This is a genomic window from Sphingopyxis sp. (assembly GCF_035565275.1).
GTDB lineage: Bacteria > Pseudomonadota > Alphaproteobacteria > Sphingomonadales > Sphingomonadaceae > Sphingopyxis.
In genome coordinates this window covers 1-47,473 of sequence record NZ_DATMST010000174.1, presented here as the reverse complement: position 1 = coordinate 47,473, position 47,473 = coordinate 1, and the positions used below count along the sequence as shown (strand labels likewise).

48 protein-coding genes, 1 tRNA gene and 1 pseudogene are annotated in these 47,473 nt (G+C 63.9%); 23 read left to right on the top strand and 27 right to left on the bottom strand.

Going from position 1 to position 47,473, the window contains the following annotated elements:
• Positions 1-166: 166 nt before the first annotated feature.
• The 4 genes from VN047_RS12225 (at position 167) to VN047_RS12210 (ending at position 3,848) form a co-directional block, all read left to right on the top strand.
• Positions 167-667 (top strand): hypothetical protein, encoded by a 501-nt coding sequence (locus VN047_RS12225; protein WP_325543054.1) that lies wholly within the window; start codon positions 167-169, stop codon positions 665-667.
• A 31-nt stretch (positions 668-698) separates the two neighbouring features.
• The gene (locus VN047_RS12220) at positions 699-2,357 is read left to right on the top strand and encodes a M28 family metallopeptidase (RefSeq protein ID WP_325543052.1); all 1,659 of its coding nucleotides are present in this window, start codon (positions 699-701) and stop codon (positions 2,355-2,357) included.
• Positions 2,358-2,745: 388 nt separating this feature from the next.
• Positions 2,746-3,033, top strand: coding sequence for a hypothetical protein (locus VN047_RS12215; RefSeq protein WP_325543050.1), 288 nt, complete (start codon positions 2,746-2,748; stop codon positions 3,031-3,033).
• The gene (locus VN047_RS12210; protein ID WP_325543049.1) at positions 3,033-3,848 is read left to right on the top strand and encodes a ferredoxin--NADP reductase; all 816 of its coding nucleotides are present in this window, start codon (positions 3,033-3,035) and stop codon (positions 3,846-3,848) included. The genes VN047_RS12215 and VN047_RS12210 overlap by 1 nt, the downstream gene beginning before the upstream one ends.
• Positions 3,849-3,958: 110 nt before the next feature.
• Here VN047_RS12210 and VN047_RS12205 read toward each other — a convergent pair whose 3' ends face one another.
• Positions 3,959-5,371, bottom strand: coding sequence for a M20/M25/M40 family metallo-hydrolase (locus VN047_RS12205; protein WP_325543047.1), 1,413 nt, complete (start codon positions 5,369-5,371; stop codon positions 3,959-3,961).
• A gap of 126 nt (positions 5,372-5,497) precedes the next feature.
• Here VN047_RS12205 and VN047_RS12200 point away from each other — a divergent pair, with 126 nt between their 5' ends.
• The 3 genes from VN047_RS12200 to VN047_RS12190 all read left to right on the top strand — a co-directional run bounded on the left by VN047_RS12200 (position 5,498) and on the right by VN047_RS12190 (position 7,183).
• Complete coding sequence (locus tag VN047_RS12200) at positions 5,498-6,130, top strand: lysophospholipid acyltransferase family protein (protein ID WP_325543045.1); 633 nt, start codon at positions 5,498-5,500, stop codon at positions 6,128-6,130.
• 106 nt (positions 6,131-6,236) lie between these two features.
• Positions 6,237-6,641: a ribose-phosphate pyrophosphokinase gene (locus tag VN047_RS12195; protein WP_325543043.1), complete on the top strand. Its 405-nt coding sequence runs from the start codon at positions 6,237-6,239 to the stop codon at positions 6,639-6,641.
• Positions 6,638-7,183 (top strand): hypothetical protein, encoded by a 546-nt coding sequence (locus VN047_RS12190; protein ID WP_325543041.1) that lies wholly within the window; start codon positions 6,638-6,640, stop codon positions 7,181-7,183. The genes VN047_RS12195 and VN047_RS12190 overlap by 4 nt, the downstream gene beginning before the upstream one ends.
• Positions 7,184-7,242: 59 nt before the next feature.
• On the opposite strand, the pseudogene VN047_RS12185 reads toward VN047_RS12190, so the two are convergent.
• The 4 genes and pseudogenes from VN047_RS12185 to VN047_RS12170 form a co-directional block, all read right to left on the bottom strand.
• Positions 7,243-7,383, bottom strand: a pseudogene (locus VN047_RS12185) (GIY-YIG nuclease family protein); the annotation flags it as partial.
• A 102-nt stretch (positions 7,384-7,485) separates the two neighbouring features.
• Complete coding sequence (locus tag VN047_RS12180; RefSeq protein ID WP_325543039.1) at positions 7,486-7,905, bottom strand: addiction module antidote protein; 420 nt, start codon at positions 7,903-7,905, stop codon at positions 7,486-7,488.
• A gap of 228 nt (positions 7,906-8,133) precedes the next feature.
• On the bottom strand, positions 8,134-8,616 hold the full coding sequence (gene bfr, locus VN047_RS12175; RefSeq protein ID WP_325543037.1) for a bacterioferritin: 483 nt from the start codon (positions 8,614-8,616) through the stop codon (positions 8,134-8,136).
• 100 nt (positions 8,617-8,716) lie between these two features.
• On the bottom strand, positions 8,717-8,890 hold the full coding sequence (locus VN047_RS12170; protein ID WP_325543035.1) for a (2Fe-2S)-binding protein: 174 nt from the start codon (positions 8,888-8,890) through the stop codon (positions 8,717-8,719).
• 192 nt (positions 8,891-9,082) lie between these two features.
• Between VN047_RS12170 and purS the strand changes: the two genes are divergently transcribed.
• Both purS and purQ read left to right on the top strand, forming a co-directional pair.
• On the top strand, positions 9,083-9,313 hold the full coding sequence (gene purS, locus VN047_RS12165) for a phosphoribosylformylglycinamidine synthase subunit PurS (RefSeq protein ID WP_037513977.1): 231 nt from the start codon (positions 9,083-9,085) through the stop codon (positions 9,311-9,313).
• A 13-nt stretch (positions 9,314-9,326) separates the two neighbouring features.
• Positions 9,327-9,992, top strand: a complete 666-nt coding sequence (gene purQ, locus VN047_RS12160; protein WP_325543028.1) for a phosphoribosylformylglycinamidine synthase subunit PurQ — start codon at positions 9,327-9,329, stop codon at positions 9,990-9,992.
• On the opposite strand, the gene VN047_RS12155 is transcribed toward purQ, so the two are convergent.
• Positions 9,954-10,403 (bottom strand): hypothetical protein, encoded by a 450-nt coding sequence (locus VN047_RS12155; protein WP_325543026.1) that lies wholly within the window; start codon positions 10,401-10,403, stop codon positions 9,954-9,956. The two genes, purQ and VN047_RS12155, sit on opposite strands and share 39 nt — an antisense overlap.
• 4 nt (positions 10,404-10,407) lie before the next feature.
• Positions 10,408-11,157 (bottom strand): queuosine precursor transporter, encoded by a 750-nt coding sequence (locus VN047_RS12150; protein WP_325543024.1) that lies wholly within the window; start codon positions 11,155-11,157, stop codon positions 10,408-10,410.
• Positions 11,158-11,229: 72 nt separating this feature from the next.
• On the opposite strand from VN047_RS12150, the gene VN047_RS12145 reads away from it, so the two are divergent.
• A tRNA-Arg gene (locus tag VN047_RS12145) sits at positions 11,230-11,306 on the top strand.
• Positions 11,307-11,428: 122 nt separating this feature from the next.
• Here VN047_RS12145 and VN047_RS12140 read toward each other — a convergent pair.
• The 7 genes from VN047_RS12140 to VN047_RS12110 all read right to left on the bottom strand — a co-directional run bounded on the left by VN047_RS12140 (position 11,429) and on the right by VN047_RS12110 (position 18,254).
• Entirely contained in the window at positions 11,429-12,400 is a 972-nt protein-coding gene (locus VN047_RS12140) for a fumarylacetoacetate hydrolase family protein (protein WP_325543022.1), read from the bottom strand.
• Positions 12,397-13,179: a cyclase family protein gene (locus tag VN047_RS12135; protein ID WP_325543020.1), complete on the bottom strand. Its 783-nt coding sequence runs from the start codon at positions 13,177-13,179 to the stop codon at positions 12,397-12,399. The genes VN047_RS12140 and VN047_RS12135 overlap by 4 nt, the downstream gene beginning before the upstream one ends.
• A 2-nt stretch (positions 13,180-13,181) precedes the next feature.
• Positions 13,182-14,276: a nuclear transport factor 2 family protein gene (locus VN047_RS12130; protein WP_325543018.1), complete on the bottom strand. Its 1,095-nt coding sequence runs from the start codon at positions 14,274-14,276 to the stop codon at positions 13,182-13,184.
• On the bottom strand, positions 14,273-15,130 hold the full coding sequence (locus VN047_RS12125; RefSeq protein ID WP_325543016.1) for a fumarylacetoacetate hydrolase family protein: 858 nt from the start codon (positions 15,128-15,130) through the stop codon (positions 14,273-14,275). Before VN047_RS12125 ends, VN047_RS12130 begins: the two co-directional genes overlap by 4 nt.
• The gene (locus VN047_RS12120) at positions 15,127-15,660 is read right to left on the bottom strand and encodes a VOC family protein (RefSeq protein WP_325543014.1); all 534 of its coding nucleotides are present in this window, start codon (positions 15,658-15,660) and stop codon (positions 15,127-15,129) included. The genes VN047_RS12125 and VN047_RS12120 overlap by 4 nt, the downstream gene beginning before the upstream one ends.
• Entirely contained in the window at positions 15,657-17,225 is a 1,569-nt protein-coding gene (locus VN047_RS12115) for a bifunctional 3-(3-hydroxy-phenyl)propionate/3-hydroxycinnamic acid hydroxylase (protein ID WP_325543012.1), read from the bottom strand. The genes VN047_RS12120 and VN047_RS12115 overlap by 4 nt, the downstream gene beginning before the upstream one ends.
• A gap of 72 nt (positions 17,226-17,297) precedes the next feature.
• Positions 17,298-18,254 carry a LysR family transcriptional regulator gene (locus VN047_RS12110; protein WP_325543010.1) on the bottom strand — a complete coding sequence of 319 codons (957 nt, stop codon included), beginning with the start codon at positions 18,252-18,254 and terminating at the stop codon, positions 17,298-17,300.
• Between the two features lie 182 nt (positions 18,255-18,436).
• On the opposite strand from VN047_RS12110, the gene VN047_RS12105 reads away from it, so the two are divergent.
• Genes VN047_RS12105 through VN047_RS12095 form a run of 3 tightly spaced genes read left to right on the top strand, consistent with a single transcriptional unit; the run spans position 18,437 to position 22,666 of the window.
• Entirely contained in the window at positions 18,437-20,662 is a 2,226-nt protein-coding gene (locus tag VN047_RS12105) for a TonB-dependent receptor (RefSeq protein ID WP_325543009.1), read from the top strand.
• A 23-nt stretch (positions 20,663-20,685) separates the two neighbouring features.
• The gene (locus VN047_RS12100; RefSeq protein ID WP_325543007.1) at positions 20,686-21,918 is read left to right on the top strand and encodes an MFS transporter; all 1,233 of its coding nucleotides are present in this window, start codon (positions 20,686-20,688) and stop codon (positions 21,916-21,918) included.
• 4 nt (positions 21,919-21,922) lie between these two features.
• A complete protein-coding gene (locus VN047_RS12095; RefSeq protein ID WP_325543005.1) occupies positions 21,923-22,666 on the top strand; it encodes an SDR family NAD(P)-dependent oxidoreductase in 744 nt (247 codons plus the stop codon).
• Positions 22,667-22,814: 148 nt separating this feature from the next.
• Here the strand turns inward: VN047_RS12095 and VN047_RS12090 are convergent, their stop codons facing one another.
• Positions 22,815-23,273: a LysR substrate-binding domain-containing protein gene (locus VN047_RS12090; protein ID WP_325543003.1), complete on the bottom strand. Its 459-nt coding sequence runs from the start codon at positions 23,271-23,273 to the stop codon at positions 22,815-22,817.
• On the opposite strand from VN047_RS12090, the gene VN047_RS12085 reads away from it, so the two are divergent.
• A complete protein-coding gene (locus VN047_RS12085) occupies positions 23,257-23,484 on the top strand; it encodes a hypothetical protein (RefSeq protein ID WP_325543001.1) in 228 nt (75 codons plus the stop codon). The two genes, VN047_RS12090 and VN047_RS12085, sit on opposite strands and share 17 nt — an antisense overlap.
• Positions 23,485-23,685: 201 nt before the next feature.
• Positions 23,686-24,636: a helix-turn-helix domain-containing protein gene (locus VN047_RS12080; RefSeq protein WP_325542999.1), complete on the top strand. Its 951-nt coding sequence runs from the start codon at positions 23,686-23,688 to the stop codon at positions 24,634-24,636.
• Here the strand turns inward: VN047_RS12080 and VN047_RS12075 are convergent.
• The 10 genes from VN047_RS12075 to VN047_RS12030 all read right to left on the bottom strand — a co-directional run bounded on the left by VN047_RS12075 (position 24,612) and on the right by VN047_RS12030 (position 34,204).
• Complete coding sequence (locus VN047_RS12075) at positions 24,612-25,025, bottom strand: nuclear transport factor 2 family protein (protein ID WP_325542997.1); 414 nt, start codon at positions 25,023-25,025, stop codon at positions 24,612-24,614. The genes VN047_RS12080 and VN047_RS12075 overlap by 25 nt on opposite strands.
• Complete coding sequence (locus VN047_RS12070) at positions 25,022-26,725, bottom strand: class I adenylate-forming enzyme family protein (RefSeq protein WP_325542995.1); 1,704 nt, start codon at positions 26,723-26,725, stop codon at positions 25,022-25,024. Before VN047_RS12070 ends, VN047_RS12075 begins: the two co-directional genes overlap by 4 nt.
• 16 nt (positions 26,726-26,741) lie before the next feature.
• Positions 26,742-27,542 carry a DUF1295 domain-containing protein gene (locus VN047_RS12065; RefSeq protein ID WP_325542993.1) on the bottom strand — a complete coding sequence of 267 codons (801 nt, stop codon included), beginning with the start codon at positions 27,540-27,542 and terminating at the stop codon, positions 26,742-26,744.
• 24 nt (positions 27,543-27,566) lie between these two features.
• On the bottom strand, positions 27,567-28,331 hold the full coding sequence (locus tag VN047_RS12060; protein ID WP_325542991.1) for an SDR family oxidoreductase: 765 nt from the start codon (positions 28,329-28,331) through the stop codon (positions 27,567-27,569).
• Entirely contained in the window at positions 28,331-28,861 is a 531-nt protein-coding gene (locus VN047_RS12055) for a nuclear transport factor 2 family protein (RefSeq protein ID WP_325542989.1), read from the bottom strand. Before VN047_RS12055 ends, VN047_RS12060 begins: the two co-directional genes overlap by 1 nt.
• Positions 28,858-30,669 carry an AMP-binding protein gene (locus VN047_RS12050; RefSeq protein ID WP_325542987.1) on the bottom strand — a complete coding sequence of 604 codons (1,812 nt, stop codon included), beginning with the start codon at positions 30,667-30,669 and terminating at the stop codon, positions 28,858-28,860. The genes VN047_RS12055 and VN047_RS12050 overlap by 4 nt, the downstream gene beginning before the upstream one ends.
• Positions 30,670-30,671: 2 nt before the next feature.
• The gene (locus VN047_RS12045) at positions 30,672-31,100 is read right to left on the bottom strand and encodes a nuclear transport factor 2 family protein (RefSeq protein WP_325542985.1); all 429 of its coding nucleotides are present in this window, start codon (positions 31,098-31,100) and stop codon (positions 30,672-30,674) included.
• A gap of 83 nt (positions 31,101-31,183) precedes the next feature.
• Entirely contained in the window at positions 31,184-32,404 is a 1,221-nt protein-coding gene (locus VN047_RS12040) for an acetyl-CoA acetyltransferase (protein ID WP_325542983.1), read from the bottom strand.
• Positions 32,401-33,777, bottom strand: a complete 1,377-nt coding sequence (locus tag VN047_RS12035) for an MFS transporter (protein WP_325542981.1) — start codon at positions 33,775-33,777, stop codon at positions 32,401-32,403. The genes VN047_RS12040 and VN047_RS12035 overlap by 4 nt, the downstream gene beginning before the upstream one ends.
• A 16-nt stretch (positions 33,778-33,793) precedes the next feature.
• Positions 33,794-34,204, bottom strand: coding sequence for a limonene-1,2-epoxide hydrolase family protein (locus VN047_RS12030; protein WP_325542979.1), 411 nt, complete (start codon positions 34,202-34,204; stop codon positions 33,794-33,796).
• Between the two features lie 161 nt (positions 34,205-34,365).
• Here VN047_RS12030 and VN047_RS12025 point away from each other — a divergent pair, with 161 nt between their 5' ends.
• From VN047_RS12025 to VN047_RS11990, 8 genes are all read left to right on the top strand, one after another.
• On the top strand, positions 34,366-36,618 hold the full coding sequence (locus VN047_RS12025) for a TonB-dependent receptor (RefSeq protein WP_325542977.1): 2,253 nt from the start codon (positions 34,366-34,368) through the stop codon (positions 36,616-36,618).
• A gap of 35 nt (positions 36,619-36,653) precedes the next feature.
• A complete protein-coding gene (locus tag VN047_RS12020) occupies positions 36,654-38,135 on the top strand; it encodes a carotenoid oxygenase family protein (protein WP_325542975.1) in 1,482 nt (493 codons plus the stop codon).
• Positions 38,135-39,193: a hypothetical protein gene (locus tag VN047_RS12015; RefSeq protein ID WP_325542973.1), complete on the top strand. Its 1,059-nt coding sequence runs from the start codon at positions 38,135-38,137 to the stop codon at positions 39,191-39,193. Before VN047_RS12020 ends, VN047_RS12015 begins: the two co-directional genes overlap by 1 nt.
• Positions 39,193-40,344, top strand: a complete 1,152-nt coding sequence (locus VN047_RS12010; RefSeq protein WP_325542971.1) for an acyl-CoA thiolase — start codon at positions 39,193-39,195, stop codon at positions 40,342-40,344. Before VN047_RS12015 ends, VN047_RS12010 begins: the two co-directional genes overlap by 1 nt.
• The gene (locus VN047_RS12005; RefSeq protein ID WP_325542969.1) at positions 40,341-41,255 is read left to right on the top strand and encodes a nitronate monooxygenase; all 915 of its coding nucleotides are present in this window, start codon (positions 40,341-40,343) and stop codon (positions 41,253-41,255) included. Before VN047_RS12010 ends, VN047_RS12005 begins: the two co-directional genes overlap by 4 nt.
• A gap of 575 nt (positions 41,256-41,830) precedes the next feature.
• Positions 41,831-43,537: a DUF885 domain-containing protein gene (locus VN047_RS12000; protein ID WP_325542967.1), complete on the top strand. Its 1,707-nt coding sequence runs from the start codon at positions 41,831-41,833 to the stop codon at positions 43,535-43,537.
• 186 nt (positions 43,538-43,723) lie between these two features.
• A complete protein-coding gene (locus VN047_RS11995) occupies positions 43,724-45,997 on the top strand; it encodes an FdhF/YdeP family oxidoreductase (protein WP_325542965.1) in 2,274 nt (757 codons plus the stop codon).
• 8 nt (positions 45,998-46,005) lie between these two features.
• Positions 46,006-46,638, top strand: a complete 633-nt coding sequence (locus tag VN047_RS11990; RefSeq protein ID WP_325542963.1) for a DUF1345 domain-containing protein — start codon at positions 46,006-46,008, stop codon at positions 46,636-46,638.
• On the opposite strand, the gene mobA is transcribed toward VN047_RS11990, so the two are convergent.
• Together mobA and VN047_RS11980 are read right to left on the bottom strand one after the other, a co-directional pair.
• On the bottom strand, positions 46,633-47,142 hold the full coding sequence (gene mobA / locus VN047_RS11985; RefSeq protein ID WP_325542961.1) for a molybdenum cofactor guanylyltransferase: 510 nt from the start codon (positions 47,140-47,142) through the stop codon (positions 46,633-46,635). The genes VN047_RS11990 and mobA overlap by 6 nt on opposite strands.
• A partial coding sequence (locus VN047_RS11980; RefSeq protein WP_325542959.1) for a formate dehydrogenase accessory sulfurtransferase FdhD occupies positions 47,139-47,473 on the bottom strand: 335 nt, incomplete at its 5' end. The genes mobA and VN047_RS11980, both read right to left, overlap by 4 nt.

Genomic DNA, 47,473 nt, shown 5'->3' with positions numbered 1-47,473 from the left:
GAGCGCGCAGAAGCCCGCGAGCGCGCGCCGGCCGGATATCGAGGAGAGGGCGCCGGTCACCGCCCGCCCTTATCGCACTCGATCGCCCGCGTCACCGCCGACGGTTCACAATGGACGTGACCATGCTAGGGTCTGAATTCCTGTCACAAAGGAAAAAGCCGCTCGCATGCCCGCCCTCTCCGCTGCCGCCCTCGGTCCGCTCCTCATCGCCGCCCAGCTTGCCGCCATGCCCGATACGGACACCGCCGGGCCGCCGTGGAGCGGCCAGATGCAGTGCGGCGTGACCTGGACCGATCCCGCAGACAAGGAGCGCGACTGGATGGTCTCGGTCGCCAGCGACACGACGAATATGAAGCTCGCCATCTCCGACCGCGCGCGCGCCGGTGACCCGAAGCCGCTCGAAAAGGACGAGACGCGCGACCTTTCGCCCCGCAAGGCAAGGCTCGAAATTGCGGGGCTCGGCGGCGGCGAGGTCGAGGTTACGAGCTACCCGGTCGGCGAAGGCCGCATCTGGCACGACATCGGGCTCGGACATGTCGAAGGTCTCGACAAATTTCCCGCCGACCCGACCCTGATCCTCACGATCGGCGCCGCGTCGCCGATGCGCATCGAAATGCGCGACTTCGCCGGCGCGCGCGCCTATCTCAAACGCTGTCTCGACCGCTGACCCTCCTTTTACCTTCCGGAAGACCTGAACCATGTCCCTTCGATTTGCCGCTTTCCTCGTCTCGACCGCGATCGCCGCGCCCGCCGCCGCCCAGACGGCGTCGGTCATCGACGCCGCCAACCTTACCCAGACCGTCCGCACCCTCGCTTCGGACCAGTTCGAGGGCCGCGCGCCGGGCACCGTCGGCGAAGAGCGTACAATCGGTTATCTGATCGGCCGGCTACAGGCGCTGGGGCTCGAACCCGCGGGGATCGACGGCGGCTGGACCCAGCCCGTGCCGCTGCTCCACACGCGGCTTGGCAAGCCCGAGACGCTCGCTTTCAATCGCGGCGGCCAGGCAACGCCGCTCGCCTCGGGCACCGACATCTATGTCTCGTCGCTCCAGCCAGAGGATCGCGCGGTGGTCGAAAACGCGCCGCTCGTCTTCGTCGGCTATGGCGTCAGTGCGCCCGAACGCGGCTGGGACGATTTCAAGGGGCAGGACCTCAAGGGCAAGGTTGCGGTCTTCCTGATCAACGACCCCGACTTCGCCGCCAAAAAGGGCGAGGACGCCTTCGGCAAGTTCGGTGGCCGCACGATGACCTATTATGGCCGCTGGACCTACAAGTTCGAGGAAGCGGCGCGGCGCGGCGCGATAGCCGCGCTGATCGTCCACGACACCGACGGCGTGGGCTATGGCTGGAACGTCATCCAGAGCCCCGGCGGCGAAAACTACGGCCTCGTCGCTGCGCCCGACAAGGTGACCAGCCTCGCGCTGCAGGGCTGGATCTCGGGCGAGACCGCGACGAAGCTGTTCTCCGGCGCGGGGCAGGATCTCGCAAAGCTGCGCGTCGCCGCGCGGCGACGCGATTTCAAACCCGTCGATCTCGGCACGGCTTTCAACGCCGCGATCCCGGTGACGCACGAGGTGGTGCAGAGCCAGAACGTCCTCGCGAAGCTTCCGGGCACCAAACGCCCCGACGAGGTCGTGATCTATGGTGCGCATTGGGATGCCTATGGCGAGGGCGCGCCCGATGAAAAGGGCCGCATCTACCGCGCCGGCGCCAACGACGACGCGCTCGGCGTCGCGGGACTGTTCGAAATCGCGCGTGCGTTCAAGGCCGCCCCGGCACCCGACCGCACGATCGCCTTCGCCTTCTGGACTGCCGAGGAACGCGGCCTGCTCGGCTCTGAAGCCTATGCCCAAAACCCTGTATTCCCTGTCGAAAAGACTGTGGCGAACTTCGGCCTCGATATTCTCCAGACCGCAGGGCGCGCAAAGGATGTCGTTCTCGTCGGCAAGGGGCAGGGCACGCTCGAGGACGATCTTGCACGTGTCGCCGCAGCGCAGGGCCGCACCGTGGCGCCCGAAAGCCTGCCCGAGCGCGGTCTCTTTTACCGCGCCGACCATTTCAGTCTCGCCAAGCGCGGCGTGCCCGTCCTGCTGATGATGGGAATCGCCGGCGCCTCGGATCTCGTCAACGGGGGCAAGCAGGCGGGACAGGCGTGGGTCGATGACTATACCGGCAGATGTTATCATCAGGCGTGCGACGCGTGGGACGCCGGCTGGAATCTCGACGGAGCGGTTCAGGATATCGAGATTTTTTACCAGATCGGCAATGAACTCGCTCGCTCGGTGCGCTGGCCGGAGTGGAAGGCGGGCAGCGAGTTCAAGTCGATCCGCGACCAGAGTGCCGCTTCGCGAAAATAGCCCGGGAAAAACAATCGGGGGCCTTTTCGGGGTGGAAAGTGGCTGGTTGGCGCCGGGGCTGCTCCACTCCGCAGGGAACGGGCCGCATCGGAAGGAACGGCCGCCGCCGGTTCGAGCCGCGCCAAGTCAGGTCGATGGAAATTCTAAATTGCAAATGACTCGCAATAACATATAAGCCCGCCGGTGCCGCATCTCGCGCGCCGAAAGGGAATCGATGTACGCTTTTGTCGATCGACCGGTGGAAAGCCTCTGTAATAGCGGGCGCTTTTTGCTGTGGGCGATGCGCGGGTGGGTCCTCGCGGCCGAGCGCGGCCAATGTCCGCCGCAGACGCTGCATCGAGGCTTCGTCGCGGTCCGGGCGGCGGACGCGCTTCCCGATTTCCACATCGTGATGGCGTTGCTCGGCAGCGAGATGGTCGAAACGCTGCTGCTTGCCCCGATGCCTTGCCATCAGGTTTCAGAGGATGAAGCAATTCTGCTTGGACTCTGGCGCGATTTTTCGCTGGAAGGCGCCACAACAACCGCACGCGCGACGCTGGCCTTGCTGGCCGCGGAAGCCAGCGCCGGCCCGATTGCCAAGGCGATGGGGACGACGCTGGCCCGGCTGACCGCGGCGGGATTCGATATGCCGGTCCGCGTGGCCGGCACCATGACGCATCAGGAAAGTTCAAAGTGATGAGTGACCGTATTGCCGAAGCCGCCAAGCTGGCCCCCTCCGCCTCGCTGACCGTCGAGGAGGTGCGTTCGGTCCGCCACTGGAACGAGCACCTGTTCAGCTTCACGATCACCCGCCCGCCGAGCTTTCGCTTCCGGTCGGGCGAGTTCGTGATGATCGGCCTGCCGGGCGAAGGGCGCCCGCTGCTGCGCGCCTATTCGATCGCGAGCCCCGCCTATGCCGACGAGCTCGAGTTCCTGTCGATCAAGGTCCCCGACGGCCCGCTGACCTCGCGATTGCAGAAGATCCAGCCGGGCGACCCGGTCTATCTCGGCCGCAAGCCGACCGGCACGCTTGTCGCCGACGCGCTGACCCCCGGCCGGCGGTTGTTCATGCTGTCGACCGGCACGGGCCTCGCGCCCTTCCTCAGCCTCGCGCGCGATCCCGACATCTACGAGCGTTTCAACCAGATCGTCATCGTGCATTGCGTACGCCAGGTCAGCGACCTTGCCTTCCGCGACGAGCTCGAAAGCCAGCTTGCCGGCGATCCGCTGGTGCAGGATCAGGCGCTGCTGCAATTTCATTACCTGCCGACGGTAACGCGCCAGCCCTTCCGCACGACGGGCCGCATCGATGCGCTGATCGACGATGGTTCGCTCTTCGGTCACCCGCTGACCGGCCCGACCGCCTTCGACCCCGCGACCGATCGCATCATGATGTGCGGCAGCATGGCGATGATCCGCGACCTTCAGGCCCGCTTCGAGGAACTGGGCTTCACGGAAGGGTCGAACGCCGCGCCCGGAGACTTCGTCATCGAGCGCGCGTTCGTGGGATAAATGTTCCACTGACGTGGAACCGGCACCGGCCCGCTCCCCCACCCGGCCTCCCGATCCAGTTTACCCTGCGGGAGGCCGGGTGGGGGAGCGGGCCGGTGCCGAACCTCGAGCTACGGCTTGTCGGCGTAGGCCTTCACCAGATCGAACATATAGTCGCGACCGACATAGACCGAGCGCACCTCCATGCGTTCGTTGAGGCCGTGCGCGCCATTGCCGTCGGGGTCGCCCCACATGCCGGGGATGCCATAGGTCGGGATGCCGACCGCGCCGAGGAAGGTCGCATCCGTGTAACCATTGGCCATCGCGGGGACGACCTTCAGCCCCGGCCAATATTTGTCGACGAGCGTCTGCATCGGCCCGATGATCTTCGGGTCGAGCGGCGGCGACGGCGGCGCGGGGCGCTTCGGCGGCAGCTGGGTGATCGTGACGCCCGGATCGCCGATGACTTTCGCAAGCTCGTCCCTGATCGATTCGATGCTGTGCCCCGGAAAGATGCGGCAGTTGATGTTCGCGCCCGCGCGCTGCGGCAGCGCATTCGGGGCATGGCCGCCGTCGAGCAAGGTCGCGACGCAGGTGGTGCGAAGGTTGCTGTGGAGGAACGGGTCCTTGTTGACGATCGCCTCGGCCGCCTTGTCGGCGGGGTTTTTCGACAGCGCGACCATCGCGTTGCCGGTCTCGTCGCCGCGCGCGGCGCCGGCTTCGGCGAAGAAGCGCCGCGTCGTGTCGGTCATCTCGACCGGGAAGTCGTAGTCGTCGATCTTCGTCAACGCGCGCGCGAGTTCGTAGATCGCATTGTCGGGCACCGGCGCCGAACTATGGCCACCGGGGTTGCGGGTTTCGAGGCGGAAGTTGGCGAAGGTCTTTTCGCCGACCTGCACCGACTGGCCGAGCACCTTGCCCTTGCCGTCGCTGTCGCCGCCGCCGCCTTCGTTCAGCGCGAATTCGGCGTCGATCAGGTCGCGTTTGTTCGCGGCGAGCCATTCGACCCCGTTGAAGGCGCCATTGGTTTCCTCGCCGCAGGTCAGCGCTACCTTGACGGTGCGTTTCGGTTTGTAGCCCGCCTTCCGGAAACGGATCAGCGTGTCGACCCAGACGGCCGCCTGCGCCTTGTCGTCGGCGGTGCCGCGACCGTAGAAATAGCCATTCTCCTCGACCATCACGAAGGGATCGCGTTCCCAGTCCGCGCGCTTCGCCTCGACGACGTCGATATGCGCGACGAGCAGGATCGGCTTCGCGGTCTTGCTGGTGCCCGGATAGACGGCGACGAGCCCGCCTTCCTTGGGATTCTCGGGCGTGGCGAACAGGGTGAGCTGGCTGTCGGGGATGCCCGCCGCCTTCAGCCGCGCCGCCATCCGTTCGGCGGCGAGGGTGCAGCTGCCCGACGACAGCGTCGTGTTGGTCTCGACCAGTTCCTTGTAAAGGTCGCGGAACGCGATCTGGTCGGCCCGCGGCTGCGCCTCGGCGGCGATCGCGGGCGCCGCGAGCAGCATGGCGGACGTCAGCAACGCGGACAGCGATTTCATCATTTTCTCCCCTGTTTTGCGAATGAAGGGAGCAGAAAGACCGCGCGACCGCAAGTCCGCGATGCGCGCCCCCTTGCGTCGCGGAAGGCTTTCGCGCAATCGGTGCCGAAGGGGAGAGGACCAAGCGTGACGCGAATAGAAGACGACCCGCCGGGGCTGGTGGCTCGCGGGGTGCGCCGCCTGCTCCTCCTGCTGTACCGGATGCGCGGATGGAAAGCAGTCGGCGTCGTGCCCGAATCGCGGCGCTTCATCCTCATCGCCGCGCCGCACACGAGCAACTGGGACTTCGTCAATTTCCTCGGGCTGACCGCCGACCTTGGTATCCGGCCCTATTTCATGGCGAAACTGTCGCTGTTCCGCTGGCCGCTCGGCGGCTTCATCCGTCAGATGGGCGGGGTTCCGGTCGACCGCCGCGGCGGTGGCAATGTCGTCGAACAGATGACCTTGGAATTCGCGCGCCGCAGCGAGTTCATGCTGACCGTCGCGCCCGAGGGGACGCGCGGCAAGGCAGTAAAATGGCGGACCGGCTTCTATCAGATCGCGCTCGCGGCGAAGGTCCCCCTGGTCGTCGGCTTCATGGACTATGGCACGCGCACCGGGGGGCTCGGTCCGCTTATCTGGCCGAGCGGCGACTTCCGCGCCGACATGACGAAGCTGTTCGAGGTATATAAAAGTTGCGTTGCCAGATTTCCCGAGCGTGCGGTCCGGTCGATCGATGATATAGTCGGATCCGATGAGGAACCGGACATCCGCGCATGAATGAAGTTCTTTCGCTTCTCGCGACCGCTGCGCTCCCCGAAATGGGGGTGCACAGGACGCGGCCTGTATCCGGCGGCCATGCCGCGCACCCCCCAAGCTTCATCCCGTGGCTGCCAGAGACCCGGGTCTAGGCGGCGGGGAGAGCCCGGCCGATGTGTCGGCGCTCGGCGATGCGCCGCGCATCCGCGCGATATTGATCGCGGCCGCGCGCGAAGGGCGCAGCGTCAGCTATTCCGAACTGCTTGGCGACCTCGGTTTTCGCTTTACCCGGCCCAAGATGCGCGCGGTGTGCCGGACGCTGGAGGAAGTCGACCGGCTCGGCGCGATCGATGGCGAACCCGATCTTGCGGTGCTGGTGGTGCGCGAAAGCGACCGCCTGCCGGGGCAGGGCTGGTGGGTCGGCGGAACCGCGTTGCTGCTCGGCTACGACGGCCCGTGGGAAGGGGCGGCGGCGGCGCGGTTCATCAGGGAGCAGCAGCAGCAGGCGTTCGATTACTGGAAGGAGCGGTGACGGCGCCGATCCTCGAGCTCAACGGCCTCGCGGGCGTGGGCAAATTCACGATCGGGCGGATCGTCGCCGGGCAGATCGGCGCACGCCTGATCGATAATCATATGATTTACAATCCCGCCCTCGCGACAACCGATTTCGGTAGCGCTGCATTTTTCGCAGCCGTCCGGGCGGTCCGCGACATCGTTTTCGAGCGCGTCGCGGCATTGCCCGCCGAAACACCTGTCGTCCTGACCATCGCACCCGGACGAAACAGGGCGTGGGGCGCCGAGTGGCAGCAAGCCATTCGCGAACTTGCCCAGCGGCGCGAGGCGCCCCTGTTCGGGGTGCATCTTAGTTGCACGGATGCCGAAGGCGCGCGGCGTATCGCGACGCCATCGCGCGCCGCGATGCGCAAACTGACCGACCCCGCCGTGATCGCCACTGGCGACAGACCGGTTCTGCTCGATCATTGTGACAATGTACTGGACCTCGATGTTACGAGACTTGACGCCGGGGAATCTGCCGCCGCGATTTTGCGCTGGCTGGAAATTCGTGGCGGCTGACGACCGGAAGCGGGCCTATCGATCATCGTCACCCCGGACTTGATCCGGGGTCCCGCTTTTTATCCGGCCAATCGATCAAACAAATCCTGCCAGTCGGGATCGCAGCGTTCGATCAGCTCGAACTTCCATTGGCGGTGCCAGCGTTTGAGGCGCTTTTCGTGCGCGATACAGGCGACAATGTCGTCGCTGCGTTCGGCCCAATCGGGGAAAACTGGTCTAAGCGGGACCCCGGATCAAGTCCGGGGTGACGAAAGCGGGAAACGGCAGCTTCCCACCCCAAAGCGGATATGGTCCGGAGCCTGCTAGACGCGCCCCGGCGCCCGTGCGCGGATGAAGTTTTCGAGCGCGACGAACAGCATCTCGCGCGCATCGCCGCCGAGCATCTCGGCGGTCAGCCAGTCGAACTGTACGCGGTCGCGGCGCGTGGCGGCGCCGACCATCGCGGCGAGCAGCGCCTCGTCGAAACTGACGCGCGGGCAGCAGGGCGGAGCGACGGCAAAGGGTTCGGGCCAGACATGGCCGATCGCCTCGACCACCAGGCGATAGCGTCGCGCGGCGAGGATGTTGCCCCAGCGCCGTTCGAGTTCGGGCATCGGATCGCGCTCGCTGCGACGGCAGAGGATGCAGTAACGCAGCGCGAGGACGGCCTGCGCGGCTTCGACCGAAAGGTCGCGCACCAGCGGCTGCTCGGTCAACTGGCGGATCAGCTCGCTGCTTTGCATGAGGTGTGTTTCTCCCGGCCCGTGCAATCCTCGCGTCCCTTTTTTCCGAAAAAGATGCCGGCCGCTTTAAAGCGCAGCTTCAAGATGCAGCGGCCGGCAGGAGGGGACTGCCCCGCCTTGCTATTGAGAATTATTCGCAAATACAAGCAAAAAAAGAGGCGCCCGAAAGCGCCTCTCTTATCAATAGCCTGGGCCGCAGAGAATGCGTCCGCGCCGTCGATCTCAACGTCAGTCGTCGCCTGCAGGCTTCGACTGGAGCTGGATATAGTTTTCGATGCCCATGCGCTCGATCATCTCGAACTGCTTTTCGAGTTCGTCGACATGATGCTCTTCGCTTTCGAGAATATCGGCGAACAGGTCGCGGCTGACATAGTCGCGCACGCTCTCGCTATGGGCGATCGCGTCGCGGAGCAGCGGGATCGCTTCTTCCTCGATCGCAAGATCGGCCTTCAGGATTTCCTCGACCGTCTCGCCAACGCGCAGGCGACCGAGCAGCTGGAAATTGGGCAGGCCGCCGAGGAAGAGGATGCGATCGGCGAGCTTGTCGGCGTGCTTCATCTCGTCGATCGACTCTTCGCGCTCGAAATGCGCGAGGCGCGCGACGCCCCAATTGTCGAGCATGCGATAATGCAGCCAGTACTGGTTGATCGCGGTCAACTCGTTCTTGAGCGCCTCGTTGAGGAAATCGATGACTTTTTCGTCGCCCTTCATGGTGTCTGTCCTGTCATTTTGTCCTGGAATGGAGTGGGCGCATTATACGCGCCCAGGCCCCGTCTGGCCAAGGTCAAAAATGGCGGAAAACCAAGAAAAATCAGGCAGTCGCGGCGGCGTCGCTGATGATATTGCGAGCGAATGACAGGCACTGTCCGCATTTGGGTTTGCGACCCAGTTGCGCATAGGCCGCCTTCGCGCACCGCAATTGGCCATTGCGCGCGACATCGCGCAGCTGGCTTTCCCTTATTGCGTTGCAGACACAGACGACCATGTGCGAATCCTTCTCAACAATGCTGATTTAGGGATAGTGCGAAGGATTCGCAACAGGAAAGATGCGACTGGTTCGCAATCGGAACAGGCGCATTTTTCGCATAGGCGGTGCCCGCCCGCCCCTTGCCCCCGAAGTGATTCGCGGGCATAGGCGCGCCCATCTTCCCCGCCCTTCCAGCAAAGGTCCGCCCCGATGAAAGTGAATGTCTATGTGACGCTCAAGCCGGGGGTCCTCGACCCGCAGGGCAAGGCGATCCATCATGCGCTCGAAGGGCTGGGCTTCGGCGGCGTAGCGGATGTGCGCGCGGGTCGCTTCATCGAGCTCGACGTCGCCGACGGCACGAGCGACGCCGATCTCGACGCGATGTGCGCCAAACTGCTCGCCAACACGGTGATCGAAAACTACCGCATCGAACGGCCGTAAAGGAGCCAGGCCCATGAAGACCGCAGTCATCGTCTTTCCGGGTTCCAATTGCGATCGCGACATGGCGGTCGCGCTCGAACAGGTCACCGGCCGCGCGCCCGCGATGGTGTGGCACCGTGAGACCGAATTGCCCGATGGCGTCGATTTCATCGCGCTGCCCGGCGGCTTTTCCTATGGCGATTACCTCCGTTCGGGCGCGATGGCGGCGCGATCGCCGATCCTGCGCGCGGTCTCGGACGCCGCGGGGCGCGGCGTGCCGGTACTGGGCGTGTGCAACGGCTTTCAGGTGCTGACCGAGGCGCAGCTGCTTCCGGGCGCGCTGATGCGCAACGCGGGGCTCAATTTCGTGTGCCGCACGGTGCCGCTCACCGTCGCGAACAGCCAGTCGATGTTCACCGCCTCCTATGGTGCCGGCGAGGCGATCAACATCCCGGTCGCCCATCATGACGGCAATTATTTCGCCGACGCCGATACGCTCGACCGGGTCGAGGGCGAGGGGCGCGTGGCGTTTCGCTATGCCGACAGCGTCAACGGATCGGCGCGCGATATCGCTGGCGTGCTGAACGATGCCGGCAATGTGCTGGGCATGATGCCGCATCCCGAACGCGCGATCAACCGCGCGCACGGCGGCACCGACGGGCTACGCCTGTTCGAGGCGGCGCTCGGCGTTCTCGCCTGATCGCACGGGCGCTTCGGCAACCGGAAAGGTCGTCGGGGCGTCGCTGCCCGGTTCGACGGACGCCGCCGTCGCATCGGAAGTCCTGACCCCGGGCTGCAGCCAGCGCCCGACGAGGAGCAGCACCGTCGGCCAGAACATCGTATTCCAGATGTCGTGCCAATGCGCCGCATCGGGCTGGATCGCCGACCGGCCGACTTCGGCGGTCATGTCGAGCCACTCGCCGCCGCATGCCATCGCCAGAACGGCCAGCCATGCGATCACCCAGCCACCGCGCCACCGCCAGACCAGCCGGACGAACAGGAACAGGGCGAGGCCGAAATAGATGTGCAGCGCGTCCTTATCGAGCCCGGTTGCGTCGATAAGCGATATTTTCCGGGCCTCGAACAGCGAGGCGATTTCGATCAATGTCATGCAGTCAGACCTTGGCGGCGAACGGGTTGAAATCGGTGCCTTCGTCGAACACGTCAACACCTTCGCGCCGCTTCAACGCACCGACGACGATATAGGTTACCGGGGTCAGCGCCGCTTCCCATGCCGTCTTGATCAGCCATTGCGACAGGACGACCTCGTAAAGCTGTTCGGGCGGCCAGCCGGCAAGCCCGTAAAAGGCGAGCGGGTAGAAAATCAGGCTGTCGAGACCCTGGCCGACGACGGTCGATCCGATCGTGCGCGCCCACAGCTGCTTTCCGCCGGTCCAGAGCTTCATTCGCGCGAGGACATAGGAGTTGGCGAACTCGCCGACGCAGAACGCCGTCATCGAGGCGATGACGATGCGCCAGCTGTTGCCGAAGACGAATTCATACGCTTCCTGTCCCGGCCAGCCATCGGCCGGCGGAAGCGCCACGACGATCCACGCCATGAACGCCATGAAGGCGAGCGCGGCGAAGCCCGTCCAGATGACGCGGCGTGCCCGGGCATAGCCATAGACCTCGGTCAGAACGTCGCCGATGATATAGCTGATCGGGAAAAAGAGGACCCCGGCGCCAAAGGCCCATTCATAGCCGTTCGGCAGGACGACATAGCTCGGCTTCGACGCGCCGATGATGTTCGACAGCAGCAATATCGCGACAAAGGCCGCCATCAGCAGGTCGTAATAGCGGAAATGGCGGACGCTTGCGGCGCTGACCTGAACCGGCTGCGCCGTCGGAGGAGGGGGTGTGGTCATCGACGGCTGCTTAACCTGCTTTGCAGCCCGCGCAAACCACGCTATTCGCGCGGCGACGCATGGCAGCACTGCGCGCCCGTAGCTCAGCTGGATAGAGCACCCGCCTTCTAAGCGGGTGGTCGCAGGTTCGAATCCTGCCGGGCGCGCCAACATCTTTCCCCGGCGCAAAAATGCGCCAGACTCTCAGAAGCATCGGGGTTTTGTCGAGACGTCCCCAATCTGGTCCTGATGGGCAGCCGGAAAACGAAGATCCCGATGTCCGAGGGATGTTTCAATCATTATCCCGGATACGTACGATCTGGTCGAGCGTGCCGAGCAAAGCTTCGCCCCCTTCGCCCAACGCCAGGCGGACGCGTTCGCCATCGCGCAGATAGGCTGTTGCGGATCTGCCGGCCAACGCATCGAGCGCGCGCCGCTCGGCAATGCAACCCGATCCGACCTCCTCGGCGTCATGATTGGCCACGGTGCCGGACCCGATTACCGTTCCCGCGCACAGGTCGCGCGTGGCAGCAGCATGGGCGATGAGTTCGCCGAACCCGAAATGCATGGCACTGCCGTGCGGATGGCCAAAGGATGCGTCACCGCGCCAGACCCGAAGCGGCAGATGCACCCGGCCGTCACGCCATGCATCCCCGAGTTCATCGGGTGTCGCGGCGAAAGCCGACATGCTGCTCGGCGGCTTGGCGTGGATGAACCCGAACCCGCCTTTCATCTCGGCAGGTCCGAAGGCGCGTAGGCTCCAGTCGTTGATCACGATGATCAGGCGGACATGGGCGAGGGCTGCTTTCGCGCTCACACCCTGCGCGACGGCGTCGGTGATCACGCCGATTTCGGCCTCGAAGTCCACATCATGCGCCGCACGGGGAAAACGGATCGTCTCCCTCGGGCCGAAATAGCGATGCGAAATGCCCTGATACATCAATGGCGGTTCCCGCTCGCCGCGTTTTTCGAAGCCCCACGCGTCGGAAAGAATATGATTATGGGCGAGGAAGGCCGAAGCGTCGAGGAACTGGAAGCCGCGCGGCAGAACGGCATCGAGCGCCTCGGGCTCGACCGCAAAGCTCTCCGCAGTACCGTTCTCGATCCGGTCGGCCTCGGCGCGAAGCGCTGGCTCGACGCGCTCCCAGTCGTCGAGCGCTGCCTGCAACGTCGGTGCCGCTTCGGCGATCGCGGCGCGCTGAAGGTTGCGGGAGACGACAAGGAGACGCCCGTCGCCGCCGGAGCGGAGTGTCGCGAGCTTCATGCCGCCTCCTCGAATATGGCGACCGCCCGGGTCCAGCCGGCGGATGCACCTTTGATCTTGACCGGAAAGCAGGCGATGGTGAAACCGTCGGCTGGCAGGGCCTCGAGATTGTGCAGCTTTTCGAGGTGGCAATAGCCGATGTCCCGCCCCGCTTTGTGCCCTTCCCAGATCAGGCCGGCGTCTCCGGTTTCGGCGTAGCGTTCGGCGGTGTAGCTGAAGGGCGCGTCCCAGCTCCACGCGTCGGTGCCCGTGACGCGGACGCCTCGCTCGAGCAGGTAGAGTGTTGCTTCGCGCCCCATGCCGATCCCGGCGGAGAGATAGTCGTCGGCGCCGTAGCGGCTGCCCGCACGCGTGTTGACCACCACGATGTCGAACGGCCTGAGCGTGTGGCCGATGCGGTCGAGTTCGGCTTCGACCTCGTGTGCGGTCACGACATGACCGTCGGCGAGCCCTCGAAAGTCGAGTTTGACCCCCGGACGGAAACACCAGTCGAGCGGAACTTCGTCGATCGCGATCGCTCGCTCGCCGTTGTTCATCGTCGAGGCGAAATGATAGGGCGCGTCGAGATGGGTGCCGTTGTGGGTGATGAGGTCTACCCGCTCGTACGACCATGCCTCTTCATCGGGGAGCTGGTCGGCGGTCAGGCCGGGAAAGAAATGCGCCAGCTCGCCGACCTGGTCCCTATGGGTGAAATATTCGATTTTCGGTCGATAAGGGGCGGGATCGGACGCGACGTCGTTTTCCAGCGGGACGGAGATATCGACGAAATGGCGGATCATCGTCAGGCCGCCCGCTCGATATAGGTATAGAGCGGATCCTCTGCGCCGCGCTTTCCGAACAGGAAGGGCCTGGCGGGGTGGCGGTCCCAGAATTTGGCGGTCTCGGGCTCCATCCGGCTCCAGTCGAAGATCACGTCGCGATGGGTGATCGCCCAGCGCCCGTCGCGTCGCTCGAACCTGTCGAGATAGCGGCCGCCGATTTCGGCATCGGTGCCGTCGGTCATCTGGCACCAGGCAACATGATAGCTTTCGACGAACGCATGGTCGGCGTCCGAAAATTCGCACAGGATGTTGGTGATCATGTGCATCATCCCCTTGATCGGCGATCCGGGCCTGGGACGGGTGAAGGACACGACGTCGATGAATTCGGTGGCAAGCCCGTCGAACTCGCCGTGCCGTTCGGTGGCGCCGGGATGGTAGCATGTGTGCGCCAGCTCGGCGTCGCTGCGGTCGCCCGCGCGCGCGCGGCGATAAAGGACTTCGGCGATTTCCTGCTTGTCGAGCAGTTGCTGGAGGGCGGCATCCATGTCGGTCGGTTCCTTGATATTGCGGGAGGGGATGAGGGTGCCGCGCGTCGCGCCGCCGGGTGCGTAGAGCGGGTCATCCGCCGTGCGGCTGCCCATCAGACGGGCGGGCTGGGTTTCGTGATTCCAGAACGGACGCGTGCCGGGCATGACGCGCGACCAGTCGTAGACGATATCGCGATGCTGGATGAGCCAGCGGCCATTTACCATGCGGAAGGTGTCGAGATAGCGGCCACCGATATGAAAGAAGTTTGTGCCGCCATCGGGATCCGCAAAGGTCTCGTGCGCGACATGATAGCTTTCGACGAAGACATCGCCATTTGCACGGAAGTCGAACAGCGCATTGCCGATAATGTGCAGTTTAGAAAAGCACTCGGGACCGTGTTGTCGCGCCGCCTCGAGTGTGTCGATGAAGCTGTGCATCAACCCCTGGTAGGTGCCGTGATTGTCGGTCCCGTCCACGGGATGGCAGGCCTTCATCAGCGCCGGGTCATAGCGGTCGGCGCCGCGCGCGCGACTGTGAAGCAGATCGATGATCTCCCTTTTCACCGCGTATCGTTCCAGTTCGTTCATGCGATATCCTCTGCCTGCACTTCGGCCTCGATCGCGCCGATATTCTGAACTTCGCACCTTACCCTGTCGCGCGCCTTCAGAAAGCGCGGCGGCGACATCGACCCGCCTGTCCCCTTGGGTGTGCCGGTCGCGAGCACATCGCCCGGCTCCAGCGTGCATACGGTGGACAGATAGGCGATCTGCTCCCAGACATTGTTGATCATCTCCGATGTCGATCCGTCCTGCACCGTCTCGCCGTTTACAAGGCAGCGCATGCGCAGCGCGTGGGGATCGCCGACTTCGTCGGGCGTGACGATCCACGGGCCAAGGGGGCCGTGTGTGTCGAACGACTTGCCGAGCATGATCGTCGGACTGCGCTTTTGCCAGTCGCGCAAGGACACGTCGTTGCAGATCGTGTAGCCTGCAACCACCTCATGGGCCTTTTCGGGCGCGACGCGGCGACAGCGCCGGCCGATCACAACCGCCAGTTCGACTTCCCAATCGAGCTGTTCGCCTTCCGGCGGCAGCAGGATCGGGTCGTAGGGGCCGTTGATCGAGGTGGGCAGCTTCGCGAACCAGCGCTGAAACAGGGGCGCGATATAGTCAGGATTGGTTGCCTTCACCTCGTCGATATGGCTTTGATAGTTGGAGGCTATGCCGAGGAACTTGCGGGGCCTGAGCACGGGCGCATGCAGGCGGACGGCCACGAGCGCGTCTCCGGAGCCAGTCTCCATGGCGCGAGCGGCACGGCGCATCCCTTCCGGGCCGTCGCCAAGCAGGTCCTCCATCGACGGGGTCTCGATGGCAAAAATGCGGTCGTCCTGCACCACGCCGACGCGCGGGCCGTCGCCGATACTGTATGTCGCGAGTTTCATTGGCCGAGGCGCTCCACCAAATGCTCGCGAAAATCGCCGGCGGGCATATAACTCGGGTTGTTCAGCACCGCCTTCTGGGTCGCGGCGAATATCTCCGTGTCGGAAAGGCTGAAATCGATGGGCGTCCCGTAGGGCTGGCTGACATGCCAGGGCGTATGGACGTAGGTTTCGATGATGTTGTCCTCGGGATCGCGAAAATAGACGGTCCAGCTGTTGCCATGATCGAGCGTCCAGATCTTCGTGATCCGCGGATCGGCCTGCGCGCGATCGTGGACAGCGCGCAATTGCGCGAAATCGTCGAGCAGAAAGGAAATCTGGGCGACCGTCGACGGGCTGTCGGGCGCACGCCCCGAAGCGAGCAATAGCTGGTGATGCTCGTCGGGCGACATGGTCATGAAGCGGATCGGGTTCACGTCGGTGCGTTCGTCGGTGACGATGAAGCCGAAGAAGCTGGTGTAGAAATCGGTCATCCGATCGATGTCGATCACATAGATGCCGACATGGTTGAGCGAGAAATTGATGCGGGTCATGGCAGGGCTTCCGTTGATGAAGAGAGCGTCGATGCCGCCGGGGCGACGAGACAAAGCTGGGCGGCAAGGTCGGCGATCGCGGCATCGAGCGCGTCCTGACCCGCGCCGGCGGCAAAGATATACCGATCGGGACGGACGATCGTCCAATCGTTGCCATCGCTGGCGAGCCACTCCTGCAGGGCGTGATCGTCGGGGCGGATGGTCTGGCCCTCGATAGCGGCCCACGCAGAAGCGTCCGACGCCAGGGGTGCCGCAGCAAGCAAGGTGAAACGGCCTTCCAGCAGGGCATCGAAATGACGTCGGCCTTCGGGCGAGGCGACCACGAATTCTGGCACACGCATGCCGCCGCTGGCGGCATCGACAACCCCTCCCCGGATCGGCGGGACGATGTCGGTCATCGCCACCGTTCCATCCCGATTACGCTCCGCTTCGCGAAAGGCGGTATCGCGACGGGCAGCATCTTCGGGATCGAGCTTGCACACTTCCGCTCCAGCTGCGACCGACGCCGAGATGACGGCCCGTACATGCGGTTCGCGCTCGGGCTGGTAGCTGTCGAGCAGCGCGGCGTCCGCGGTCCCGCGCAGCACCAGCGACAACCGCCACATCAGCTGCGCCGCATCGCGAATGCCATGGCACATGCCCTGTCCGTAGAAGGGGGGTGTCTGGTGCGCCGCGTCACCGAGAAGGAAGACATTTCCTGCGCGCCACCGGTCGGCGAGGAGCGCGCGGAACCGATAGACGGCGGCGCGGACGATCTCGACATGGTCAGGATCGATCCATTTGCCGATATGGCGGCGAAGCCAGGCTTCTTCCATCACCTCTTCGTCTCGTTCGCCGGGCAGGAGCATATATTCCCAGCGCCGATGACGACCTGATCCCGGGATCAGCGTCGCGGGGCGGGCGGGGTCGCAGACCATCAGGGAAAAGCGGCCATCGCGCACCTCCTCGGGAATTTCGTGATCTTCCGGCCATTGCATCGGTCCGTCGACGAGGGTGTCGACGACGAGCCAGCGTTCCTCGAAACCGATATCGTCGAGGGGAATCTCCAGCGTCTTGCGCACCGTGCTGCTAGCGCCATCGCAAGCGAGGATGAAGCGGGCAGAGAAGGCGACGCCTTCCCCCTCGCCGTCGCACGCGCTGATCTCGCTGCCGTCGATACCGGTGACCTCGTGCCCACAGCGCACCTCGACATGCGGGAAACGGGCGAGCCCGTCGCGCAACAAGGCCTCGAGTTGCGGCTGGTAGAAGAGGTTGCCGGGATGCCAGGCGAGGGGGTCGGATCGTGGCCTGGCGCGAAAAGTCCGAATGGGCTTCAAATCCGCCCCGAGATAGACCGAGCCGCCCAGGGGCCGGGTGACGTCGGCCACCGCGCCTGCAAGGCCGATCGAGTCGAATATCCGCATGATCTCAGCGTCGAAAACGATCGCTCGCGGCTGACGATAGGGCGCGTCCCCGCGTTCCAGAACCAGCGTTCGCAGGCCGGCGGCGCCCGCGAGATTCGCCGCCGCCGCGCCCACCGGCCCCAGACCTATGATTGCAATATCGAAGTCCGCCCTGTTCGCCATGCCTTCGCATCGATCCCCGCCAGGCACCTGCCATGATCGGCGGCGCTTTCGGGGGTGCTATCGGGGCGTGCCTTAAGGGACAAAGACCGTTGAGGCGGATTTCGATAACTTTTGGTTATTTCTTGGCGGGGCCGCGCCCGGCAGCGCAGCGCAGGCTTCCCGGATCATCTGCATCACGGCCCGGGCGCCCGGCAACAGGGAACTGTGCTGACGATAGGCGAGGCCGACCTGTTCGGGCGGAAAGGCGAAATTGACATCGAGCGCGACGAGACCGGACTGGCGTGCGTTGAGAAGCGTCGAGGGGACGACGGTGATGAGATCGGTGTTCTGGACTACCGTATCGAACAGGATCACCGTGCTGACGTCGATCGCGCTCGATGGCGGTGGAATGCCGGCGTCGAGAAAGGCATTGTTGATGATCTCGCGATGCGACGGCGGATAGTCGGGAATGAGCCAGGGAAAATCCGAAAGGTCGGCGAGCGAGAGGTTCGGGCGTCTGGTAAGGGGATGGTCGGGTCGGGTCGCGACCCGGGGCCCCGTCTGCACCAGCGGCTCGAAATCGAGACCGAGCGGTCCGCTCTCACCGGGAATCAGCAGCAGCGCAACGTCAAGCTCCCCATCGAGCAGGGCGGCGGTAAGTTCGACGGAGAAGGCGATTTTCAGCTTGAGCTTGAGGCCCGGCAGCGTTTCCATCACCTGTCGCGCAACGTCACCCATGACAGCATTCATCGTCGGAATGACGCCGATGACGATCGTGCCGCGCGTGAGTCCGCGCATGGCGTCGATTTCGGCTACGGCGCGGCGCACGTCGCTGTCGATCATCTTTGCGTAACGGAAAAGGGTCTCGCCAAAGCGGGTCGGCTCAACCCCGCGCGGGCGCCGGTCGAGCAGCGGTACGCCGAGCTCGGCTTCCAGCCCGTTGATCGCCTTGCTGAGCGCGGGCTGCGACACATGCACAGCTTCGGCCGCCGCGTGCATGGTCTTGTTCTCGACGCATGCCATGAAATAGCGCAGCACTCTCAAGTCCATCGCCGGGCCTCCATCCTCGTTCTGCCGCTATGGTAAAGGTCGAAATAATGAGAGAAAGTGGTGATATTGGCAATATACGATAACCTGTGGCTATTGCTCCGCGCGCAAGTTTCAATTTTTCTCTCCTCCTCCGTCTGCCCAATACGGGACATCAAACGATAATGATGAACCTGGAGGGGAAGATGGACATTCACGCCACGATTGCGCACATGCGCTATACCGGTGCCGTTTCGGCGCTGGCGATCGCGCTCGCCGCGGCGCCGGCCCATGCTCAGGAAGATGATGCCGTTAGCGCCACGCCCGCCGCCAACGAAATTGTCGTGACCGCGCAAAAGCGCAACGAGCGGCTCCAGGATGTCCCGATCTCGATCACCGTGGTCAACCCCGCACTGCTCGAAAGCACCAACGCGCGCAACTTTGCCGAACTGCAGGGTGTCGTGCCCGGCGTCTTCTTCCATGGCAATTCGGGCGGGGGGCGCACCTATATCACGCTGCGCGGTGCGACGGGCCTTGCGCTCAACACCGGCGACGAGCCTGTCGCCATCTATGTCGATGATATCTATGTCGCGCGCGGCGTGACGGTCGGCATGTCCGACCTGCTCGATCTCGGTACGATCGAAATCGTGCGCGGGCCGCAGGGAACGCTCCAGGGCCGCAACGCGACCGCCGGTGCGATCCTCATCCGCAGCGCCGACCCGACCGACGAGCCGAGCGCCCAGTTCAACATGAGCATTGCCGATCCGCGCGAATTCCGCACCCAGGGCGCAATATCGGGACCGCTTGGCGAGGGCATCGGGGCGAGACTTGCGCTGGGCTATGTCAACGACCACGGCTGGGCCTTCAACCCTGTCTCCGGGAAGCACATCGGGGGCGGCGAAAGCTTCCAGTCGCGCCTGGTCACGACGTTGGAGTCCGGCGACTTCAATGCGCGGATCATCGGCGACTATAGCTGGACGAACAACCAGCCTGCGATTTTCCGCTATGCCAATACCAATTTCAGCCCGCTGCCTACGGGCCCGCTGATCCCGGCCGGGACCGCGACGCCGAATGCGCCGCTCCTTCCCGCCGACCGCGATCGTATCTTCAAGGACGACATCATCGCGCTCGACCCCGGAACCGACACGACCGTGAAGACCGGCGGCATCGCGGCAAAGCTCGAATACAGCTTTGGCAACATCGACCTCGTTTCGGTAACCGGCTGGCGCCGCGCGGTCGTGCAGGGGACCAACGATTCCGATGGCCTCGCCACCGCGCGCATGGGGTATAACCAGAATGATGATCGCAGCAGCCAGTGGAGTCAGGAGCTTCGATTGCAATCGTCCGGAGACCGGCGCTTCTCCTGGATCCTCGGCCTCTATTTCTTCGATGAAAACCAGTTCTACGAAGACGATATCTACAATCTGCGTTTCTCGTTGCCGACCAACACCGTAACCAAATATCGCGGCAATCTCTACACCACCTCCTATGCGGGCTTTGCCGACGCAACCTTCAAGGTCACCGACAAACTCCATGTCATTGGCGGCATTCGTTACACACGCGACGAAAAGCGGCTCGACGCGACGATCCAGCCCACCAACCTCGACACCAATGTCACGACGACGACCATCTATGCGCCGCCGAAAGAAAACTGGACCGATACGTCCTATCGCGCCAAGCTCGTATACCAGCCTTCGCGCGACCTGATGTTATTCGCCGGCTATGGGCGCGGTTTCCGCGCCGGCGGCTATAATCCCTTCGCGGTGCAGCCCTCCTATCAGCCCGAGATCAACAAGAGCTGGGAAGTGGGCGCCAAGGGAAATCTGCTCGATCGCATGATCGACTTCTCGATCGCCGCCTTCCAGAGCGATTATTCGAACCTCCAATTGCGCGCCGGCGTGCCGACCGGAGGGGCGATTATCACCAATGCCGCGGAGGCGCGGATCAAGGGTGTCGAACTCGAGCTTAACGCCCGGCCCGGGGCGATGACGCGTTTTTCCGGGAATCTTGCCTATACCGACGCCAAGTTCACCAGTTTTCCGACCGCGCGCGATACGCTTGACCGGCCCGTCGACGCGACCGGCAACAAGCTTCCACGTACGCCCAAGTGGCAGTTCTTCGTGCAGGGCGAGCAGGATGTCGCGCTCGGCGATGATCTGCTGCTCGGCGCTCAGGTCAACTATCGCTGGCGTGACCGTATTTATTTCTTCTTCACCGACCAGACGGCCCAGCCCTGGCAGGATCCGTCGGGCGGTGAACTCGGTGCCCGTTTGACGCTGAAACCCGAAGATGAACGCTGGTCATTCTCGATCTTTGGCACCAATCTTACCAATGCGCGCATCATCAATACGGCCGCCGTGACGTTCAGCTATCCGCAGGTCGGGCTGAACAAACCGCGCGTGATCGGTGCATCGGCCGGGTTCAAATTCTGAACTGCGTGCAAAGGGAGAGAATGATGGAAAGGCCGCATGAATTCCACCGGCATTGGCGCACGCTGGCGGGATGCACCATTGCCGCCGCCATCGGCACGATCGGGTTGCACGCCTACACCAGCGGTGCATTTGTGCATGCGCTGACCGAGGATGCGGGCTTCACTCGTGACCAGATGTCGCTGGCGACGCTGATCCTGTCGGCAAGCGTCGCGATCTGTGCACCGATCGCCGGTGTGATGATGGATCGCTACGGCGCGCTTCGGGTCGTCAGTGTCGCGGTGATCGGCGAAGCCTTGGCCTTCGCAATTCTCGGGCTGATCCCCGCCGATTTCACTTTCTATGCGGCCGGCATTTTTCTGCTCGCCATCCTCGGGGTCGGCACGACACCGCCCGCCTTTGCGCGCATGGTGACGACCAGGTTCGATCGTTCACGGGGGCTCGCGCTCGGGATCATGATCAGCGGCCTCGGCCTGATGGCGATCACGGGGCCGATGTGGGCAACCTGGATCATCGACCAGGTCGGCTGGCGCGGCGGCTACTTCTTCATGGCCGGGCTCGTGTTGCTGCTCGGGGGCATCGGCGTGCTCCTGATCCGCAGCGAGGGCGAAGCGCACGGCGAAAGCGCAGCCTCGCTAAAAACCGGCGATTTTTCGGCACTGCGGCGCCCGCTCTTCTGGATGATGCTGCTCGGTTTTCTCGCGCCGGCCTTTTTCAGTGGCGGCTATCTGCTCCACCTCATCATGCTGTTGCGCGAGCGGGGCTTCAGCCCTTCGGGCGCAGCGCAGGTCCAGTCGCTGATCGGGGTCGCCGTATTGGTGGGGCGGTTGGGATCCGGCTGGGCGCTCGATCATTTTCCCGCCCAGATTGTAGCGGCCGTGGCGTTCACCATTTCGGGTCTTGCATGTCTGCTGCTGCTCGGGTCGGACCCTTCGCTCGTCAGCCTGGCCGCGCTCGGGATCGGCCTGACGATCGGTGCGGAACTCGATATCATGGCCTATTTCATCTCGCGCTATTTCGGACTCGAAAGCTTCGGGCGGCTCTACGCACTCGCCTATGCATGCCTGATCACCTCCGCCGGGGCGAGTCCGGTGCTGATCAGCTGGATTGCCGGCGCTGGCGGCGGCTATGGCCCGGCCTTGATCGTATCGACCGTCGGAACGGTCGCGGGCGCCGCGATCCTCATGTTTCTGCCGAATCCCGCCCGCACTGCCACAGGGCCCGAGACGGTCGGGCAAGTCGAGCCGGTGCGTGCCTGAAAAGATGGCCAGCCTTTCCGGGAAGGTTGCACTGGTCACCGGCGCCGCATCGGGGATCGGAACGGCAACCGCCGATCTGCTCGAGGCCACGGGCGCAGAAGTGTGGAGGGCTGATGTGGTGCCGTCGGTCGACCTCCGTCTTGACGTGACGGAAGCAGCACATTGGTCGGCCGCGGTCGACCGCATCATGGAGGCATCAGGCCGGCTGGATATATTGGTCAACGCGGCCGGGATCGCCGCGGGGGGCGGTCCCGCATCGGTCGAAGCCGTGTCGATCGACCATTGGCGCCGCGTCTTCGCGGTGAATGTCGAAGGCACGCTGCTCGGCTGCCAGCAGGCATTGCGTGTCATGGGCCGCCCTGCACCGGGGAGTATCGTCAACATCGCCTCGACTGCGGCGACTGCCCCCAGCCAGGCTCTTGGCGCCTATGGCGCGTCGAAAGCGGCCGTCGTGCAATTGACGCGGAGCGTCGCCGCAGCCGCTGCGCTTGCCGGCCTTCCGATCCGCTGCAATTGCGTGCAGCCCGGCATGGCTGATACGCCGATGACCGCCGATATGGACCCCTTCTATCGCCAAGCCTGGATCGCGCAGATTCCTGCGGGGCGCTTTGCCGAACCGGTCGAGATTGCCCGCGCCATCCTCTTTCTCGCCAGCGAAGAATCTGCCTATGTAAACGGGGTCTCTCTGCCCGTGGACGGAGGCTTGCTCCATCGACCGGTCATCGCGGCGAGTCGCTCCGACAGCTAGGCGCGGCATCGTCCTTTCGCTGTTCACAGGCCACCCGGTACCAGAATGATCCTGCCCGCAGCATGAAGTACGCACGCTCCCGCAAAAGAACGGGCAGCTATCAGCGAGATTCGGTCTGAACCCGTCGGTCCGAAAACGGTCAAAACGCTCAGTCGCGGCCGGATTCCGGGACGCGCCGCCGCTGCGCGGCACATTCGTCGCCAAGGAAATCCAGAAGCGCACGCACCGAAGGAAGGAGCCCGCGCCGGGATGGAAACACCGCATGGACGATTTCTTTCGACGGTCTCCAGTCCGGCAGCACCGTAACCAGCCGTCCTGCCTGCAAATCGTCCCAAACGACAAGCGTCGGCAGGCGCGCGGCGCCGGCCCGAAGTCGAGGCTGGGCAGGCCGGCGAGATCGGCAGGCAGGGTGATAGCCCGCTGCTTGAGCAAATCCGGGCTGGCGACGATCCGGATCGTGCGCTCGTCGAAACGGCGCATGACAAGTTCGCTCTCGGTGAGCGGCGGCGGCCGGACCCGGATCGCGATGTCGAACCCTGATGGCTACAAGGTGTTCGCGGTCGTCGACGCGTCGGGGACCTATTTCCAAGATGGCGCAGGAAATCACGCTCGCGCGCGTTGTACGGGCCGGCGTCGTTCCGATGGACACCGCCGTCGTCGCGTCAGAGCTTCAGAAAACATGGCACCGCGACGACGCCGCCGAATGGGCCCAAGTCTACACCAAGATATTTCCACCCTATCAGTTGCTCATCGAAAGCTACGTCAAGGCGCAGCAGGTCGAGAAAGAGCATGAAATGCTCGACTCGCAGAGAGGATAAACCGATCGCAGACAAGGAGAGCCGCCGATTCGGAATTTTTTGTAATCGAAGCGGTCGGTCCGCCACCAGCCAATAGCGGAAGCGCTGTCCGATTGCCGATTGTTCTCCTCCGGACGGCCTGTTAGGCCGGATTCCGATGGCCAAACAATTGACCGCCACCCTTGATGAAAGCGCGCCGAATGGCGATGGCCTGCACTGATCATGCAGAAAATCGGCCATCAGCTTCCATCCAATTCCGCGCGCAGGGCTCTCGACATTCTGGGGGATCGCTGGACCCTGATGATCCTGTTCCACGCCTTTCGGGGACGGCGGCGATTTGAAACCTTTCAATCCCGGACCGGGATGGCGCGAAGTCTTTTGACCGGGCGGCTTTCGCGACTGGTGGATGCGGGCGTGCTTCAGCGCGAGCAATATCAGGGACGCCCGCCTCGTTATGAATATCGGTTGACGGCGATGGGGGTCGATCTGTTCGGCGCGTCGCTGATGATCATCCGCTGGGAAAAAATCTGGTTTCCGGATGTCGAGACGGCCGCGCACCGGCTGCATCACAAGTGCGGCCATCTCATCACCCCGGAATTGAGGTGCGAGGCGTGCGGGGAGATTGTGACGGCGCGTACGATCCAGGTGGCGGACGGGCCGGGGGCGGGGCTGGAGCCGCCGCAGCCGCCGCGCGTTCAACGGCGCTCCACCGTGCTTCGTGACGCCATCGATCCCGATCGGCAGATGCTGGAACGGGCGATGGAAGTGCTGGGCGACCGATGGACGGCGCATGTGATCGCATCGGCGTTCACCGGCGTTCGCAAGTTCGGCGAGTTTGAAAGCGAGTTGGGCGTGGCGCCCAACATCCTCTCGGAACGACTCAACCGTCTCGTCGATCTGGGCGTATTGGACCGGCGGCTCTATCAGGAAAAGCCCGAACGCTTCGAATATCGCCTGACGGCGAAAGGGATCGACCTGTTCCCCCTGATCGTCGAGCTGATTTCATGGGGCGATCGCTGGTTGGATGGCGGCAAGGGGCCGCCGCAGATATTGACGCACAGCAGTTGCGGACATCGTCTCGTGCCGATGATCACGTGCGACCATTGCCACGAGGTGGTGACGGTAACGTCGACCCGCTTGACCGATGATCAGGTAGCCAGCGCGCAGAGATAATCCGGTGGGGTGTCGCCTGCGCGCAGGCTTTCCATGCGCCGTGTGTCGATATAGTCGCGCCAGGACGCGATCAGATTGCCTTCGAATTCGACCACGGCAGCATAGGGCATGGCGACCTCCACGCCATTGGTGCGGCGATAGGCATCGACGCCCTCGACGAACAGGAGGTCCGCCGATTCCGCATGGCGCAAGATCCGCCAACGCGTTTCCGCCATGTCGGATCGAAGCTTTGCCAGCACGGCCCGCACCGCCGCCTTGCCCGAAACGGGTGGAATCGCTGCTGCGGCGATGTGCCAGACGACCGTTTCCGTCATCAGCGACAGGACCGCATCGACATCGCCGCCGTTCCACGCCTCGACCAGCGCATGGAAAATCTCGTGCCGGCTCAACCGATCATGTCCAGGACCCGATCCCGCAACGCGCGCCGCGATACCTTGTTCATGGCATTGCGCGGCAGGCTGTCGACGATCACCATGCGTTCGGGCAGTTTGAACCGGGCGAGGCCCCTGTCGCTGAGCCAGGCGGCGATGGCGTCGAGGTCGACCGTTTCATCATCGGCAGGCACGACGGCGGCGCACATGCGCTCGCCCAGCCTGTCGTCGGGAATGCCGACCACGGCCGCCTCTTTCAGCGCGGGGTGCGCCGCCAGCATATCGTCAATTTCCGCCGGTGAGATATTGACGCCGCCGCGAACGATGATTTCCTTGCACCGCCCGACGAAGCGATAAAAGCGCGGCGTCGGATCATCCCCGGCGAGCTCGAACAGGTCGCCGGTGCGGTAATAGCCCCGGTCGTCGAACGCATTCGCCGTCGCCTCCGGATTGTTCCAATAGCCGCCAAAGGTCGCGGCGCCCTGAAAGCGCAATTCGCCGGACTTGCCCTTTTCCGTAATGTCTTCTTCCGTCTCGAGATCGACGAGACGGGTCGAGATCATCCGGGCGCTGATGCTTCCCGGCCAATCGATCCCGTCCACGCCCATGCGCGGAAAATAACGCGCGCGATCGACATGATCGGGCATCGACCGGGCGTCGCTGAACAGCGATGCGCCCTCGTTGGAGCCATAGATGTTGCAGACCTCGATGCCATATCCGTTGGCAAAGCCTTCGATCATGAACGGTGACAGGGGCGCGGAACCCGATCCGATGGCCCGCAGCGACGACAGGTCCATGCTGTCGAGCAGGCCCGGCGTCTTGAGCAAGGCGGTCAGAATGGCCGGGGCCGCAATGGTATAATTCACCCCTTCCTCGACGATCTGGCGCAGGAAGAGTTGCAGGTCGAACGGGTGGTGGAGGACGAGTGTCCCCTGTTGCAACAACCACGGCGTTACCAGCCCGAACGACCCGATGTTGACGAGGGGAAAGGGATTGAGCAGCACTTCGCCTTCGCGGATGTCCGCCGCCTCCGACACCATGATCCCGTTGACGATCCAGTGGTTCTGGTCACGCGGAACGCCTTTGGGTCGGGCCTCGGTCCCCGACGTCCAGAATATGGTGAACAATTCGCCGGGTCCGGTCGGGTTCTCGCTACGATAGGCGGCAGCCTTGGACGGATCGGCGGCGGCGATGCGGGCATCCAGATCGACGGCGCCTTCGGGGGCATTGCCGCCAAGGATCAACAGTTGGCAGGCGCGTCCGGCCGCCACCTGCTGCGCCAGATCCGCATGGTCGAAGCCTGCGAATGCGGCGATGGTCACGATTGCGCGCGGGTCGACCGACTGCACGACATGGTCCAGTTCATGCCGTCGATAGGGCATGACCACCGGCGAGATGATCAGGCCGATGCGCGAGGCCGCCAGCGCCAGGATCACCGTGTCGGAGATATTCGGCAGCTGGTAGGTGATGACATCGTCTTTCACCAATCCGCAATCGAGCAGCGCGGCGGCCACCCGGTCGACTTCGTCGCCCAGCTCGCGCCACGTCAGACGGCGAGGAGATTTGCCGTCGAGATCGGGGCGGTTCGCGGGATCGACCAGTGCAAGGCGATCGGGCACGGCCTGCCTTGCCCGTTGCAGCCAATCGTCGAGCGTCAGGTCGCCCCACCAGCCCTTTGCGGTGAAATCGTCTATCCGGCGTTGCGGTGTCAGTTGCATCCTGTCCTCCGTAGATTCAGCGTGCGCGCTTTGGCGGCCAGGGAAAGAAGCCGGAGGTCCGCTCGATATAGGCGACATAGTCCGGTTTGGTCTTGCGCATACGAAACTCCAGCGTCGGAGCGCCCGACCATTTCATCAGCGTCCAGGTCAGGAGCAGGGGGCCGGGCAACGCCAGCCAGCCGAGGGATGTTTCCGCGCCGATCAGGAACAGGCCCCACCACAGGCAGGCGTCGCCGAAATAATTGGGATGCCGCGTATAGTGCCAAAGGCCGGTCGACAGCACCTTGCCCTGATTGGCGGGGTTCTTGCGGAACCGCGTGAGTTGCCAGTCCGCGATGGATTCAAAGAGAATGCCGAACAGCGCCAGCGCGGCGCCGATATAGGCCAGCGTGCCAAGTTCCACCGGCTCGGGCGGGATTTGACCCAGCATCGCGGGCAGGGCGACGATGAATTGCAGCGGCGCCTGCGTTGCGAAGACCAGCCAGAAGGACGCACGGCCATAGGACCAGCCGCGGGCTTCCTTTGCCTTTTCCATCATCCGTACATAGCGGCGGTCGGGACCGTGATCGCGCCAGCGCCAGAAAAGATAGCCGCCGAGCCGGATCGCCCAGAGCGAACATAATGCGAGCAGGAGAAGGCGGCGGTCGGTGCCGCCGCCCAATTGCAGAAAGGTCGCCAACGCCATCAACGCCATGCCCAGCGACCACCAGGCGTCAACCATGGTGACGTCGCGGATCGACGCGCAGATCGCCCATAACAGGGTGAAGGCGACCACAACCGTGAGGGCGTTGATCGCCAGTATCTGGAACACTTCCATTCTGTTTCCCCTCTTGTCGCCGGATCAGCGCCCGGTCGAAATCTCTTCCATGTCGAGCATTCTTGCCAGCGCGCGTTCCTGCGCCTTGGGGTCGCGCGCCTGCGCGGCGCGGACTTCCATGGCCATGCGATCGGTGTCGATCTCGTCGGCTCCGCGCTTTATGGCGGACAGGCCGATGCGTGCGATGTCCTCGGGCCGTTCCTTCGCTCCCGCGACATGGGCGGCCATGCGCGTGTCGACCGATCCGACGATCAGGGCGCTGACCGACGTGCCCTGTTTCGCGAGCTCGGCGCGAATGGAGGTCGTGGCGGCGCGTGCGGCAAATTTGGACGGGCTGTACCCGCCCATCGCGGGGACGGCGACCAGCCCGCCGGACGACAGGACGTTGACGATCGCGCCGCCGCCGTTCGCTTTCAATATCGGTGCAAAGGCGCGGCACATGCCGAGAAGGCCGAAATAATTGACCTCCATTTCCGCCCGCGCGGCATCGATTGTCGGACTTTCGATCAGGCGCTGATTGAGGAACGCACCCGCGTTGTTCACCAGCACGGATACGTCGCGCGCCACCGACGCCGCCTGTTCGATCTGCGCCGGGTCGGCGACATCGAGGGGCAGGATGGCGACGCGCTCGCCGCCTTCTTCTGCCAGATGCGTCGCATTGGCGGGATCGCGTGTTCCGACATAGACTTTCGCCGCGCCCCCCGAAAGGAACGCGCGGACAAAGGCTTCGCCGATACCGCGATTGCCGCCGGTCACCAGCGCGGTGGCGCCTTGCAGGTCGAACGCCATCAGTTTGCGCCCCGTGCCGCATAGAGCAGATCGTCGGGCTTCTTGGCACCGCGCACCAGCTCGGTGCCGGGCGGGAACATCAGGCCGCGACCCCAGCTTTCGCTGTGCGGCATTTCATGGTTCCACTCCCACGCCAGCTGGCGATGGGCGATTTTCCAGTTTCCATCGCGCCGTTCGAACCGGTCGATGGCGCGTGCCAGCGTCAGCGTCTCGAACGTCTCGCCGCTCTTTTGCATGCGCGCGAACGCCAGAATATAATGTTCGGCATTGGCGGTGTCGCCGTCGAGTTCGATGACGATGTTGGTGGCGAGATGATTCATGATGCCCGCCTTGGGAAGCATCCTGGCCATCAACGCGACATAGTCGGATGCCGGTCCTTTGAAGACGCCGCCATGATCTTCGATCGCATCGGGGTGGTAAGCGGCGGCGATCAGGTCGATATCGGCACGGTCGGCGCCGCGCAGATACAGGTTGATGACGTCGGTGATGGCCTGCTTGTCGAGCAGCGCCTGAATCGCGGGGCCGGTCAATGCTTGTCTCCCAAGATGATGATGTTGGCGTCGGGGTTTTCGGCATAAAGGCGCACCACGGCATCGCCGCGCCGGTCGATCACTGCACGGCGGTTGATCGTTCCCTTGTCCGATATTTCATGCGCGTTGGCGCTGGGCGGTTCGTCCAGCAGCAGCGCGCGGCAAATGGTCGAGGAACCTCCCTGCTGCGTGGCATTGAATGCCGCCAGCGCATGGGCGATGGTTTCGCATGTTCCATCCTTTGACGGCCAGACAAGCAGCGCCAGATAGGGACGGTTTTCGTCGCAGAGCACGACATCGGTCACCAGCGGCGACAGCGCCTTGATCAAGGCGTCGCGCAGCGCGCCGCCATAGACCCACGCACCGCTCGACAATTTGAACTCCTCCGCCAGCCGGCCTGCGAAAGCCAGGCCCGCTTCGGGACGGTGCGGGTCGTTGAAAACCGCCAGATCGCCGGTGCGATAATATCCCTCGTCGTCGAATGCGGCGGCGGTCTTGCCGGGTTCGTCCAGATAACCGCGCGTCACCATACGTCCCTTGACCCGCACCTCAAATCGATCCCCCTGCGGCACCAGTTTGACGGTGGCGCCCGGTGCGGGAAGACCGACCCCGACCCGGTCGGTTTCAAAGTGGATCGCCATGAAGGCCGATACGGTCTCGGTCGCCCCGTAGCCCGAGGTCAGGGTGATGCGGTGGCCGGTCTCCGCAATGGCACAGGCCTGCAGCCGGTCGTACACCGGCTGGCTCAGCCCCGCTCCGCCATAGAGCATGACCCGCAGTTTCGAGAAAAAGGTGCGGCGCAGGAGCGCGTCTCTTTCCAGTTCCTCGACCAGCAGGCCATAACCGAGCGGGACGTTGTTGTAGAAGCCGACGCCGATTTCGCGCAGGTTACGGATCGATTCACCAAACAGGGCCGGAACGGGTTTGCCGTCGTCGATATAGAGGGTTCCGCCTTCGGTCAGCGTCGTCCGCAGTACCGATGCGCCCGCCGCGTGGTGCCACGGCAGCCAGTCGAGCATGACATCATGCCACCCGGCGGTTTCTCCGACGATCTGGCGGCACTGGGTCGAGTTTGCGCCCAGATTGTCGAAGCTGATTTCGACCAGCTTGGGCAGGCCGGTCGACCCCGATGTCAACATATAGGCCGCGATGTCATCGCGTCGGATAGCGTCGAGTGACGTCTGCACCGCCCCCGTCACCTTGCTTGCATATAGCGCGTCGAGGCTCGTCGCCGCGCGGTCGATCCGCGCGGGATCGTCGGTCACGATCAGCGCATCGCCAAGGTCGAGGGTGGCGATCGCATTGGCCATCCGGCTCGCCGAAGCCGCGACAATGACGCCGGGCGAGGATTTGCGGATCACATGCGCCAATCGGCCATAATCGCCGCCCAATGCGGCATAGGCGCTGCTGACGGGGACGACGGGCAAGCGGGCAGACCATCCGGCAAAGCTCATCACGGCAAATGCCAAGCTGTTGTCGGCGATCAGCAGCAGGGGCCGCCCAGCCGGTGCATGATCGACCAGCCATTGCGCCGCCGCGTCGATATGCTGTTTCAGATCGGCATAGGAGATGCTGCGCCATCCATCCTGTTCCGGCACGCGCCAGGCGAGGGCGGTCTTGTCGGGCTGCCGTGCGGCCGCACGCGCGAAGGCGGCGGGAAGATTGGCGTCGAAATCCTCCAGCTTTATGCGAGATTCCAGAAGAACCACCCCATCGTCGCGCCGCTCCACGGCCAGATCGACCGGCATCAACCGCGCCTCGCGAAAGGGGGGCGGATTCTTGTCGATGACGGGGTGGGCGTCGATCATCGTCAGACGGCCGGACGCGCCAGCATGGCTTCGACATGTTCGCTGACGCCTTGGCCTGCAAGCTGGTTTTCCTGAAGGCGGCCGTCGAAATATTCGCGCCAATGATGGATCAGCCCGTCCTTGAAATCGAGGATTCCGCAATAGGGAATGGCCACGCGAATGCCGTCGACGGTGTCGAATTCGTCGACGCCTTCCATCCACACCTTGTCGCCGTCCTGGGCGACGTCGAAGAGCCGCCAGCGATTGTTGGTGATCCGGCCCTTCATCCCCTCCAGCGTTTTACGCATCGCGTCGGCACCGCGCAGCGGCGCGCGGATGCCGCCGGAGTTGTTCCAGATGATGTCGGGATGCAGGCAAGCCATGACGCCCTCGACGTCCGCCCGATGCCAGCTTTCGATTACGCGGCGCAGCGTGGCAATATGATCCGTCATGGTGTCTCTCTCCTTTGCAAAAGCTGGCGTGCTGCCTGCGACCAGTATCGCGGCGCCGCCGATCATGATGGTGCGGCGCGGCGTCATCCCTGTTGGATAATCAGACTGACGGTGGTTGTCGTGGAGCCGCCGATGTTCAGGGTCTGCAAGGCGGTTGCGCCGTCCACCTGATAGTCTCCGGCCGAACCGGTCACCTGCTTGTGGCCGTCGAGGGCCATGCGGATGCCCGTGGCGCCGACGGGATGGCCGCACCCGATCAGGCCGCCCGATGGATTGATCGGGTGCCTGGAGCCAATCTCGATGGTGCCCGCTTCGATGGCTTTCCAAGCCTCGCCGGGGGGCGTCAGCCCGAGATGTTCGATTGCCATATATTCGGTGGTGGTGAAGCAGTCATGGACCTCGAAGGCGCTCACCGCGTCCAGCGCGATGCCGGCGCGCGCGCGCGCCTCTTCGGCGGCGCGGTGCACTTGCGGAAAGACATAGCCGCCGCCACGCGACGCTGCGACCTTGCTGGCATAGGAGATGGGCGCTGATCGATGGCCCCACCCGCTGATGCGTGATAGCTGGTTCAACGACAGTCCGCGCTTTGCGGCATAGTCGGCGGCGCGCCGGGGCGAAGCGAGAAATATCACGCTCGCGCCATCGGTCACCTGTCCGCAATCGCTTTTGCGAATACGACCTTCGACCACCGGATTTGCCTCATCGTTGGGACCAAAGCTGTCGGCACCGAATTGCCACGCGCGCGTCTGGGCATTGGGATTGCGGCGTGCATTTGCGAAATTGATTTCGGCGATCCGGCCCAGATGCCGGTGATCGATGCCATAGCGCCGGTCATATTCCTCGGTCAGATCGGAAAAGGCGCGGGGCCAGACATAGGTCGCATCGCCATATTCATGTCCGGCCCAGGCTGCGGCGCCCAAATGTTCCGCCGCCGTGCGGCCGGGCACATTCCGCATCAATTCCAGTCCCATCACGCAGGCGAGATCGTATCGGCCCGCTTCGATGTCGGCCATTGCGGCCATGATCGCGACCGATCCGGAGGCGCAGGCCGCCTCGTGGCGCGAGGTCGGCAGGCCGTCCAGATCAGGGTGAACCTGCGCGAAGAACCCGCCGAGCAGGCCTTGACCGGCAAACAGGTCGGCGACGAAGTTTCCAACATGGCCGACCTCGATCTCGCTGGCGTCGAGTTGGGTTGCCTCGAGACCGGCGGCGAGCGCTCGCGCGAAGCCGTCGGCCAATTCGGTTCCCGACCGCGCCCAATTCTCGGCAAAGTCGCTTTGCCAGCCGCCAAGTATATATGTCATGATAGGGGACCCTTTCCGGAAGGTGAGGCCGTTTGCGTCAATGCGGCCGCCCGTCGAAACGGCGCGATCGCGGACAGGACGAGGGTGCCGGCAATCGGACACAGCACAGCGACATTGATGGCGATCGCGCGGCCCAATTGCTGCGTATCACCCAATATATGCTCGGTAATCAGGGCAACGCTGACCGGCCCGATCGTCAGGCCGACGATACCGAGGGTGAAGAAATAGAGCGCGGCAACGCGGCCGCGCAGGCTTCCGGGCGCGGCTTCGCAGAGCGCGGCGACCGCGATGCCGCCTGACGCGGTGAAAAAGACCATACCCGGAACCAGGATGGCGAGCGCGATCCATGCCGAGGGCGCGAGGCAGGCGGCCATCATGAAAGGCGTGACCAGCCAGATCGACCATCCTGTGACCCTCGCTGCCGCAGCTTCCACCCCGCGCTGGGCGAGGCGCGAGGCCAGCCAGCCCGCGCCGGACAGGCCAAAGCCGCCGCACAGCAATACGACAAAGCCGTAACGGAGGCCGACTTCGGTGGCAGTCCAGCCGAAACTGCGCATGAAATAGGCGGGCATCCACGACAGGACGCCGTAAATGACGATGCAATACAACGCCATGCCGCCCAGGTGCCGCAGATGGAACGCCGGGTGACGGCGCAGATGTGCGAGCAGGCCATAGCTCGCGCTCGTCTCGCCGGGCATTTCGCGTCGTTGCGGTTCCGCCACAAAGGTAAGCAGGACGACCACCACCAGACCGGCCAGTCCGACGATGATGAAGGTTGCCTGCCAGGGCGCCACCGCACCGATAAGGGGAAGCGTGACCTCGGGACTGGCGGCGACGCTTCCGATGACGGCTCCGCCGACCATCAGGGCCAGACCCGCGCCGATCGAGCTTGCCATCGAATAGACGCTGATCGGAAAGGCGCGTTTTTCCGGCGGGAAATTGTCGCCGATCATCGAGATGGCAGCCGGCGACAGGGTCGCTTCACCCGCTCCGACGCCCATGCGGGCGATAAAGAGCTGCCAGAAACTGTTCGACAGTCCGCAAGCGGCGGTGGCGAGGCACCAGAAGGTGACGCCCGCACCGATCACGCGCTTGCGGGAGATCCGGTCGACGATCCAACCGATCGGCAGCCCCATTACCGTGTAGAAGAGACCGAAGGCCAACCCCTGCAACAAGGCGATTTCCGTATCGCTGAGACCGAGATCGGCCTTGATCGGATCGATCAGCAAGCTGAGCAACGTCCGGTCGACAAAGGACACGACATAGCCAAGCGTCAGCACCGCCACCGCGAACCAGCTGCGCGCCGGATTCGGCCAAGGCGTCTCGACCTGCGATACGGGGGCCGGGGAAAGAGGCGGGGCGGCGCTTGCCATGTCGGCTGGACCCGCCCTATTGCGCGGTCGCGCCGAAATCCTCGGTCAGCCCCATCTCGCTGAGGAGGTGGTGGCGATCATAATATTCGCGCCACACCTTGATCTTGTCGCCTTCGAATTCCAGCGCGCCGCATACCGGCGTCGCCCCCGGCTTTCCCTTGCAGACGAAGGTGTCCATGCGTTCCATGTAAAGCGTGCCATTGATCACGCCGATGTTGAGCAGTTTCAGATCGATGCTGTCGGCCAGCGCGCCGATGCCCGATATGCGCTGATGAATCGCCTCGCGTCCCACGATCGGGTCGATCATCATCGAATGCAGGATCGAATCCTCGGTCAGCATCGATGCGGCCATATCCCAGTCCTGGTCGTTCCAAGCGTCGATCATCGCGCGGCCAACGGCGATTTTCGTGTCATCTGATACGGACATAATCATCTCCCATAGTCTGTTTATGCAAGCAAGTCTGACGTGCGCCGCCATGCGTGTCAACAAGTAAGTCTTGACAAGCAAGTGTCTCTGATGAAATTTACTTGCATAACAAGACTTGATGCGACCCGGAGTCGAAGCCGGGCGCGAATGGGAGGGAACAGATGACGATGACGACGCGGAAATCCTATGCGATGCAGCTTCTTTCGGGTGTGGCCCTGACCGGTGCTATCGCCATGGCCGGCCCGGCTTTGGCGCAGACTTCCGGGGCGCAGGCGCCCGCCGCGACCGATGGTTCAGGACCGCAGATCGATGACATCGTCGTGACCGCGCGCAAGCGCGAAGAAAGCCTGCAGAATGTGCCGATCGCCATCACCGCCTATTCGGGCGACGCGATTCGCGAGGCGCAGATTGCCAGCCTGTCGGAGTTCGCCGGTCGCACCCCGGGCTTTACCTTTCAGCAGCAAAGCTCGCTGGAACAGGAAGCGTTCATTCGCGGCGTCGGTACGCTCCGTCTGAACAGCGCCACCGCCGATCCGTCGATCGGTCTGTTCCTCAACGAAGTGTATATCGGACGGCGCGGGGCTGCGACGCCGCCGATCTTCGACCTGGAGCGGGTCGAGGTTCTGCGCGGACCGCAGGGCACGATTTTCGGCAAGAATGTCGTCGGCGGTGCAGTGAGCCTCGTCACGGCGGCACCGCAGTTCACTACCGGTGCGGGCGGTTATCTGGCCATCGGCAACTATGATACGGTGCAGTCGGAAGCCTATGTGACCGGCCCGGTATCCGAGAAAATTGCGATCAGGGCGGCCGGTTATGTGAATCGCCATTCGGGCTTCAGCCGCAACATCGTGACCGGACAGGAACTGGAGGACATGAAGAGCGTCGGTGGACGCATTTCGGTGCTGGCGGAGCCGACCGACGCGCTCAAAATCAGCATCGTGGCCGATATCAGCCGCGACCGGAGTGGCGGCCAGGCGCGCCATGCGGTGGACGATCCGACGCGGGCGGGGATCGGCCCGATCACGACAGGCCAGATTTCGTCGGATCCGCGCACGACCGAAACACCCTATGATCAATATAGCCGGCGCAACACGCGCGGCATCAGCGGGCGGATCGATCATGATATGGGGTTCGGGACGCTGACCTATCTTTCGGCGCTGCGTATCGGCAAGTCGGCGCAGCGTTATAGCCAGGCGGGCGCCGGTTCGCCGCCGTCGTTCACCGATTCGGTGCTGACGCAGGAAGAGGATTACAGCGGGCTGACGCAGGAATTGCGGCTCGCCTCAGACGGCAGCGGTCGGGTGAACTGGATCACCGGTATCTATTATCTGCGGGAAAAGACGGATCGCAGTTCGCGCAACACCGCGACGAGCTTTCTGCCGGGCGGCCCGGGCAGCACGCGCGATAGTCTGGATGGCGACAATATCTTCGAACAGGTCGGTATCGCCAAAAACTATGCCGTATTCGGTGAGCTTTCTTTCGATCTCACCTCGCAACTCACGCTCTCGGCAGGCGCGCGCTATACGATCGACAAGAAGAGCATGGTCGGGGGTGCCCGCGTCCTGAGCCTAGGACAACCAGGCGACCTTCTGTCGCCTGCGCCGCTTCAGGCGCCTTATTCGCTGGACGTCGACAAGACCTGGCGCGAGTTCACGCCGCGCGTCGCCATCGAGTATAAGATCAACCAGAATATTCTGGTGTACGCGTCGGCCGCACGCGGTTTCAAGGGCGGTGGCTGGCAATCGGCGGCGCCGGATCTGGCGACGGCGATCCGGGCGTTTAACCCCGAAACCGCCTGGAGCTATGAGGTCGGGTTCAAGAGCGATCTGTTCGACCGCCGTGTTCGTCTGAACCTTGCGGCCTTCCAGCTCGACTTCAAGGATCTTCAGGTCGAGCAACTGGACGACGTCTTGCTGACGACGGTCGTCGCCAATGCTGCCAATGCCAAGATTCGCGGCCTCGAAGGCGAAGTGACGCTGGCGGTGACCGACGGTCTGACGCTGTCCGGGTCGGGATCGGTGATCGATGCCAAATATCTGGATTATGTCGACGTGGGCCGCGGGCTGGATTTCACCGGCAACAAACTGCCGCGCGCCGCCGATTATCAATTCTCGGTCGCCGCAGATTATGAGACGCCGGTCAGCGGCAAGCTGACCCTGAAGGCGCATGTCGATTATGTGTATCAGGACAGCATTTTCTACGGTCCCGACAATACCAACCGCGAGCCGGGCTATGGTCAGCTTAACGCGCGCCTCGGCATCGGCGCGATCGACGATCGCTGGACCATTTCGCTGTGGGGCAAGAATCTGACCAACAAGCTGTATCGCGTCAGCGTCATTCCGTTCCTGGGCGATGAGGCATCGCTTTACGGCGCACCGCGTACCTATGGCGTTCGGGTGTCCGGAAAATTCTGATCGGGCCGCATCGCCGGTCAACAATGAAGGTAGTTATGAAAATCACGCGACACCCCCCGATCGTTACCAGTCTGAAGCCAAGCAACCATCCTTATCTCAACGGAGCGTGGACGCCGCTTCATGAAGAAGTTGATGTGGATGATCTGGAGGTGATCGAAGGCCAGATTCCGACCGATATTGCGGGCATGTATGTCCGCAATACCGAAAACCAGATCCATCAGCCGCTGGGGCGTCATCATCCATTCGATGGTGACGCCATGATTCACCGGATCGAATTTTCAAACGGTCGGGCCCGCTATGGTAACCGGTTCGTCCGCACGCGGTGTTTCGCCGCCGAGCAAGAGGCGGGGGAGTCGCTGTGGGGTGGGTTGGCCGATCCGGTAGAAACGGCGAAACGCCCGGGATTCGGGGCGCATGGCGCGTTGAAGGACAGCGCTTCGACCGACGTCGTCGTTCACGCCGGCAAGATTTTGGCGACCTTCTATCAATGTGGCGAAGCTTACCAGGTCGATCCTGACACGCTCGACGATCTGGGCGTGGCGCCCTGGGCGCCGATCGATGGCGTTTCGGCGCATTGCAAGGTGGACGAGACGACAGGAGAACTGCTGTTTTTCAACTATTCGAAGCATCCGCCTTATATGCATTACGGCGTCGTCGGGGCCGACGGGCGTCTGAAATCCTATGTTCCGGTCGAACTGCCGGGGCCTCGCCTGCCGCACGACATGGCGTTCACCGACAATTATTCCATCCTCAACGATCTGCCCGCATTCTGGGACGAAAGCTTGCTGGAGCGGAATATTCATGCCGTGCGTTTCCACAAGCATCTGCCGTCGCGCTTTGCGGTTCTGCCGCGTCACGGCAGCGCGGAAGATATTCGCTGGTTCGAAGCGGCCCCCTGCTACGCGCTTCATTTCATCAACGCTTATGAAGACGGCGATGAGCTGGTTCTCGACGGCTATTTTCAGGAAGATCCGACGCCGTCCCCCCTGGCGGATGCGCCCGGCGGTTTCGAACATATGATGGCGTATCTCGACGAGCATAGCTTTCGCTCGCGGCTGCATCGCTGGCGCTTCAATCTGAAAGACGGGTCGACGCGCGAAGAGCGCCTGTACGACGGCACGGTCGAATTCGGGATGATGAATGCCCGCTTTGCCGGAAAGCCCTATCGTTATGTCTATTCGACCACGACCAAGCCGGGGTGGTTCCTGTTCAACGGCTTTGTGAAGCATGATCTCCACACGGGCGAGGTGCAGGAACTGATGCTGGAAGAAGGCCGCTATGCCAGCGAAGCACCTTTCGCACCGCGCATCGGCGGCGTGGACGAAGATGACGGTTATCTGGTCAGCTTCATCATCGATGAAAACCGCGGCACGTCGGAATGCATTCTGATCGATGCCAGGAATTTCGGCGCCGGACCGGTGTGCCGGATCGCGCTGCCGCACAAGATCAGCAGCGGGACCCACGCGGTCTGGGCGGATCGGGGCTTCGTCGATGCCGGGCGGGAAAGCCGCGCGTAATGACGTATCGCGTGGTGCAGTGGGCCACCGGTGCGATGGGCCGCACATCATTGCGGCGCATTATCGACCATTCCGACCTCGAACTTGTCGGGTGCTACGTCTATTCGGCGGACAAGGCTGGCGTCGACGCGGGGACACTGGTCGGGCGCCCGGAAACGGGGGTGCTTGCCACCAGTGATATCGGACAGATATTGGCGCTCGATGCCGATGTGGTCCTACACATGCCGCGCATCACCCTGCCGTATGAAAAGATGAATGGCGACGTCGAGCGGCTGCTGGCGTCGGGCAAGAATCTCATTTCGATCGCGGGTTTCCATGCACCCTGGGCGCATGAAGCTGCTTACGCCGATCCGTTGCGCGCTGCCTGCGCCGCAGGCGACGCCACGCTGGCGGGACTGGGCGTCAATCCCGGGACCATCGTCGAACGCATCGCGCTGGCGGCGACCGGGCTGTGCCAGACCGTGGATCGCGTTGTGGTCCATGAGACGGTCGATGCTTCGGGTATGGCTGCGCCGGGATTTGTCTTCGGACTGATGGGGTTCGGCAGCGATCCGGCGAAGGGCGATATCCGGCAAGGGCCACTGGCAGCGCTTTACACACAGCTTTTTTCCGAAACGCTGCATCTCGCGGCGCAAGGACTGGGCGACCGCATCGTTGGTATCGAGCCTGCGCATCAACTGACCCCCGCGCCGCATGACATCACCGTTGCGGCCGGCGTCATCCCGCAAGGGACCGTCGCGGCAACCCGGTGGTGCTGGATCGCGCATCTGGCCGGCGGCCAGGCGATCGAACTGGCCATATTGTGGACATCCGACCCCTTGCTGCACCCCGAAGTGGGGCCGGGGCATTGGACGATCCGCGTGGAGGGGCGCCCCAACATCCATATGACGCTGTCGATCGATGAGGCCGACCCCGCGATGCCGCGCGCGCGCGCGCTGACCGATGCGACGGTCAGCGTGGCGCTGTCGGCCATTCCGCATGTCGTGGCCGCCGATCCGGGCTTCTTCGCCTACCCGCACCCGCCATCATGGCGCGCCAGACTGAAGGAGGCGGTATAATGCCGGTCTTTATCCGGGAAGCCCTGCGAACCGCGCGCGGCAAGGCGCGGCCCGATGGCGGGTTGGCGGCAGAGACGCCGCATGGGCTCGTGGTAGCGCTGGTCGGCGCGTTGACGGAGCGCGACGCAAACCCCGGCGAAGGCGAGGCGCTTTTGCTGGGATGCGTGGGACAGACCGGCGCTCAGGGCGGTAATATTGCCCAGGTTGCCAAGCTGGCGGCCGGCCTGCCCGACAAGGTCGCAGCGCAAAGCCTCAACGCCTATTGCGCGTCGGGCCTGATCGCCGTGGGACAGGCTGCGGCGATGATTGAAACCGGCGCCCTGACCGGTGCCCTCGCGGGCGGCGTGGAAATGATGTCGCGCGTTCCCTTCATGGCCGACGATGCAACCTATTACACCGACACCGGCTTTGCTCCTCCGGCGCGTTATATTCCGGTCGCGCTCGCGGCCGATCGACTGGCTACCCGACAGGCGATCGATCGGGCGGCGTTGGATGACGTTGCCCTGCGCTCGCAGGCGGCGAGCGCGGCTGCAGAGGCGGACGCATGGCTGACCCGTTCGCGGATCGATGCGGGCGGCCTGTCGCGGGACGAATGCATTCGCCCCGATCTGGACCTCGCTCGGCTACAATCCATGCCTCCGGCGTTCGAGCCGCTTCGCAGCGCCTATGCCGACGCGTTGGGAAATGAGCCGTTTGATTTGCGGCATAGCGTCGCCCATGCGCCACCGATGTGCGACGGCGCCGGACTGGCGATGCTGTCCTCGAGCCCTGAGGGCGCGCGGGCGCGCATTCTGTCCTATGTCCAGGCGGGCGGATCGGTCGACGATTCCCTGCTTGCCGGCTTCGCAGCGATGGAGCAGGCGCTCGATCGCGCGGGCCTGACACTGGAACAGATGGACGCGGTCGAATTCATGGAAGCGTTCGCCGTGGTCATCGCCAAATTCCTGCGCGATTATGCCGTCGACCCGTTGCGGGTGAATATAGCGGGCGGGCATCTGGCAAAGGGGCATCCGATGGGCGCGACGGGCGCGATCCTTCTGTCGACCTTGCTCGACTGTCTCGATGCGCGGGAGGGACGGCATGGATTGGTCGTCGTCACCGGCGCCGCCGGAATCGGAGCGGCGATGGTGGTCGAAAGAATCGCCGCATGACCGTGGTGCCCGGACTGCGCGTTCCGGTTCTCGTTGCGCCGATGTTTCTGATTTCCGGGGTCGAGATGGTGGTCGAGGCGGCCTTGTCCGGTGTTCTCGGTGCCTTTCCCGCGCCGAATTGCCGGACCGCGTCCGATCTCGACCGCTGGATGGCGCAGATTTCGGCGCGGGTCGAAGATCGGCCGTGGGCGCTTAACATGATCACCCATGCAACCAATGCACGCCTTGACGACGAACTCGCGCTGATCGCCAAATATCGCCCGCCGGTCATCCTGACGGCGCTCGGCAGCCCCGCTCCGGTCGTTGCAACCGCCCGGGCCTATGGCGGCATCGTGCTCGCCGACGTGCCGACGGTCGGCCTCGCCAAAAAGGCGCTGGCGGCGGGCGCCAGCGGGCTGGCCTGTCTGGCGACGGGAGCGGGCGGTCACACGGGTCATTTGTCGCCCTTTTCCTTTCTGCCCGCCGTTCGCGCCTTTCACCGCGGTCCGCTGACGATTGGCGGGGGCATATCCGACGGCGCGGGGGTTGCCGCCGCGATTGCGGCGGGCGCCGACATGGCCTGCATGGGAACGCGCTTCATCAGTTGCCGGGAAAGCATGGCCGGGGACGATTACAAGCAGGCCGTGATCGCGGCAACGATCGACGACATCGTCCTGAGCGACCGTGTCACCGGCACGCTCGCATCGTGGCTGCGCGACAGTCTGGGGCAGGCGGGGCTGCTCGATCAGGGGCAGGCGACGCCGCCGCGCGATTATGGCGCCGTGGCTGACGCGCATCGTCGCTGGCGGGATATCTGGTCGGCCGGGCAAGCTGTGGGCGCGGTGACGGCGAGCGAGCGGCTGGCCGATATCGTGGCGGCTTTGCACCGGGATTTCGACACGGCGAGACGACGGCTTCTCATCGGGGCATGACGGCAACGTCCAGAGGGGAGATGGTTGTTCGGTTAGCCGTTGCGGCGGACCGAATCGTAGAATGACCGTTTTTTGAGGTTGTGCGCTGATGAAGGCAGCTTCCTGCCGGCTATTGGCCGAGTTCCGCCGTGGCGGCGAAAGTCAGGACCGGAGTTGCTCGGTAGCATTTGATCAGTTCGAGCAGCCATTGAAGAGGCGAAAAAAAAGGCGCCCACCCGATTTCAACCGGGCGGGCGCCAGATGAAGATCTCTGTTTTCCTGAAAGGAAGAGCTCTCCTGGGTCGCACGGCGCGGATAGCCTCGAGGGGCGACCGATAATTGTACGGCAACGCCAAAAGATGCTCTGCGTAACGATGTCGCGCGCAATCTGTTCGCACGCGATTGCCAGAAAACGAGGCAGATGTCCGCGCTCGCCGATTTCGGTCTGACGGTGGGCGAACGGAAACGGCCGTTCTTCGCAAGGCCCGATTCAGCAGTGCGTCCGCCTTTTCAGGCATTTCAATCTCGGCTAATCCCCGGGCAGTACAATGAAAACGGGGAGGTTGCGCATGCGGTTGTGGTCGAGAATGCTCCGAATGAGTGCGCTGCTCGTTGCGGCAGCACCGATCCCCGCGATTGTGCAGGGCAGGTCCGACGATATGATGGCGAAGATTGCCGACGATATCGTTGCGAACCGGCTGGTAGCCGATCCTTTCCTGCCACTTTACACCGGGATTGCGGGCGGACGGAACGATGTGCTGAAAGACATCGGTCCGGCCGCGATCGCCCGCAACAATGCCGAGGTGGACAGGCTGCTCGCCCGGCTCGATGCGCTGGACCCGAAAACACTGACCGATCGGGCGAGCATCCGGGATTATGCGATCGCGCGTGAAATGCTGGAAGCGGAGCGGGGACTGCGCGTCTGTCATAGCGAGTTCTGGAGCGTCTCGCACATGGATGGCTGGCCGGGCAATTTTCCCAACCTGATCGAGCGCCAGCCCGTGGCCACCGCAAAGGATCGGGAAGATGCGCTCGCACGCTGGAGCGGCATGCCCGCTTATATCGCTGCCGATATCGCCAATCTGAAACAAGGCATCGCCAAGGGCTATGTCGTACCGCGTTCGGTCGCCGTGCGCGTGCTGGCGCAAGTCGAGGGGCTAATCGTCGAGGCGCCCGAGGCATCGCCTTTCCACGCCCCCGCCAAAACCGCCGAGGATGCGGCATTCAAGGCGGCTTTCGCGATACTGATACGCGACAGGATCACGCCGGCGGTCCGCACATATCGGGATTTCCTGCGCGATACCTATATTCCGGCCGCGCGCGAGAGCCTGTCGGTGCTCGACCTGCCCGACGGCCGGGCCTGCTATAATGCCATGCTGCGTTCCTACACCACGCTCGATCGGCCGGGCGAAGAGGTTGCGGCACTTGGCGAGCGCGCCGTCGCAGCCAATGTTGCCGACGTCCGTGCCATGGGCAAGACGCTCTACGGGACCGACGATTTCTCGCAGATCGTCGCGCGGGTGAAAGCCGATCCGGAAGAACGCTTCGCGTCGAAGGAGGAGGTCGTCGCCTATAATCGCGAGGTCGTGGCACGCGCCCGTACCGCCGTGGCCGCACTGATCGACAATGTACCGCAGCAGCCTCTGGAAGTACGCCCGATGACCGATGCGATGGAGGCATCGGGCGCCAGCTCTTTCTACATGCCTGAGGCCGACCCGGCCAAGCCCGCGCTCTACATGCTGCAGGTCGGCAAGATCGAGGATGCCCGCCGCGCGGACATGGCGATCACCGCGGTGCATGAAGGGTATCCCGGTCATCACCTGCAATTGGCGTATGCCGCGCGGCTCCCGAACAGCCGGCTTTCGAAAATCGGCTTCAACTCGGCCTATATCGAAGGCTGGGCACGCTATGCCGAACGTATGTCGGACGAGATTGGCCTGCTCGATACGCCGCAAATGAAGATTTCCCGGCGGGCATGGCCTGCCCGGGGAATGGTCGCCGACCCGGGGTTGCATCTCGGCAAATGGGATCGCGAGCGGCTGGTCGCCTATCTGGCCGAGACCGGCCGTTTCCCTCCCGAGGTAGCGCGCGGCATGACCGACCGCATCGCCATTCTGCCCGGGCAACTTACCGCTTATGATTCAGGCGGGCTCGAAATCCTCGCGCTGCGCGAACAGGCGCAAGAGGCGCTGGGCAAGCGCTTCGATATCAAGGCGTTCAACGCCGTCGTGCTGGGCGACGGCGTCGTGCCGTTGGCGCTATTGCGCAAGAATGTGGAGGCATGGATCGCCGGTCAGAAATGATCGTCGGCCGCGAAAGGAGAGGCCGGCTTCCCGGCCAGGGCGCGGGGCGCCGACCGAACTGGAGCCTGTGTCCCGTGGCCCGGAAACTCCACACTGATCTGAAGTGTCATCCTATTCATGTCGGGTGCGCCAACACCCCAAAGACAGATAGATATGCGGCCGCCGCTATGCTTTAATCAGGCTCCGATGGCTGAGAGCAAACCGCGCTACAAGACATACACCAGCCCCGCCGGCGGTTGGGGCGCGGCGGCGGCGACCGCGAAGGTGCTGATGGAGCAGAGTGTCGTGACCAAGGGGTCGCGCGCGCTGCTGTCGATGAACCAGCCGGGCGGTTTCAAATGCCCGAGCTGCGCGTTTCCCGACGCGCATTGCACCAAGAAGCTCGAATTCTGCGAGAATGGCGCCAAGGCGCTGGCGCATGAGGCGACGAAGTTTCGGGTGACACCCGAGTTTTTCGCGGAGCACAGCGTTTCTGCGCTGATGGAGCAGTCGGATTACTGGCTGGAGATGCAGGGCCGCTTGACCGAGCCGATGCGCTACGACGCGGCGACCGACCATTATGTGCCGGTGAGCTGGGACGAAGCCTTCGCGCTGATCGGCGAACATCTGCGCGCGCTCGCCAGCCCGCACGAGGCCGAATTCTACACCTCGGGCCGCACCGCGAACGAGACGGCGTTCCTCTATTCGATCTTCGTGCGCGAGTATGGGACGAACAATTTTCCCGACTGTTCGAACATGTGCCACGAACCGACGAGCCGCGGGCTCCCGCATTCGATCGGCATTGGCAAAGGCACGGTGATCCTCGAGGATTTCGATCATGCCGAGGCGATATTCCTGATCGGACATAATGCGGGGACCAACGCGCCGCGGATGATGACCCCGCTGGTCGAGGCGCGGAAGCGCGGTATTCCCATCGTCGCGGTCAACCCGATGCCCGAACGCGCGCTGGTCCGCTTCACCGAGCCGCAGGATATCGTCCAGATGGCGACCTTCGGCTCGACCGATATCAGCAGCGAGTTCGTGCACATCCGGATCGGCGGCGACCTTGCGCTGCTCAAGGGCATGATGAAAGTGCTGTTCGAGCGCGAGGCGGCGGGCGAGGCGGTGCTCGATCACGCCTTCATCGCCGAACATACCGACGGTTTCGCGGCGCTGAAGGCCGATATCGAGGCGCAGCACTGGCCCGATCTCGTCGCCGCGTCGGGGGTCGACGAGGCGCAGATCCGCCGCTGCGCCGAAATCTACATCCGTTCGAACGCGACGATTATCTGCTACGGCATGGGGATCACCCAGCATCAGCGGGGGTCAGAGCTCGTTCAGCAGATCGCGAACCTGCTGCTCCTCAAGGGCAATTACGGCAAGCCCGGCGCGGGCATCTCGCCGATCCGCGGCCATTCGAACGTGCAGGGCGACCGCACCGTCGGCATCGACGAGAAACCCAGCCAGGCTTATCTCGACAAGGTTCGCGACGTGTTCGGCTTCGAACCGCCGCGCGAAGAGGGTCACCACACGGTCGAATCGGTCGAGGCGATGCTGGCGGGCACCGCCAAGGTCTTCATCGGCCTCGGCGGTAATTTCGTTCGCGCGGTGCCCGATACCGACCGCGCCTATGCCGCGATGCGAAAGCTGAACCTGACCGTCGGGATCGCGACCAAGCTCAATCGCGGGCATCTGGTGCATGGCAAGGACGCGCTGATCCTGCCCGTCGTCGCGCGGTCCGAACGGATCGAAACCGCGGCGGGCGAGCAGTTCGTGACGATCGAGGATTCGATGTCGAACGTAACTGCCTCGCGCGGCGTGCTCGAACCCGCGAGCGAACATCTGCTGCCCGAGACCGAGATCGTCTGCCGCATGGCAATGGCGACGCTGCCGGGCAGCAAGGTCGATTGGGCCAGCTATATCGACGATTACGGCCTGATCCGCGACAAGATCGCCGCGGTCTATCCCGCGCTCTACGAAGGCTTTCCGGAGCGGATCAAGGCGCCGACGGGTTTCCACCTCGATATCCCGCCGCGCCGCCGCGTGTGGGCGACCCCGAACGGCAAGGCCAATTTCCTTGTGCTGCCGGGGCTCGCGGTCAACGCGCCGGTCGACGACCCTTCGATGCTGCGGCTTGCGACGGTGCGCTCGCACGACCAGTTCAACACGACGATCTACAGCTACAACGACCGCTATCGCGGCGTGTACAACGACCGGATGATCCTGTTCATGAACGCCGACGATATCGCGGCGCGCGGGCTGGCGGCGGGCGCGAAGGTCGCGCTCGAAACGATCGGCACCGACGGCATCGCGCGGCGCGTCGAGGGGCTCACGATCATCGACTATCCGATGTCGCGCGGCTCGGTCGCGGGCTATTATCCCGAACTCAACCCGCTGCTGCCGCTCGCCTTCTACGACAAGACCAGCGGCTGCCCGGCGGCGAAGTCGATCCCGGTGCGCGTCGTCAGGATTGTGGACTGACGCCGCCGATGGCAGTCGGCAAACATATCGCGCCCGTCCGTTTCCTGATCTTTCCGTTCGTGCTGGTCGCGGCGATGGGAGCGGCACTCGCGTCGGACATCGATCCGCGCGCCGCATTCCTGATCGGCTTCGACGTCGCCGCCTTCGTCTTTCTTTGCACCGTGATGCCGCTGCTGAGCGCCGACGCTGACCAGATGCGCCGCCGCGCCGAATTCAACGACGCCAACCGCGTGGGCCTGCTCGCGATCACGGTGCTGCTCTCGCTCGTCATCCTGTTCGCGGTCGGGACGCTGATCGCCGGCCCGGGCAAGCTCGGCCGCGCCGATGTCATCCTGATCGTCGCGACGCTCGCGCTTGCATGGCTGTTCGCGAACATGGTGTTCACGCTCCACTATGCGCATCTCTATTATCTGCAAAAGGAGGGCCGCGACCAGCGCGGGATCGAGGTGTCGGGGGTGCACGAACCCGGCTATTGGGACTTCCTCTATTTCGCCTTCACGCTCGGCATGACCTTCCAGACGTCGGACGTCACCATATCGGGCGCGCATATGCGCCGCGTCGTGCTCGGCCACTGCATGGCGGCCTTCATCTTCAATATGGGGATTTTGGCGTTCACCGTGAACGCCATCGGCGGATCATAGCCCCGTCAGGCGGTCGAGGTCGGCGCTGCTGTTGATATTCGGCGGCACAAATTCGCTCCGGACAGTGCGCGCGCCGATCCGCCGGGCATAGGCCCTGACGGCGAGGTCGCTCGCCTTCTCCAGCATCGCCTTGAGGCCGGTCAGCGATTCGATCGGCCACAATCCGATCACCGGTTGCGTTTCCAGAAAGGCCGGCGCAGGCTCCAGCAATGCGCGCAGGTCGTCGGGCAGGCGCACACAATCGACCGGTGCGGTCAGCAACTGATCGAATCCCCGGTCCGCTGCATGAATCAACGCCCCGGCAATCCCCCCCAGCGGTCCCATATCGCCGCGCGGCCAGTCGGCGACTTCGCCGCGACCGACGACAATCACCGCATCGCAGTGCGGGCGCAGCGCCGCGAACGCATGGTCGAGCAAGCTTCGCCCCCCCAGCATCGCGAGCGCCTTGTCCGACCCGAAGCGGGTCGACCGCCCGCCCGCGAGCACCGCGCCCAGCGTCTTCACGCGATCATTCCGTGCGGGTCGCTGACGATCAACGCCGAGTCCGTCCGCGCCAATGCGACGAGCGTCAGCCCCGCCTGCACCGCGCGCTCGGCGGCAAGGCTCGTTGGCGCCGAGATGGTCACGAGCATCGGGCAGCCCGCGCGCACCGTCTTTTCGACGAGCTCGTAGCTGCACCGCGCCGACAGCAGGATGAACCCGGTCGCGGGGTCGACTCGCGCCCGCGCCAATGCGCCGATCAGCTTGTCGAGTGCATTGTGCCGCCCGACATCCTCGCGCGCGTGCAGTATCTCGCCCGCCGGCGAGCAGAAGGCGGCGGCATGGACCGCGCCCG

What these genes read in the sequence shown, in the direction of transcription:
- VN047_RS12225 (WP_325543054.1), top strand. Translation starts at nt 167, where the DNA reads ATGCCCGCCCTCTCCGCTGCCGCCCTCGGTCCGCTCCTCATCGCCGCC.
- VN047_RS12220 (WP_325543052.1), top strand. Translation starts at nt 699, where the DNA reads ATGTCCCTTCGATTTGCCGCTTTCCTCGTCTCGACCGCGATCGCCGCG.
- VN047_RS12210 (WP_325543049.1), top strand. Translation starts at nt 3,033, where the DNA reads ATGAGTGACCGTATTGCCGAAGCCGCCAAGCTGGCCCCCTCCGCCTCG.
- VN047_RS12205 (WP_325543047.1), bottom strand. Translation starts at nt 5,371, where the DNA reads ATGAAATCGCTGTCCGCGTTGCTGACGTCCGCCATGCTGCTCGCGGCG.
- VN047_RS12180 (WP_325543039.1), bottom strand. Translation starts at nt 7,905, where the DNA reads ATGCAAAGCAGCGAGCTGATCCGCCAGTTGACCGAGCAGCCGCTGGTG.
- bfr (WP_325543037.1), bottom strand. Translation starts at nt 8,616, where the DNA reads ATGAAGGGCGACGAAAAAGTCATCGATTTCCTCAACGAGGCGCTCAAG.
- VN047_RS12170 (WP_325543035.1), bottom strand. Translation starts at nt 8,890, where the DNA reads ATGGTCGTCTGTGTCTGCAACGCAATAAGGGAAAGCCAGCTGCGCGAT.
- purS (WP_037513977.1), top strand. Translation starts at nt 9,083, where the DNA reads ATGAAAGTGAATGTCTATGTGACGCTCAAGCCGGGGGTCCTCGACCCG.
- purQ (WP_325543028.1), top strand. Translation starts at nt 9,327, where the DNA reads ATGAAGACCGCAGTCATCGTCTTTCCGGGTTCCAATTGCGATCGCGAC.
- VN047_RS12155 (WP_325543026.1), bottom strand. Translation starts at nt 10,403, where the DNA reads ATGACATTGATCGAAATCGCCTCGCTGTTCGAGGCCCGGAAAATATCG.
- VN047_RS12150 (WP_325543024.1), bottom strand. Translation starts at nt 11,157, where the DNA reads ATGACCACACCCCCTCCTCCGACGGCGCAGCCGGTTCAGGTCAGCGCC.
- VN047_RS12140 (WP_325543022.1), bottom strand. Translation starts at nt 12,400, where the DNA reads ATGAAGCTCGCGACACTCCGCTCCGGCGGCGACGGGCGTCTCCTTGTC.
- VN047_RS12135 (WP_325543020.1), bottom strand. Translation starts at nt 13,179, where the DNA reads ATGATCCGCCATTTCGTCGATATCTCCGTCCCGCTGGAAAACGACGTC.
- VN047_RS12130 (WP_325543018.1), bottom strand. Translation starts at nt 14,276, where the DNA reads ATGAACGAACTGGAACGATACGCGGTGAAAAGGGAGATCATCGATCTG.
- VN047_RS12125 (WP_325543016.1), bottom strand. Translation starts at nt 15,130, where the DNA reads ATGAAACTCGCGACATACAGTATCGGCGACGGCCCGCGCGTCGGCGTG.
- VN047_RS12120 (WP_325543014.1), bottom strand. Translation starts at nt 15,660, where the DNA reads ATGACCCGCATCAATTTCTCGCTCAACCATGTCGGCATCTATGTGATC.
- VN047_RS12115 (WP_325543012.1), bottom strand. Translation starts at nt 17,225, where the DNA reads ATGGCGAACAGGGCGGACTTCGATATTGCAATCATAGGTCTGGGGCCG.
- VN047_RS12110 (WP_325543010.1), bottom strand. Translation starts at nt 18,254, where the DNA reads ATGGACTTGAGAGTGCTGCGCTATTTCATGGCATGCGTCGAGAACAAG.
- VN047_RS12105 (WP_325543009.1), top strand. Translation starts at nt 18,437, where the DNA reads ATGGACATTCACGCCACGATTGCGCACATGCGCTATACCGGTGCCGTT.
- VN047_RS12100 (WP_325543007.1), top strand. Translation starts at nt 20,686, where the DNA reads ATGGAAAGGCCGCATGAATTCCACCGGCATTGGCGCACGCTGGCGGGA.
- VN047_RS12095 (WP_325543005.1), top strand. Translation starts at nt 21,923, where the DNA reads ATGGCCAGCCTTTCCGGGAAGGTTGCACTGGTCACCGGCGCCGCATCG.
- VN047_RS12085 (WP_325543001.1), top strand. Translation starts at nt 23,257, where the DNA reads ATGGCGCAGGAAATCACGCTCGCGCGCGTTGTACGGGCCGGCGTCGTT.
- VN047_RS12080 (WP_325542999.1), top strand. Translation starts at nt 23,686, where the DNA reads ATGCAGAAAATCGGCCATCAGCTTCCATCCAATTCCGCGCGCAGGGCT.
- VN047_RS12070 (WP_325542995.1), bottom strand. Translation starts at nt 26,725, where the DNA reads ATGCAACTGACACCGCAACGCCGGATAGACGATTTCACCGCAAAGGGC.
- VN047_RS12065 (WP_325542993.1), bottom strand. Translation starts at nt 27,542, where the DNA reads ATGGAAGTGTTCCAGATACTGGCGATCAACGCCCTCACGGTTGTGGTC.
- VN047_RS12060 (WP_325542991.1), bottom strand. Translation starts at nt 28,331, where the DNA reads ATGGCGTTCGACCTGCAAGGCGCCACCGCGCTGGTGACCGGCGGCAAT.
- VN047_RS12050 (WP_325542987.1), bottom strand. Translation starts at nt 30,669, where the DNA reads ATGATCGACGCCCACCCCGTCATCGACAAGAATCCGCCCCCCTTTCGC.
- VN047_RS12045 (WP_325542985.1), bottom strand. Translation starts at nt 31,100, where the DNA reads ATGACGGATCATATTGCCACGCTGCGCCGCGTAATCGAAAGCTGGCAT.
- VN047_RS12040 (WP_325542983.1), bottom strand. Translation starts at nt 32,404, where the DNA reads ATGACATATATACTTGGCGGCTGGCAAAGCGACTTTGCCGAGAATTGG.
- VN047_RS12035 (WP_325542981.1), bottom strand. Translation starts at nt 33,777, where the DNA reads ATGGCAAGCGCCGCCCCGCCTCTTTCCCCGGCCCCCGTATCGCAGGTC.
- VN047_RS12030 (WP_325542979.1), bottom strand. Translation starts at nt 34,204, where the DNA reads ATGTCCGTATCAGATGACACGAAAATCGCCGTTGGCCGCGCGATGATC.
- VN047_RS12025 (WP_325542977.1), top strand. Translation starts at nt 34,366, where the DNA reads ATGACGATGACGACGCGGAAATCCTATGCGATGCAGCTTCTTTCGGGT.
- VN047_RS12020 (WP_325542975.1), top strand. Translation starts at nt 36,654, where the DNA reads ATGAAAATCACGCGACACCCCCCGATCGTTACCAGTCTGAAGCCAAGC.
- VN047_RS12015 (WP_325542973.1), top strand. Translation starts at nt 38,135, where the DNA reads ATGACGTATCGCGTGGTGCAGTGGGCCACCGGTGCGATGGGCCGCACA.
- VN047_RS12010 (WP_325542971.1), top strand. Translation starts at nt 39,193, where the DNA reads ATGCCGGTCTTTATCCGGGAAGCCCTGCGAACCGCGCGCGGCAAGGCG.
- VN047_RS12005 (WP_325542969.1), top strand. Translation starts at nt 40,341, where the DNA reads ATGACCGTGGTGCCCGGACTGCGCGTTCCGGTTCTCGTTGCGCCGATG.
- VN047_RS12000 (WP_325542967.1), top strand. Translation starts at nt 41,831, where the DNA reads ATGAGTGCGCTGCTCGTTGCGGCAGCACCGATCCCCGCGATTGTGCAG.
- VN047_RS11995 (WP_325542965.1), top strand. Translation starts at nt 43,724, where the DNA reads ATGGCTGAGAGCAAACCGCGCTACAAGACATACACCAGCCCCGCCGGC.
- VN047_RS11990 (WP_325542963.1), top strand. Translation starts at nt 46,006, where the DNA reads ATGGCAGTCGGCAAACATATCGCGCCCGTCCGTTTCCTGATCTTTCCG.